The organism is Lachnospiraceae bacterium (genome assembly GCA_022794035.1).
In the GTDB taxonomy this organism is placed as follows: Bacteria; Bacillota; Clostridia; order Lachnospirales; family Bianqueaceae; genus CALWPV01.
Window position 1 is genome coordinate 1 of the sequence record JAAWDX010000004.1, and the last position, 57,671, is coordinate 57,671.

The 57,671-nt window shown below is 46.7% G+C and carries 59 protein-coding genes, 1 other RNA gene and 1 pseudogene (1 of these 61 running past the window's edge); 54 read left to right on the forward strand and 7 right to left on the reverse strand.

The window, feature by feature from the left end:
• Positions 1-104 precede the first annotated feature (104 nt).
• The 10 genes and pseudogenes from HFE64_03895 (at position 105) to HFE64_03940 (ending at position 7,330) form a co-directional block, all read left to right on the forward strand.
• Positions 105-332, forward strand: coding sequence for a DUF1016 domain-containing protein (locus tag HFE64_03895; protein ID MCI8632611.1), 228 nt, complete (start codon positions 105-107; stop codon positions 330-332).
• Between the two features lie 172 nt (positions 333-504).
• Entirely contained in the window at positions 505-714 is a 210-nt protein-coding gene (locus HFE64_03900; protein ID MCI8632612.1) for a hypothetical protein, read from the forward strand.
• 15 nt (positions 715-729) lie between these two features.
• A complete protein-coding gene (locus HFE64_03905; protein ID MCI8632613.1) occupies positions 730-1,347 on the forward strand; it encodes an HD domain-containing protein in 618 nt (205 codons plus the stop codon).
• A 46-nt stretch (positions 1,348-1,393) separates the two neighbouring features.
• Positions 1,394-2,941, forward strand: coding sequence for a DUF1538 domain-containing protein (locus tag HFE64_03910; GenBank protein ID MCI8632614.1), 1,548 nt, complete (start codon positions 1,394-1,396; stop codon positions 2,939-2,941).
• Positions 2,925-3,632 carry a transposase gene (locus tag HFE64_03915; protein MCI8632615.1) on the forward strand — a complete coding sequence of 236 codons (708 nt, stop codon included), beginning with the start codon at positions 2,925-2,927 and terminating at the stop codon, positions 3,630-3,632. Before HFE64_03910 ends, HFE64_03915 begins: the two co-directional genes overlap by 17 nt.
• A gap of 6 nt (positions 3,633-3,638) precedes the next feature.
• Entirely contained in the window at positions 3,639-4,319 is a 681-nt protein-coding gene (gene tsaA / locus HFE64_03920; protein MCI8632616.1) for a tRNA (N6-threonylcarbamoyladenosine(37)-N6)-methyltransferase TrmO, read from the forward strand.
• Positions 4,320-4,340: 21 nt separating this feature from the next.
• Positions 4,341-5,486, forward strand: a complete 1,146-nt coding sequence (gene rlmD, locus HFE64_03925) for a 23S rRNA (uracil(1939)-C(5))-methyltransferase RlmD (GenBank protein MCI8632617.1) — start codon at positions 4,341-4,343, stop codon at positions 5,484-5,486.
• Positions 5,487-5,527: 41 nt separating this feature from the next.
• Positions 5,528-6,091, forward strand: a complete 564-nt coding sequence (locus tag HFE64_03930) for a hypothetical protein (GenBank protein MCI8632618.1) — start codon at positions 5,528-5,530, stop codon at positions 6,089-6,091.
• A gap of 2 nt (positions 6,092-6,093) precedes the next feature.
• Positions 6,094-6,249 (forward strand): annotated as a pseudogene (locus HFE64_03935) (cell filamentation protein Fic).
• Between the two features lie 175 nt (positions 6,250-6,424).
• Positions 6,425-7,330 (forward strand): helix-turn-helix domain-containing protein, encoded by a 906-nt coding sequence (locus HFE64_03940; protein ID MCI8632619.1) that lies wholly within the window; start codon positions 6,425-6,427, stop codon positions 7,328-7,330.
• Positions 7,331-7,417: 87 nt separating this feature from the next.
• On the opposite strand, the gene HFE64_03945 is transcribed toward HFE64_03940, so the two are convergent.
• Together HFE64_03945 and HFE64_03950 are read right to left on the reverse strand one after the other, a co-directional pair.
• A complete protein-coding gene (locus tag HFE64_03945; protein ID MCI8632620.1) occupies positions 7,418-8,038 on the reverse strand; it encodes a flavodoxin in 621 nt (206 codons plus the stop codon).
• Between the two features lie 25 nt (positions 8,039-8,063).
• On the reverse strand, positions 8,064-8,540 hold the full coding sequence (locus HFE64_03950; GenBank protein MCI8632621.1) for a flavodoxin: 477 nt from the start codon (positions 8,538-8,540) through the stop codon (positions 8,064-8,066).
• A 143-nt stretch (positions 8,541-8,683) separates the two neighbouring features.
• On the opposite strand from HFE64_03950, the gene HFE64_03955 reads away from it, so the two are divergent.
• From HFE64_03955 to cobA, 15 genes are all read left to right on the forward strand, one after another.
• The gene (locus HFE64_03955; GenBank protein MCI8632622.1) at positions 8,684-9,313 is read left to right on the forward strand and encodes an alpha/beta hydrolase; all 630 of its coding nucleotides are present in this window, start codon (positions 8,684-8,686) and stop codon (positions 9,311-9,313) included.
• A 79-nt stretch (positions 9,314-9,392) separates the two neighbouring features.
• Positions 9,393-10,334 carry a YafY family transcriptional regulator gene (locus tag HFE64_03960; GenBank protein ID MCI8632623.1) on the forward strand — a complete coding sequence of 314 codons (942 nt, stop codon included), beginning with the start codon at positions 9,393-9,395 and terminating at the stop codon, positions 10,332-10,334.
• Positions 10,315-10,959: a hypothetical protein gene (locus tag HFE64_03965; protein ID MCI8632624.1), complete on the forward strand. Its 645-nt coding sequence runs from the start codon at positions 10,315-10,317 to the stop codon at positions 10,957-10,959. The genes HFE64_03960 and HFE64_03965 overlap by 20 nt, the downstream gene beginning before the upstream one ends.
• Entirely contained in the window at positions 10,949-11,581 is a 633-nt protein-coding gene (locus HFE64_03970; protein ID MCI8632625.1) for a transcriptional regulator, read from the forward strand. The genes HFE64_03965 and HFE64_03970 overlap by 11 nt, the downstream gene beginning before the upstream one ends.
• Before the next feature lie 69 nt (positions 11,582-11,650).
• Positions 11,651-12,640 (forward strand): choloylglycine hydrolase family protein, encoded by a 990-nt coding sequence (locus tag HFE64_03975; GenBank protein ID MCI8632626.1) that lies wholly within the window; start codon positions 11,651-11,653, stop codon positions 12,638-12,640.
• A 67-nt stretch (positions 12,641-12,707) separates the two neighbouring features.
• Complete coding sequence (locus tag HFE64_03980; protein MCI8632627.1) at positions 12,708-13,820, forward strand: glycosyl transferase; 1,113 nt, start codon at positions 12,708-12,710, stop codon at positions 13,818-13,820.
• Positions 13,821-13,835: 15 nt separating this feature from the next.
• Positions 13,836-14,441 carry a glycerol-3-phosphate acyltransferase gene (locus HFE64_03985; protein ID MCI8632628.1) on the forward strand — a complete coding sequence of 202 codons (606 nt, stop codon included), beginning with the start codon at positions 13,836-13,838 and terminating at the stop codon, positions 14,439-14,441.
• Between the two features lie 170 nt (positions 14,442-14,611).
• Complete coding sequence (pflB, locus tag HFE64_03990; GenBank protein MCI8632629.1) at positions 14,612-16,876, forward strand: formate C-acetyltransferase; 2,265 nt, start codon at positions 14,612-14,614, stop codon at positions 16,874-16,876.
• Complete coding sequence (pflA, locus tag HFE64_03995) at positions 16,863-17,579, forward strand: pyruvate formate lyase-activating protein (protein MCI8632630.1); 717 nt, start codon at positions 16,863-16,865, stop codon at positions 17,577-17,579. Before pflB ends, pflA begins: the two co-directional genes overlap by 14 nt.
• A 19-nt stretch (positions 17,580-17,598) precedes the next feature.
• A complete protein-coding gene (locus HFE64_04000) occupies positions 17,599-18,372 on the forward strand; it encodes a threonine/serine exporter family protein (GenBank protein ID MCI8632631.1) in 774 nt (257 codons plus the stop codon).
• 12 nt (positions 18,373-18,384) lie between these two features.
• A complete protein-coding gene (locus tag HFE64_04005; protein ID MCI8632632.1) occupies positions 18,385-18,837 on the forward strand; it encodes a threonine/serine exporter in 453 nt (150 codons plus the stop codon).
• Complete coding sequence (locus HFE64_04010) at positions 18,834-20,528, forward strand: hypothetical protein (GenBank protein MCI8632633.1); 1,695 nt, start codon at positions 18,834-18,836, stop codon at positions 20,526-20,528. The genes HFE64_04005 and HFE64_04010 overlap by 4 nt, the downstream gene beginning before the upstream one ends.
• Positions 20,529-20,539: 11 nt before the next feature.
• Complete coding sequence (locus HFE64_04015; GenBank protein MCI8632634.1) at positions 20,540-21,013, forward strand: bifunctional precorrin-2 dehydrogenase/sirohydrochlorin ferrochelatase; 474 nt, start codon at positions 20,540-20,542, stop codon at positions 21,011-21,013.
• Complete coding sequence (gene hemC / locus HFE64_04020) at positions 21,003-21,887, forward strand: hydroxymethylbilane synthase (GenBank protein ID MCI8632635.1); 885 nt, start codon at positions 21,003-21,005, stop codon at positions 21,885-21,887. The genes HFE64_04015 and hemC overlap by 11 nt, the downstream gene beginning before the upstream one ends.
• Positions 21,888-21,889: 2 nt before the next feature.
• A complete protein-coding gene (gene cobA / locus HFE64_04025) occupies positions 21,890-23,413 on the forward strand; it encodes a uroporphyrinogen-III C-methyltransferase (protein ID MCI8632636.1) in 1,524 nt (507 codons plus the stop codon).
• A 1-nt stretch (position 23,414) separates the two neighbouring features.
• Here the strand turns inward: cobA and HFE64_04030 are convergent, their stop codons facing one another.
• Positions 23,415-24,311 (reverse strand): LysR family transcriptional regulator, encoded by an 897-nt coding sequence (locus HFE64_04030; protein ID MCI8632637.1) that lies wholly within the window; start codon positions 24,309-24,311, stop codon positions 23,415-23,417.
• Positions 24,312-24,455: 144 nt separating this feature from the next.
• Here HFE64_04030 and HFE64_04035 point away from each other — a divergent pair, with 144 nt between their 5' ends.
• The 3 genes from HFE64_04035 to HFE64_04045 all read left to right on the forward strand — a co-directional run bounded on the left by HFE64_04035 (position 24,456) and on the right by HFE64_04045 (position 27,715).
• A complete protein-coding gene (locus tag HFE64_04035; GenBank protein MCI8632638.1) occupies positions 24,456-25,709 on the forward strand; it encodes a cation:proton antiporter in 1,254 nt (417 codons plus the stop codon).
• A 64-nt stretch (positions 25,710-25,773) separates the two neighbouring features.
• Complete coding sequence (locus HFE64_04040; protein ID MCI8632639.1) at positions 25,774-27,066, forward strand: serine dehydratase subunit alpha family protein; 1,293 nt, start codon at positions 25,774-25,776, stop codon at positions 27,064-27,066.
• Positions 27,059-27,715 (forward strand): HAD family phosphatase, encoded by a 657-nt coding sequence (locus tag HFE64_04045; protein ID MCI8632640.1) that lies wholly within the window; start codon positions 27,059-27,061, stop codon positions 27,713-27,715. Before HFE64_04040 ends, HFE64_04045 begins: the two co-directional genes overlap by 8 nt.
• A 50-nt stretch (positions 27,716-27,765) precedes the next feature.
• On the opposite strand, the gene trpS is transcribed toward HFE64_04045, so the two are convergent.
• Both trpS and HFE64_04055 read right to left on the reverse strand, forming a co-directional pair.
• Entirely contained in the window at positions 27,766-28,758 is a 993-nt protein-coding gene (gene trpS / locus HFE64_04050) for a tryptophan--tRNA ligase (protein ID MCI8632641.1), read from the reverse strand.
• Positions 28,759-28,833: 75 nt separating this feature from the next.
• Positions 28,834-30,726, reverse strand: a complete 1,893-nt coding sequence (locus HFE64_04055) for an ABC-F family ATP-binding cassette domain-containing protein (protein MCI8632642.1) — start codon at positions 30,724-30,726, stop codon at positions 28,834-28,836.
• Positions 30,727-30,917: 191 nt separating this feature from the next.
• Here HFE64_04055 and HFE64_04060 point away from each other — a divergent pair, with 191 nt between their 5' ends.
• The 11 genes from HFE64_04060 to HFE64_04110 all read left to right on the forward strand — a co-directional run bounded on the left by HFE64_04060 (position 30,918) and on the right by HFE64_04110 (position 41,101).
• A complete protein-coding gene (locus HFE64_04060; protein ID MCI8632643.1) occupies positions 30,918-31,118 on the forward strand; it encodes a cold-shock protein in 201 nt (66 codons plus the stop codon).
• Positions 31,119-31,211: 93 nt separating this feature from the next.
• A complete protein-coding gene (locus HFE64_04065) occupies positions 31,212-32,738 on the forward strand; it encodes a M6 family metalloprotease domain-containing protein (protein MCI8632644.1) in 1,527 nt (508 codons plus the stop codon).
• 146 nt (positions 32,739-32,884) lie between these two features.
• On the forward strand, positions 32,885-33,220 hold the full coding sequence (locus tag HFE64_04070) for a hypothetical protein (GenBank protein ID MCI8632645.1): 336 nt from the start codon (positions 32,885-32,887) through the stop codon (positions 33,218-33,220).
• 92 nt (positions 33,221-33,312) lie between these two features.
• A complete protein-coding gene (gene secD, locus HFE64_04075; protein MCI8632646.1) occupies positions 33,313-34,794 on the forward strand; it encodes a protein translocase subunit SecD in 1,482 nt (493 codons plus the stop codon).
• Complete coding sequence (secF, locus tag HFE64_04080) at positions 34,791-35,675, forward strand: protein translocase subunit SecF (protein ID MCI8632647.1); 885 nt, start codon at positions 34,791-34,793, stop codon at positions 35,673-35,675. The genes secD and secF overlap by 4 nt, the downstream gene beginning before the upstream one ends.
• Positions 35,676-35,728: 53 nt before the next feature.
• A complete protein-coding gene (gene recJ / locus HFE64_04085) occupies positions 35,729-37,477 on the forward strand; it encodes a single-stranded-DNA-specific exonuclease RecJ (protein MCI8632648.1) in 1,749 nt (582 codons plus the stop codon).
• A 79-nt stretch (positions 37,478-37,556) separates the two neighbouring features.
• On the forward strand, positions 37,557-38,072 hold the full coding sequence (locus HFE64_04090; GenBank protein ID MCI8632649.1) for an adenine phosphoribosyltransferase: 516 nt from the start codon (positions 37,557-37,559) through the stop codon (positions 38,070-38,072).
• 57 nt (positions 38,073-38,129) lie between these two features.
• Positions 38,130-39,044, forward strand: a complete 915-nt coding sequence (locus HFE64_04095) for a class I mannose-6-phosphate isomerase (protein MCI8632650.1) — start codon at positions 38,130-38,132, stop codon at positions 39,042-39,044.
• Between the two features lie 22 nt (positions 39,045-39,066).
• Positions 39,067-39,993, forward strand: a complete 927-nt coding sequence (locus HFE64_04100) for an ROK family protein (GenBank protein ID MCI8632651.1) — start codon at positions 39,067-39,069, stop codon at positions 39,991-39,993.
• 32 nt (positions 39,994-40,025) lie between these two features.
• Positions 40,026-40,378, forward strand: an RNA gene (rnpB, locus tag HFE64_04105) — RNase P RNA component class A.
• Positions 40,376-41,101, forward strand: coding sequence for a noncanonical pyrimidine nucleotidase, YjjG family (locus HFE64_04110; protein MCI8632652.1), 726 nt, complete (start codon positions 40,376-40,378; stop codon positions 41,099-41,101). The genes rnpB and HFE64_04110 overlap by 3 nt, the downstream gene beginning before the upstream one ends.
• Before the next feature lie 46 nt (positions 41,102-41,147).
• Here the strand turns inward: HFE64_04110 and HFE64_04115 are convergent, their stop codons facing one another.
• A complete protein-coding gene (locus HFE64_04115) occupies positions 41,148-42,305 on the reverse strand; it encodes a Gfo/Idh/MocA family oxidoreductase (protein ID MCI8632653.1) in 1,158 nt (385 codons plus the stop codon).
• 12 nt (positions 42,306-42,317) lie between these two features.
• Positions 42,318-43,091 carry a TIM barrel protein gene (locus HFE64_04120; protein ID MCI8632654.1) on the reverse strand — a complete coding sequence of 258 codons (774 nt, stop codon included), beginning with the start codon at positions 43,089-43,091 and terminating at the stop codon, positions 42,318-42,320.
• A 128-nt stretch (positions 43,092-43,219) separates the two neighbouring features.
• On the opposite strand from HFE64_04120, the gene HFE64_04125 reads away from it, so the two are divergent.
• The 15 genes from HFE64_04125 to nagA (HFE64_04195) all read left to right on the forward strand — a co-directional run.
• The gene (locus HFE64_04125; protein MCI8632655.1) at positions 43,220-43,657 is read left to right on the forward strand and encodes an ACT domain-containing protein; all 438 of its coding nucleotides are present in this window, start codon (positions 43,220-43,222) and stop codon (positions 43,655-43,657) included.
• Positions 43,654-44,445: a thymidylate synthase gene (locus HFE64_04130; GenBank protein ID MCI8632656.1), complete on the forward strand. Its 792-nt coding sequence runs from the start codon at positions 43,654-43,656 to the stop codon at positions 44,443-44,445. Before HFE64_04125 ends, HFE64_04130 begins: the two co-directional genes overlap by 4 nt.
• The gene (locus HFE64_04135) at positions 44,445-44,954 is read left to right on the forward strand and encodes a dihydrofolate reductase (GenBank protein ID MCI8632657.1); all 510 of its coding nucleotides are present in this window, start codon (positions 44,445-44,447) and stop codon (positions 44,952-44,954) included. The genes HFE64_04130 and HFE64_04135 overlap by 1 nt, the downstream gene beginning before the upstream one ends.
• Entirely contained in the window at positions 44,951-46,108 is a 1,158-nt protein-coding gene (locus HFE64_04140) for a class I SAM-dependent RNA methyltransferase (protein MCI8632658.1), read from the forward strand. The genes HFE64_04135 and HFE64_04140 overlap by 4 nt, the downstream gene beginning before the upstream one ends.
• Positions 46,109-46,197: 89 nt before the next feature.
• Positions 46,198-47,277: a 6-phosphofructokinase gene (locus HFE64_04145; protein ID MCI8632659.1), complete on the forward strand. Its 1,080-nt coding sequence runs from the start codon at positions 46,198-46,200 to the stop codon at positions 47,275-47,277.
• Between the two features lie 107 nt (positions 47,278-47,384).
• Positions 47,385-48,407 carry a hypothetical protein gene (locus tag HFE64_04150; protein ID MCI8632660.1) on the forward strand — a complete coding sequence of 341 codons (1,023 nt, stop codon included), beginning with the start codon at positions 47,385-47,387 and terminating at the stop codon, positions 48,405-48,407.
• Positions 48,408-48,419: 12 nt separating this feature from the next.
• Positions 48,420-49,097 (forward strand): PspA/IM30 family protein, encoded by a 678-nt coding sequence (locus HFE64_04155; protein ID MCI8632661.1) that lies wholly within the window; start codon positions 48,420-48,422, stop codon positions 49,095-49,097.
• A 12-nt stretch (positions 49,098-49,109) separates the two neighbouring features.
• Positions 49,110-50,057, forward strand: coding sequence for a hypothetical protein (locus tag HFE64_04160; GenBank protein MCI8632662.1), 948 nt, complete (start codon positions 49,110-49,112; stop codon positions 50,055-50,057).
• Positions 50,058-50,075: 18 nt separating this feature from the next.
• Positions 50,076-51,110 (forward strand): D-alanyl-D-alanine carboxypeptidase, encoded by a 1,035-nt coding sequence (locus tag HFE64_04165; GenBank protein ID MCI8632663.1) that lies wholly within the window; start codon positions 50,076-50,078, stop codon positions 51,108-51,110.
• Between the two features lie 74 nt (positions 51,111-51,184).
• Positions 51,185-52,756 (forward strand): 2,3-bisphosphoglycerate-independent phosphoglycerate mutase, encoded by a 1,572-nt coding sequence (locus HFE64_04170; GenBank protein ID MCI8632664.1) that lies wholly within the window; start codon positions 51,185-51,187, stop codon positions 52,754-52,756.
• A 13-nt stretch (positions 52,757-52,769) separates the two neighbouring features.
• Positions 52,770-53,903, forward strand: coding sequence for an N-acetylglucosamine-6-phosphate deacetylase (gene nagA / locus HFE64_04175; GenBank protein MCI8632665.1), 1,134 nt, complete (start codon positions 52,770-52,772; stop codon positions 53,901-53,903).
• On the forward strand, positions 53,900-54,532 hold the full coding sequence (locus tag HFE64_04180; protein ID MCI8632666.1) for a hypothetical protein: 633 nt from the start codon (positions 53,900-53,902) through the stop codon (positions 54,530-54,532). Before nagA (HFE64_04175) ends, HFE64_04180 begins: the two co-directional genes overlap by 4 nt.
• A gap of 77 nt (positions 54,533-54,609) precedes the next feature.
• Positions 54,610-55,686: a Gfo/Idh/MocA family oxidoreductase gene (locus HFE64_04185; protein ID MCI8632667.1), complete on the forward strand. Its 1,077-nt coding sequence runs from the start codon at positions 54,610-54,612 to the stop codon at positions 55,684-55,686.
• Between the two features lie 10 nt (positions 55,687-55,696).
• Complete coding sequence (locus HFE64_04190) at positions 55,697-56,554, forward strand: sugar phosphate isomerase/epimerase (GenBank protein MCI8632668.1); 858 nt, start codon at positions 55,697-55,699, stop codon at positions 56,552-56,554.
• Positions 56,555-56,567: 13 nt separating this feature from the next.
• On the forward strand, positions 56,568-57,671 hold the 5' portion of the coding sequence (nagA, locus tag HFE64_04195) for an N-acetylglucosamine-6-phosphate deacetylase (protein ID MCI8632669.1). The gene runs 84 nt beyond the window's last position; 1,104 of the gene's 1,188 nt are visible here — the first part of the coding sequence; its start codon is at positions 56,568-56,570; the stop codon falls past the right edge of the window.

A 57,671-nucleotide genomic window follows, 5' to 3' on the forward strand; every position in this document is an offset into this window, starting at 1 on the left:
ATTTTTATTTGGATCTTTTGTTCTATCACTTGAAATTGCGTTGTTATGTTGTGGTAGAATTGAAAGCCTGTGATTTTGAACCAGGATTTATCAGCCAATAAAATATGTATCAGAATATAGTAAATGATATTTTGCGCCATCCTGATGTTAAACCAACAATTGGACTTTTATTGGTTAAGGGTAAGAATAAAACTGTAGTAGAATACTCTTTGTCTGGTTATCAGAACCCGATTGGCGTAGCAGAGTGGCAAAATCAGCTTACGCAATCTTTGCCAAAGGAGCTGCAGAGTAGTTTGCCTTCTATTGAGGAAATAGAAAGAGAATTGGAATAACGGCAAAATTGATAGAAAAAGTGCAACGGCCGTTGCACAAATGGGATAATAGCTGTGATTAATGGCCAGTGGATTAAATCAATTCGGTTTAAGCTACCGATTATTGAAAATGATTTAAGTATAGGTTTGGACAACGGTGAACATGTTGAGACGGCTGCCTTAATCGTAAAAAATGAGTAAATACGAGCCTTTGTGGAAGTGGATAAAAGAAAACGGCACAGCCAGTCTGCAGCTGACTTATGCCGAAATCGAAAACATTGCAGGGATACCGATAGATCATTCCTTTCTTTCCTATAAAAAGGAACTGGCTGCATATGGGTATCAGGTCGGGAAGATTTCTATGAAGAAGCAGACGGTGACTTTTAAGAAAATAGTAGAATAGAAGCGGGAGGAGAGAATGAATCAGGAGCTTATTCAGTATATAGAAAGCGAGATTTTTCCATTATATCAGCGCAATGAAGAGGGACATGGCATTTCGCATATTAAAACGGTTATCAAGCGGAGTCTGGAGCTGGCGCAGGAGTATGAGGTAGATCTCAATATGGTCTACACGGTTGCTGCCTATCATGACCTAGGGCATTATATTGATAGAAGTACGCATGAGCTGATTTCAGCGGATATGATGATTAAGGATGAAAACCTGACGCGTTGGTTTACGCAGGAGCAAAGAAAGCGGATGAAGGAGGCCATAGAGGATCATCGGGCTTCCAGCAAGCATGAGCCCAGATCGATTTATGGAAGAATTGTCAGCACAGCTGACCGTACCATTATCAATATAGACCATACGATTAAAAGGACCTACTCGTATGGAAAGAGCCATTATCCGGATTTGCCGCAGGAAGAGCAGCTGGAACGGATTTATCAGCACCTGAGCCAGAAATATGGGGAAGGCGGATATGCCAAGGTATACCTCAAGGATCAGGAATATGAAGACGCGCTGCAGGAGCTGAGAAAAGCGTTAGCAAATCATGAGGAGTTTATAGAAAGAGTCAAAAAAGTTATTCAAGAGGACTGATACACCGCCTCTGAGGGGCGAAAGGAAAAGGAGGCGATGTAATCCTATGAATCCAAAGCTGAAAGAAAAGATATTGGAATCGCTTTCGGCTGTGCTGCCGATTACGGGCATTGTGTTGCTGCTGAGCATTTTGTTGGTGCCCATAGAGCTGGGCGAGATGGTCATGTTTCTTACCGGCGCCGTGATGCTGGTGGTAGGCATGGGCTTTTTTCAGCTCGGAGCGGAAATGTCTATGACGCCGCTTGGCGAGGGAATTGGCGTTCAGATATCCAAAACAAGGCGTATTGTACTGATTTTACTGATTGGGTTTTCTATGGGCGTGATTATCACGATCTCGGAGCCTGATTTGCAGGTGCTTGCAGAGCAGGTGCCTTCTATTCCTAATCAGGTTCTCATCTGGACGGTGGCAGTGGGAGTTGGATTCTTTCTGGCGCTTGCTATCTTTAGAATTCTGTTTCAGATCCGCCTATCAACGATCTTGATTATTCTGTACGCTGTTTTAATCGTTATTTCCTATTTTATTCCGGCTGATTTTCTGGCCGTTGCCTTTGATTCCGGCGGCGTGACCACGGGCCCGATGACGGTACCGTTTATCATGGCGATGGGCGTGGGTCTGGCGTCCGTGCGCGGTGATAAAAATGCGTCCAGCGATAGCTTTGGCTTAGTTGCGCTCTCCAGTATTGGTCCCATTTTAGCCGTGCTGATTTTAGGCTGCTTTTATCATCCGCAGGAGACGGCATACAGTGCTTCAGCTGTAGCGGCTGTGCATACAACGCGGGATGTGGTAAAAGAGTTTTTGTTCAGCATGCCCGCTTATATCAAAGAGGTTTTGATATCGGTGCTGCCGATTGTAGCGGTTTTTCTGGTCTTTCAGCTGCTTACGCACAGGTATCAGCGGCGTCAGGCCAAACGAGTGGTGATTGGATTTATCTATACCTATATCGGACTAGTGCTTTTTCTGTGCGGCGTGAATGTGGGCTTTGCCTCTGTAGGGTCATTTCTTGGGTATGCGATTGCTTCAGCAAGCTGGAAATGGCTGCTGATTCCGATCGGTATGCTGATCGGATATTATATTGTCAAGGCAGAGCCGGCCATACAGGTGCTGAACCATCAGGTAGAGGATGTAACCAACAGCGCCGTATCGGCTAAAGCGATGAACCGCTGTCTGTCCATCGGTGTGGCTGTGAGCGTAGGGCTTGCGATGCTGCGGGTGCTGGCCGGAATTCCGATTGAGTGGATCATTATACCGGGATATGGTATCGCGTTGGTGCTTTCCAAGATCGTACAGCCCATGTTTGTCGGTATTGCCTTTGACTCCGGCGGAGTGGCCAGCGGACCGATGACAACGACTTTCTTGCTGCCTCTTAGTTTGGGAGCCTGTGAGGCAGTGGGAGGCAATGTGATGACAGATGCTTTTGGCGTAGTAGCGCTGGTAGCGCTTACGCCTCTGATCGCAGTTCAGATTATGGGACTGTGGTATCAGTATAAGCTAAGTAAACTAGACCAGGCTGCGCTGCAGAAGGCGATCTCTTTGAATGCGCAGGATGAAATATATGATTTTGAGGAGGATAATGAAGATGGCGGAGCCATGTAAAAGAGCGGCGTATCGCATTTTATTTTTAGTTGCGACTCCTAAGCTGATCCATAAAGCAACAGAGCTATGGAAGGAGGAGAAGGTGCCGGTACAGTATCTTTTTCATGCACAGGGCACGGCTTCCAGCGAAATCATGGATTTGCTGGGGCTGGGCGGGATTGAAAAGAATATTCTGCAGGCTGTTATGCCGAAATCCTTCGCAGATAGAATGCTGAAAAAGCTGAAAAATCAGCTATATTTGGGAATGCCTAATACAGGGATTGCCTTTACTATGCGCATATCCGGCTGCAGCGGCCGCCTGATTCAGCTCATGGAGGAGACAATGCCGGTGGAGGCGGAGAATGGACAGTCAGAACTTAGAAGGGATGAAGAGGAAATGATGGACAATGCATATAATATGGTGGTGACAATTGTAGATCAGGGCTACAGCGAGCAGGTGATGGATGCGGCGAGAGCAGCCGGAGCAGCCGGCGGCACAGTGTTTCACAGCCGGCGGATCGGTAGCGGAGAGGCTATGAAGTTTTGGGGCATCCATGTGCAGCAGGAGCGCGAGACGGTGCTCATTTTGGTGCGCAAGGAGGATAAGAGAACCATCATGAAGGCAATCGGCGAGAAATGCGGTATGAATAGTGAAGCGCATGGGATCGTGCTTTCCATGCCGGTGGATGAAATTGTGGGACTCGGTGAATAAAAACGGATGTCCATGAAAATCATTGCACGGGTAAAAAGCGAATTTCCGGCTAAATTTGGAATCCCCAGGCAAAGCGGTCTGGTAAACGGACTGGAGTCTCAGATTATATTTGAACCGGCATACCGCAATCCGGATGCGCTCCGAGGCCTAGAGGCCTATTCCCATATCTGGCTTTTGTGGGAGTTTTCGGAGGCAATCCGAGAGGAATGGTCACCAACGGTGAGACCGCCCAGATTGGGAGGCAATCAAAGGGTAGGCGTATTTGCCACAAGGTCACCGTTTCGGCCGAATCCGATCGGCCTTTCCTGCGTGCAGCTGCAGAAAATTGAATGGCAGACGCCAAAGGGGCCGGTTCTATGGATTGCAGGGGGCGATTTGATGGACGGGACGCCGATTTATGACATCAAGCCCTATTTACCCTTCACCGATAGTAGGCCGCAAGCTTCTTCCGGCTTTGCCGGTACGGTTTTGGATCGGCAGCTGCGAGTGGAATGTCCGCAGGAGGTGTATCAGAAGATACCGGCGGCTAAGCGAGAGGCTGTTTTTGAGATTTTGGCGCAGGATCCGAGGCCTTCTTATCAAAAGGATCCGCAGCGGGTATATGGCTTTATTTATGCGAATATGGAGATTCGGTTTCAGGTGGATCATGAGGTGCTGACGATTCAGTCGGTTGAGCCTATGTCTTAAAGGAGGAAGCAGGGAGCGGATATGGGAGAGAAAGCATGTGCGCTGGCTTCGCGCTGCGGCGGCTGTCAGTATATGGGGATGCCGTATGAGAGGCAGCTGGTGCTGAAGGAGGAGAAGGTACGCGGCCTGTTTCCGAAATACAAAGAGCGGATTGAGCCGATTATCGGGATGGAGGATCCGTATCATTATCGCTGTAAGGTGCAGGCGACATTTGGGCTTCAAAAGGGGCGGGTTGTATCCGGCACCTATGAGCCGGCTTCGCACCGGCTGGTGGCGGTGGAGGACTGCCTGATTGAGGATGAGCAGGCTGACCGGATTTTGGCGACGATTCGCGCGCTCATGATCTCGTTTAAGCTAATGCCCTATGATGAAGATCATAGAAGGGGCGTGCTGCGCCATGTCCTCATTCGTAAGGGCTACGTGAGCGGAGAGATTCTGGTGGTGCTTGTAACGGGGTCCTATGAATTTCCCGGCAAAAATCATTTCGTGAAGGCGCTGTGCCATGCGCATCCTGAGATCCGTACGGTGATTCATAATGTGAATGGCAGGAAAACGAGCATGATTTTAGGGCCGCAGCAAAAGACAATCATGGGTCCCGGTTATATCACGGATCGATTGATGGGGCACACGTTTCGCATTTCGGCAGCGTCGTTTTACCAGGTGAATCCGCCGCAGACGGAGCGGCTTTATGCAGCGGCGCTGCAGATGCTGCAGCTGAGCGGCCGGGAGAGCGTGCTGGATGCTTATTGCGGCACGGGCACCATCGGCATTTTGGCTGCGCAAAAAGCGGGGTCCGTGATCGGAGTGGAGCTCAATCGGCAGGCTGTGCAGGATGCGATAGTCAATGCTAAGCTCAACCAGGTGCGCAATATTCGCTTTGTTTGCGAGGATGCCGGCCGTTTCCTGCAGAGAGCGGCGGCGCAGCAGGCGGTGCCGCAGGTTGTGATCATGGATCCGCCACGGGGCGGAAGTGATGAAGCCTTTCTCTCGGCGCTGGCGGCCGCAAGCTCGGAGAAGATCGTCTATATTTCGTGCAATCCGGAGACGCAGACGCGGGATACGGCATATTTGGTAAAGCGTGGGTATGAGATTAAACGCATTCAGCCGGTGGATTTGTTTCCGATGACGGAGCATGTGGAGACTATTGTGTTGCTTTCCCATAACTAATATAGTCACTATGATATAAACAGATAAGGAGGTATGCTGTCTTGCATTTTTATCATGGAAGTCCCATTGGTGGACTTAATGAACTAAAACCGTTTTTATCTGAGCACGGTAAACAATATATTTACTTCTCGACAAACCCTGTAGTTGCGCTTTTATATGCAGTGAAGCCTGTGCCAAAGCCGTTTAGCTTTTACCCCTATGGTTTTGAAAAAGACGGTACTGTGGTTTATTCGGAATATTTTGAAAATGCTTTTTATCATTTATATAATGGAAAAGTCGGTTATTTATATGAATGTATGAATTTGAAGAATATGGACAATCCCACTAATATTAATTGTGCTTATACTTGCAGTGAACCAATAAAAGTCAATACGGTAACAGAGATTTCTAATCTGTATACTTACTTTAAAGAGCAGGAATCAAAAGGATTGTTTTGGATAAAACAGCGAGAGAAAATTTCTGAACAAGAAATGCAATTTGTCTTTGATGAATTGCAAAAGGATATGAAGCGACATAATTTGCATAAATTTCCGCAACACCCAATGAGTGTTTTTATACAAGAGCATTTCCCAAATGTTTGGGACACAAGATGGATTACCGAGTGATTGAGGATGAGAATATATGGCTGACACAGAAGATGATGACTACATTGTATGATGTGGATGTTCGTACAATCAATGAGCATATTAAAAAGATATATTCGGATTCTGAACTTGAGGAAGATGCAACTATCCGGAAATTCCGGATAGTTCAAACCAAAGGCTACCATATATGCTGGAATTAGAGGAAAACGCTAAAAAATAGTGCTCTCACTCAAGATTAAGATAATAACGTCAAAGCGGAAACAATTCCATGATGAGAACCTTTACTTTTCCGCAAAGAAACCTTTACTTTTTGGGTTTCTAGGGTATAATAAGTAAAGAAAGAAGGTGAACCTCATGATTTCCTATTCCAATCTGCTGCAAAAACTGGATGAAAAAGGTCTGACGAAAACGGCATTGGCTAAGGAGCTTGGCATTTCTTCGCGCACAATGGCCAAAATCGGACGGAGAGAAAAAATCGCGGATCATGTTCTTAAGAAAATGGCTGTTTTTTTCGATTGTTCTGCAGATGAACTATATCAAATTATTTCAGATAACCGTTTGCTTCAAACACTTAGAGATGAAAAAAGCATCCGCATGCCAGGAGGCCTGTATCATGAACTTCAAGTACGGATGACCTATAATTCCAATCACATAGAAGGCAGTAAGATCAGTGAAGACCAAACTAGACTGATTTTTGAAACCAATACAATCGCTATCAAAGAAGGTATCCCTGTTGATGACATTATCGAAACCGTCAATCATTTCCGGGCTATTGACTTTTGTATTGATATGGCGGAGGAGCCGCTTACCGAGGATATCATCAAAGAACTTCACCGCATCTTAAAGCAAAGCACAAAGGATTCCTCGCTTGCATGGTTTGCCGTTGGAGATTACAAGAAAAGAGCTAATGTAGTCGGCGGCCATGAAACTGCAAGGCCAGAAGAGGTTGCTCCGCGCATGAAAGCTCTGCTTTCTGCATATGAAGCCAAAACGGATGTCACGATTCATGATATCATTCATTTCCATTATGCATTTGAACGCATTCATCCTTTTCAGGATGGTAATGGCAGAGTTGGCAGGTTGATTGCATTCAAAGAGTGCTTGCGTTTCGGGCTTATTCCGTTTATCATTGAAGATAATAAAAAAATGTATTATTACCGGGGGCTCTCCGAATGGGAACGGGAGAAGGGCTACCTGATAGATACTTGTCTGGATGGACAAGATACCTTCAGAAAACTAATGTCCCTGTTTGATAATTAAAATATAAAGAAAAGAACAAGATACTAATTTCCAAAAATATCCCCTCTTGATTTGAACGATAATCAAGAGGGAATATTTTAATGTTTTCTACTTTAATTCTTCGATCCATTCCAAAAGCTCTTCTTCAGAAACACTGCTGCTAAAACGCTTGCCGGCCAGCCAGTTACCGCTTCCAGCCTGCTCAGCCAGATGGCGGCTGCTTTCGCCAATATCACTTCCGCCGGAAGTGCAGAAGGGAATCACCGTAATACCTTCAAAATTATGGCTCTCAACAAACGTACTCATGATGCGGGGCGCATCGCCCCACCAGATCGGATAGCCAAGATATATCGTAGTATATCCGTCAAAGGAGATTGGCTCGCCGCTTATTTCAGGCCGGGCAGATGCATCGTTCATCTCAATGGAAGTACGGCACTGATCATCATGATAGTTAAGATCCGCATCAGAATAGGGGTCTGCCGGGATGATTTCCTGCAGCTCTGCATGAGTGAGAGCCGCTATTTTTTCCGCCACCTCTTTGGTTGTTCCCGTCGCGGAAAAGTATATAACGAGCGCATCATGATCAGCAGAACTTTCTTCCTTTGCCGTAGCAGACAGCGGCTCAGAGGAAGCGCTGCTTTCTTTAGCTGCATTTGGCGTACAGGCCATCAGGCACATAGCCATGCATAGCAGCATCAGTGCTGCAAGCATATGCCGGCTCTTTTTCATTAGCATTTTCATAAGAGGCGGCACCCTATAGCCATTTGGCGGCCCAGGCAGAAAGCTCCTCTTCCGATGCAGACGAAGAGAAGAGCTGCCCATCCTTAATATGAGCATGTGGTGCAAGGGCAGCAAGATTCTGCGCAGAGTCGCCAAGGCCGCTCCCGCCGGATGTAGCGAAAGGAATCACCGTTTTACCGCTAAAATCATAGGCCTCCATAAACGTATCGATGATGGAAGGCTCACGATACCACCAAATCGGAAAGCCAACAAATACCACCTCATACTGTCCCATATGGTCGGCTCTGGTATGAATCTCAGGACGGGAGCTCCGATCCCTCATTTCAACAGAGCTTCTGCTATCCTTGTCCCGCCAGTTTAGATCCGCATTGGTGTAGGGAACCACTGGTTCAATGGCAAACAGGTCTGCATGGATGGCCCTAGCCAGCCGGTCTGCCAGCCCTTTTGTCACGCCGCTTGCGCTAAAATAGGTCACTAATGTCTTTTTCATATGATCCTCCGTTTCTCTGAGCCAAATTGACTTTCATAGCTCAGGTGATTTATAATTATGATAGCTTTACTTTACACCTTGAAGTTAACTCCAAGTCAAGAGGAATTATAAATAAATTGAAGATTTATTCGGAAAGGGAATCAATGAAAAACATTCTTATACATGGCTTAGGGCAGAACCATCACAGCTGGGACAGTATCAATCAATGTCTAAAGGCTAATCAGATGGATACCGTATGCCCTGACTTATTTGATATTACAAAAAATGCCGCCAAAGCATACCCCGTGATGTATGCCGCTTTCTCAGCGTTTTGCCAGCAGCAAAAAGATAAGCTCAATCTATGCGGACTCTCGCTGGGCGGCATATTGGCGCTGGACTATATAAAGGAGCATCCGGAAAAGGTAAATTCGCTCATTCTCATCGGCACGCCCTATACCATCCCTAAAGTCGCTTTCAAGCTGCAGAATTTAGTGTTTCACATGATGCCCTCGTCAGTATTTGAAAAAATGGGCTGCCCGAAAAAAGACTTGATGGCATTAGTGAACTCGATGGCAAAGCTGGATATTGCCAAGGGGCTAGAGGCGCTGCGCTGTAAAAGCCTGATCATATGCGGCGAAAAAGACAAGGCAAATAGAAAGAGCGCTCAATTGCTGCAGCAGCATATTCAACAAAGCGAACTGAAGATCATCCGAAGCTGTTCTCATGAGGTGAATAGAGAGCAGCCGAAAGAACTGGCCCATGTCATCTATACGTTTTGGCAGGATAAACAGTAAAACTTTTTTACGCACGATTTGCAACAGGACAGACAGATGGCATGTTTAATTTGCTATCCTGTATAAGAAAGGAGGTCCTATGAAACTAGAACGGTTAATTGGCATTCTATCAGTGCTTATGCAGAAAAAGACAGTAACGGCTCCCTATCTGGCACAGAAGTTTGAGGTTTCGCGCAGAACCATCAGCCGTGATATCGAGGCGCTTTGTGCAGCAGGGATCCCGATCCTGACCAGGCAGGGGACAAACGGCGGCATTTCGATCATGGAAGATTATACAATAGACCGGACACTTCTGACCAGCAAAGAGCTGCAGGACATTCTGGCAGGGCTTCGCAGCCTTGACAGCGTAAACGGAACCAATCGTTACGGGCAGCTGATGGAAAAGCTTTCGCAGGGCTCATCTGATTTCATGACAGGCGATCAATTCGTCTTGATTGATTTATCCTCATGGTACAAAGAATCACTGGCACCCAAAATTGAATTGCTGCGCAGAGCGATCGAAGAGAGGCGCGAGGTTACGTTTCTTTATTTTTCGCCCAAAGGCGAAAGCCAGAGAAGGATAGAGCCTTACTATCTAATCTTTCGTTGGTCCAGCTGGTACGTGTGGGGCTGGTGCAGCCAGAGGCAGGATTTTCGCCTGTTTAAGTTAAACCGCATAGAAGAGCTGGCGCTCTCTGAGAGTCATTTTATCAAACGTCCAGCTTCATTGCCCGATTTGAGGGATGAACGTATCTTTCCGGGAGGCATCCAGGTAAAAGCACTCTTTGATGAAAGCTGTAAGTGGCGTCTGGTAGAGGAGTTTGGCAGGGGCTGCTTTACGTATCAGGAGGACGGACGGCTTTTATTTGAAACGGATTATACGGATAAAGAAAATTTGCTGACATGGCTGCTCAGCTTTAGAGACAAGGCAGAGCTGCTCGAGCCGCAGGAGCTAAGAGACGAGATGCAGCAGATGAGTCAAAGGCTGCAGGCGCTATATGAAAAGAAGGAGGAAAAAACAAATGAAATATCCATGGATTGACGAGTATTTATTGAATAAGCGAGGGGTAACAAAGGATTTGCAGGCAGACTGGAACTGGGTGAGATACAAGATCGGTGATAAAATGTTTGCCGCAATCTGTCTGGATGCAGAAAACAGGCCTTATTACATAACCATAAAACTAAAGCCGGAGACGGGAGATTTTCTCCGGCAGCAATATGAAGACATCATTCCCGGATTTTATATGAATAAGCAGCACTGGAACTCCGTTAAGCCTGACGGTGCGGTGCCTGAGGATTTGATGAAGGAAATGCTGGATCAGGCGTATCATGTGGTGTTAGGATCATTTAGCGGCAAGAAGCAGCGGGAGCTGACGGGGCTGACCGTTTGCGGGACGGAGTGCCGGATCTGTGCTGCTTATGGGAATCTGTGTCAGGGCTGCAATGAAACGCGCGGCAAGGTTTTCCATGCACAGGGAGGAAAGGCCTGCGGCATTTACCATTGCAGCGTGAATCAAAAGAGGCTTCCTAGCTGCGCCGCTTGTGATCAGCTGCCCTGTGAAATCTGGAAGCTGACGAGGGATCCGTCTATGACGGAAGAAGAATTTGAAAGCAGCATAGCAGAGCGGGTAAAAAATTTGACAGAGGTGAAAGAAAGTGGCATTTGATTATAAGAAAGAGTATAAAGAATTTTATCTGCCGCCTAAAAAGCCGATGATCCTTACAGTGCCAAGGATCCAGTATATTGCTGTAGATGGCAAGGGAGACCCGAATGATCCGGAAGGAGCATACAAAAAAGCAATCAGTCAGCTGTATGTCATTGCTTTCACGATCAAAATGAGCTATAGGGGGCAGCATCAGATAGAAGGCTACTTTCCTTATGTTGTCCCCCCGCTGGAGGGGCTATGGCGGCAAAATGGAAATGACCGCATCGATTATACGAAAAAGGAAGCATTTGAGTGGACCTCTATGATCCGGCTGCCGGAATTTGTCACCAAAGCCGAATTGGAGTGGGCGATTCAGGAGGCAACAGAGAAAAAGCAGCAGGATTTTTCAGGTGTACGCTATTTTGCTTATGAAGAAGGCGTATGCGTGCAGTGTATGCATATCGGAAGCTATGACAGCGAGATGGGAACGCTTCAAAGAATGCATGATTTTATAGAGGAGCAGGGATATATCGAGGATTTTTCACAGGGGCGCCGGCATCATGAGATTTACCTGAGCGATCCTAGGCGGACCGCAGCAGACAGACTGCGCACGGTGATTCGCCAGCCGATTATAGCTAAATGAGATGAGTATGATGGCGGCCGATGAGGCATACTAATTGGATAAAGCACTAATGATTAAGGAGGAAAAAATATGTGCACAGCCATTACCTATCGGACGCAGGATTTTTATTTCGGACGGACGCTTGACTATGAGGTTTCCTATGGAGAGCAGATATGTATTACGCCTCGTCATTTTGTGTTTCCTTTTCGGAATGGAACCATTGTGAACGAGCCGTATGCAATGATTGGCATGGCTCATATCGAGGACGGATGTCCGCTGTATTATGATGCAGTTAATGAGAAGGGACTCGCCATGGCAGGGCTTAATTTTGTGGGCAATGCCGTTTATCAGGAAAAGCAGGCAGAAAAAAAGAACGTGGCAACCTTTGAGCTGATCCCATGGATTCTCATGCACTGTGCTTCTGTAAAAGAGGCGCGTAAAAGGCTGAATGAATTAAACCTGACAGGCCAGCCATTTAATGATAGACTTCCAGCAGCGCAGCTGCACTGGATTCTTGCTGATCAGGAGGAATGCATTACGCTGGAATCAGTTAAGGAGGGGCTGAAGATTTATGATAACCCGGCAGGTGTGCTGACCAATAATCCGCCCTTTAAGGAGCAGCTGTTTCAGCTAAACCAGTATATGGCCCTTTCTTCTAAGGAGCCGGAAAATCAGTTTTCCAAGCAGCTGCCGCTGCAGACCTACAGCCGGGGGATGGGCGCTCTGGGGCTTCCGGGTGACTTATCCTCAATGTCTCGCTTTGCCCGGGCTGCTTTTACCAAGCTCAACGCTGTCTCCGGTGAATCCGAGCTGGAAAGCGTAAATCAGTTCTTTCATATTTTAGGCAGTGTGGAGCAGCCAAGAGGATGCTGTGAGGTAAGAGACGGCGAGTATGAGATTACCCTTTATACCTCCTGCTGCAATGCACAGCAGGGGCGGTACTATTATACAACGTATGATAATCATCAGATCACAGCAGTGGACATGCACCAGGAGGATTTGGAGGGCAAACAGCTTATCACCTATCCGCTGGTGCAGGGCGAGCAGATTCGGTGGCAAAACAAAGCAGCAAATCATTGATTTTATTGGCTAAGTGATGTATGATATAGGAATTCAGTTCAGAAAAGAACCAAAGGAGAAGAAAACCGTGAAAATTCTGATTTTATCCTGCAATACGGGGGAAGGGCATAATTCTGCGGCCAAAGCAATTGCAGAGCATGCAGCGCTTGCAGGGCATGAGGTGCAGCTGCAGGACATGATGGCGCTGGCCAGCGATAAAGTGTCTAAGCGTGTCGGTGGCACCTATGTCGGGATTGTCAAATATTGTCCGCGTCTGTTTCAGGCTCTGTACCAGCTTGCCAGTAAAATCAGCTCTCATCGCCATAAATCACCGGTTTATTATGCTAATACTCTTATGGCTAAAAAGCTGCAGGCCTATCTGGAGGAGCATTCCTATGATGTGATCATCACGACGCATCTCTTTCCGGCAGAAACGTTGACGTATCTAAAAAGAAAAGGAAGGCTCCGTCAGCGCGTGATAGCCGTATCTACAGACTATACCTGCATCCCTTTTTGGGAAGAGACCGAATGCGATCTTTACACGGTAGCACATGAGCAGCAGCTAGGCGAATATATGATGCGCGGGATTCCGGCTGAACGATTGAAGCCGCTGGGGATCCCGGTCGGCTGCTGCTTTGAACGACAAGGAGAGAGGGAGGCAGCGCGTCTTCTTCTCGGCCTGCCGAGAAAAGTTCCTGTATATCTGGTTATGGGCGGCAGCATGGGATTTGGAAAAATGCACATCTTTGCGCAAAAGCTTGCAAGAGGATGCGTGAATGGGGAACAGATTGTAATCATCTGCGGCAATAATAAGGGTCTCTATAGGAGATTGCAGTATCAGTTTAAGACGAACCATGCTGTGCATGTGATTGGCTATACGAGCCAGATTGCAGAGTATATGGATGCCTGTGATGTGGTGTTTACCAAGCCGGGCGGACTGAGCAGTACGGAAGCGGCGGTAAAAGGGATTCCGATTGTGCATACCGCGCCGATCCCGGGCTGTGAGACGAAGAATGTGGCGTTTTTTACGAAAAATGGAATGTCGGTCGGCACGAAACGGGTGAGCGAGCAGCTATATTATGGGCATAGGCTAATCTATGATGGGCAGTACCGGCAATTTATGCAGGAGGCGCAGCAAAGAGGGCTGCATCATGATGCGGCCGTGCGGATTTTGGAGATGGCACAGGAGATTGCGCATTAGAAGAGGGAGAGTTAAGTGAAAACGGCGATATGTATTTTGATCGGATATTTGTCCGGCAGCGTTTTGAATGCCTATATTTTGCCGAAATGTCTTTGTAGAATTGATGTGACGGAAAAGAGCGAGGATGGGAATCCGGGAGCAGCCAATGCTTTTTTGCAGGCGGGAATTCCGGTAGGCATCTTGGTGATTATTTTGGAGATTATGAAGGGCTATTGGCCGCTGAGGCTGGGAGTGCGCTGGATTGGGTTTGAAAATATGTGGTTTGTTTTACTGATGGCGGCACCGGTGCTGGGGCATGCCTATCCGTTTTGGAGAAGATGGAAGGGCGGCAAGGCGATTGCTGTCTCTTTTGGGGTGCTGCTGGGGATCTGGCCGCATTATCAGCCGTTACTGCTTTTAGCAAGCTTTTATCTGATTTTTTCTCTGATTCTGCGCATTCCATCGCATGCCTATCGCTCGATTGCTACATACGCCTGTTTTTTACTGAGCTGTCTGGGAATGGTCAAGGAGCCTGTTATCTGCGGCGGTTGTATTTTGATTGCGGCCATCGTCATGGAGCGTCATATTAAGAGTCTGCAGGCGCTTAAATATGTCGAAAAAGAAGAGCAGCGGAATTTATAAGGTTTTGATTGACAGATGGAAGATCCAATGGTATCATAGGAGCATAGCAGCTGTTACTGACGGATTCAGGTGGAACAACCACCGGGGAGCAGCTTGCGTAGGATTTTTGCCGACCGTCTGGGCAGCACCGAAAAACGATGCTGCCCTATTTTTATGTCGGAATCAAGGGCATGCAAAAGAACATGGAGGATAAAATGGAGCAGTTTAATGGATGGAAGGGCTTCCAAAGCGGAGCATGGCAGGAAAACATTGATGTGCGTGATTTTATTCAGAAGAATTATACGCCTTATGAGGGAGACGAGGCTTTCTTACAGGGGCCGACGGAGCGGACAACCAAGCTGAGAGAAAAGTTTGATGCGCTTTTAATGGAAGAACATAAAAATAATGGCGTCTTGAAAATTGACACGGAAACCGTCATTACTTCAACGGCATTTGGGCCGGGATACTTAGATCAGGAAAATGAAATTATCGTTGGCCTGCAGACGGACGAGCCGCTTAAACGGGCCTGCAATCCCTTTGGCGGAATGCGCATGGTCAGAGAAGCCTGCAAGGCATACGGCTATGAGGTGTCCCCGAAGATCGAAGAGGCGTTTCATTATCATAAAACACATAACGACGGCGTTTTCAGCGCCTATACCAAAGAGATCCGCGAGGCGCGCCACTGCGGCCTGATTACCGGCCTGCCGGATGCTTACGGACGTGGACGGATCATTGGCGATTACCGGAGAGTAGCCCTTTACGGTGTAGATCGGCTGATTGAGGAGAAGCAAAAGGATCAGGCTCAGATCGGAGAGGATCGGGCGATGATCATGGATACGATTCGCCTTCTTGAGGAGATTTCTGAGCAGATCTCAGCGCTGAAGGATCTGAAAAAAATGGCAGCTTCTTATGGCTTTGATATCGCAAAGCCGGCAACGAATGCAAGAGAAGCGGTTCAGTGGCTGTATTTTGGCTATTTAGCAGCGATTAAGGAACAAAACGGAGCGGCGATGAGCCTTGGCAGGACCTCTACGTTTTTGGATATCTATTTTGAAAGAGACCTGCAGGCAGGTGTTTTGACGGAAACACAGGCGCAGGAAATCATGGATGATTTTGTGCTGAAGCTGCGGATGGCACGGCATTTAAGAACACCTGACTATAACGAGCTGTTCGGCGGCGATCCAATGTGGATCACGGAATCGATCGGCGGTATTGGCGAAGACGGGCGCTCTATGGTGACTAAAAACAGCTATCGCGTGCTGCAGACATTATATAATTTGAATCCATCAGCGGAGCCTAATCTGACAGTATTATGGTCCAATCAGCTGCCGGCTGCCTGGAAACGGTTTGTGGCTAAAGTGTCCTGTGATACAGATGCCGTGCAATATGAAAATGATGATGTGATGCGGCCAGTTTATGGGGATGATTATGCAATCGCCTGCTGCGTATCCGCTATGAAGGTTGGCAAGCAGATGCAGTTTTTTGGTGCGCGCACCAATATGGCTAAATTTTTGCTTCTGAGCTTAAACGGCGGCAAGGACGAGCTGAAAAATGAGCAGGTAGGACCGGTGCATGAGCCCTATCAAGGGGAATATCTGGAATATCATAAGGTACTGGAGCTGCTGGACTTTTACCGCCCATGGCTGGCCAGAACCTATGTCAGTGCGATGAATATTATTCATTATATGCATGATAAATATGCTTATGAGAAAACGCAGATGGCGCTGCATGATACGGATGTTCACCGGTTTATGGCCTTTGGTATTGCCGGGATGAGCTGTATGGCTGATTCTCTGTCTGCGATCAAGCATGCGAAGGTTAGATGTATTCGTGATGAGCAGACAGGCCTGATTGTAGATTATGAAATAGAAGGGCAGTATCCGGCCTTTGGCAATGATGATGACCGCGTAGACAAGATTGCCTGCGAGCAGGTGAAGAAATTCAGTGATGAGCTAAAGCATATTCCGCTCTATCGCTATGCAGAGCATACGCTTTCGATTTTGACGATTACCTCTAATGTGATGTACGGGAAGAAAACAGGCAATACGCCCGATGGCAGAAAGACGGGTGTACCGCTCGCGCCGGGAGCCAATCCCATGGCCGGCCGAGATCAGTCTGGTGCGCTGGCTTCTTTAAACTCAGTGGCTAAGCTTCAGTATGAGTGGTGCCGCGATGGCATTTCCAATACATTTTCAATTATTCCGGAGGCACTGGGAAAGACAGAGGAGGAGCGGTATCAGAATCTGGTCAATATCATGACAGGGTATTTCGGTCAGATGGCGCATCATCTAAATGTCAATGTGCTGAACAGGGAAACACTGATGGCGGCCTATGAGCATCCGGAGCGCTATCCTAATCTAACCATCCGGGTATCAGGCTATGCTGTAAACTTCTATAAGCTGAGCCGTGAACAGCAGCGCGAGGTGATTGCGCGTACCTTCCATGAAAGCATCTGAATACGGCAGGATTCATTCGGTTCAGTCGCTGGGGGCCGTAGACGGGCCAGGACTTCGGTATGTGACATTTATGCAGGGCTGCCCGCTGCGGTGTATGTACTGTCATAATCCGGATACCTGGGAGGCAGAGAGCCCATCCTGCATCCGGCTTACGCCGGAAGAGCTGGCGGAGAAAGCGCTGCGCTGCAAGCCTTATTATGAAAATGGCGGCGGCATTACGGTATCGGGCGGGGAACCGCTGATGCAGGCGGATTTTGTCGCACAGTATTTTAAAAAGATGCAGGAAGCCGGCGTGCATACGGCGCTGGACACTTCCGGAAGTGCTAGTCTGGAGGCTGCGGAAAAGGTACTGCGCCATACGGATCTGGTGCTGGCTGACCTTAAGTTTCTTTCTCAGGAAGAGTATGAGCAGTACTGCGGCGGCGATTATCAGACGGTCAGGCAGTTTTTGCAGTTAACGCAGCAGATGAAGGTGCCGCTTTGGATTCGGCATGTGGTTGTACCGGGATATACGGATACGAAGGAATATATACGAAGGCTGGGTCAGGAAGCCCATCAATATGCTAATCTGCAGAAAATTGAGCTGCTTCCGTTTCGAAATCTCTGTCTTGAAAAGTATGAAGCACTGGGGATTCCATTTCGGTTAAAGGGAGTACCGCAGATGGATAAAAGCCGCTGTGAAGCATTGAGGAAGGAACTCTGAAAACAGAGCGTAGAGGAATATGGAGAAAAGTCAGAAGATCTTGCATTTATCTGTGCTGGCAGGGGTAACCTTATTAAAAAGCGGCGCCGAAATCTTCCGCGTGCAGGAGACAATGGAGCGGATTTTGGAGGCGTATGAGATCCATGACTATAATGTATATGTGATCTCAAACGGGATCTTTGCGACGATCAACGAGAAACAGCCGGATCATTACAGCGTGGTCCGGCATGTGCCGCTTGGCAGTGTCAATCTGCAGAAAATTGATGAAATCAATCAGCTGTCCAGAGAAATCTGTGAACAAGGATATCCGCTGGAGGAGGCCTATTCCAAACTGGAGGCTGCTGGTACTATGCAGGAGCCAAAGGCGGCGGCAATGGTACTGGCTTCAGGCCTGGGCGCTGCGGGGTTTTGCTATTTGTTTGGCGGAAGCCTTTATGACAGTCTGATTGCGCTGGTGATGGGGCTGGTACTGCAGATCTTTTTAGATCAGGCGGGACGCAGAAGGCTATCCAAATTTTTATCATATATTATCGGCAGCATGATTGTTACGCTGGGAGCAGGACTGGTTGTGTCGAGCGGAGCTTCGGTTGTATTTAACCATATTGTGATCGGGTCGATTATTCCGCTGGTTCCCGGTGTATCACTGACTACTTCGATTCGTGAATTTTTTAATGGGGATTATATTTCAGGCAGCATTCATTTGATTGATGCATTACTGACCGCTATTTGTATTGCGCTGGGAGTAGGGGCCGCGATCTTTATTTTCACTTCACTGGGAGGGAGCCTGCTATAAATGGAAACGATAATGGATATGCTGTTTCAGGTACTGGCGGCTGCTATTGGGGTGATGGCTTTTGCCGTATTATTTCGCGCTCCGCGCAAATATTATATAGATTGCGGTGTTACTGGCGGTATTGGCTGGTTGATTTATCTGCTGGTCATGCAGCAGGGATTTTCCAATGTGATCGCATCACTCATTGCGACGCTGGCGCTTACAATCATCTCAAGGGCGCTGTCTGTGATCAGGCAGGCGCCGGTGACTATTTTTTTAGTCACCAGTATTTTTACCTTAGTTCCAGGTGCGGGGATCTATTATACAGCCTATTATATGATCATGAACGATGCGGCAGCCGTGGCGAAAGGGCTGGAAACCTTTAAAATTGCCGGTGCCATTGTATTAGGGATTTTGTTTGGAATGGGTCTTCCGCAAAGTCTGTTTCAAAAATTAAAAAGGATAAGAAGGAGATCGGTTTCATGAAAAAAATTCTTCCTGATTTTAAAGGCAAGCAGCATATCAAAGCATTTTTGCTGACACTTATCATTTTTGCAGTGGCAGATTATTTTCTGCTGCTGCCTTATCATATTATGGCGCCGGAGACCTGGATGATGACGGCGGCGTTTTTGGCGGTTTTTGCTTTTTGGGATTTAGTATTTGGCGCTCGATTAAAGGATATTTCTCTGGCAGAAGGCAACATCCTCGGCAATATCCGGCATTTTGCGAAGAAAAGGCTAAGCATACCGGGAGTATGCCTGCTTATGGCGGCCGCTTTGATGGTTATTATGGTGCTGCTGCAGTTTTTTTCATCTCCCATTTTTAACGCAAAGCGCTATGCCAATATTGCAGGACAAAAAATTGAAGAACGTGATTTCATAGAGGATACGCCGGTCAGTGAGTCCATTGATAATATTGCACTGATGGACACGAATACGGCTAAGATTATTGGGTCCAGAGCGCTTGGATCTTTGAGCAGTCTGGTGAGTCAGTTTGAAATTAATCCGATGTATACGCAGATCAATCTGCAGGGCAGCCCTATGAAGGTAACGCCTTTGGAATATGCAGATTTCTTTAAGTATATGGCCAATCACAAGGAGGGCATTCCGGGATATATCAAGGTGGATCCTGTTAAAAACACCAGTGAATATGTGGCGCTGGAGCAGCCCATGGTCTATGCGGAATCGGCCTATTTTGGGAAATATCTGAAAAGACATCTGCGGTTTCAGTACAGGACGGCTATTTTTGGCGATATCTATTTTGAAATCGGAGAGGATGGACAGCCCTATTATGTTGCACCGGTGCTGACCAATCGGATTCTGCTCTTTGGCGGGCGTGACGTAAAGGGTGTAGTTACCTGCAATGCCAGTACGGGTGAAACGCAGTATTATGACATCTCCGAGGTGCCAAGCTGGGTAGACATTGTTTATAGCGGAGCCATGCTGACAGAGCGGTATGACTGGTATGGCTTATATAATGGCGGGTATTTTAACAGTTTGTTTGCGAATAAGGACTGTAAACAGGTTACCAATGACTTCGGGTATAAAATGTTTGACGATGACGTATGGGTGTTTACCGGTGTAACATCGGTTGTCAGTGATGAGTCTAACATTGGTTTTGTTTTGATGAATTCCCGCACGGCAGAGATTCGCTATTATCCGATTCCGGGAGCAGAGGAGTATTCCGTTATGCGTTCAGCAGAGGGCGAGGTGCAGAATTTGGGATATTCCGCATCATTTCCGTCCGTGATTAATATTGACGGGGAGCCCACCTATATCATGGTGCTTAAAGATAAGGGAAGCTTGGTAAAGCAGTATGCGCTGATTCATGTAGAACGGTACAATATTGTGGCGACGGGTACAACGCAGGAGGAGACGATTGCCAAGTATAGAGCTAAGCTTGCGGAGAATGGCGTACAGAATGAGAGCCAGAAGCCGGAGAATGAACCGGAAATCGTGAAAAAAACAATTGAGGTTGAACAGATTCAGTATGTAGTGCAAAATGGAAATTCGTATGCCTATATCGTCAGTGGTGAGGTCATTTACCGCATGCCAGTCAGTCAGGATGAAACGATTATTTTAGTATCCGCCGGCGACCGGATGCAGATAGAGGCATATCAGGAGGAAAGCGGTGTGTATGCGCTGCTTTCTGCCAAACGACTCTCGGCAGCCAGATAGGAGAAAAACGCATGCAGGCATTTTTCCCGCTTTTTATGGATTTGAGCCAGATAAAAGTTGTGGTGATTGGCGGAGGTAAAATCGCGCAGCGGCGGATCGAAGCTTTGCAGCAGTTTGAGGCGCAGGTACGGGTGATTGCGCCTCAAATTACGGATTCGCTGCAGAAGCTTATTGAAGCAGGGCGCATGGAATGGCTTGCCCGCAGTTATCAGCCAGGAGATTTGGCAGATCCACAGATTGGGATCGCCATTGTAGCGACCGATCAACGCTCTGTGAATCAAAGAGCTGGGGAAGAAGCGAAAAGTAGGGGAATACCGGTATCCGTTGCCGATTGTAAAGAAGAATCCACCTTTTATTTTCCTGGCATTGCCAAAAAGGGCGGGTTGGTGATCGGTGTGACAGCCAGTGGACAGGATCATAAAAGAGCGGCTGTGGTGACGAGAAAGCTGCGAAGCTTTTTGGAGGAGCTAAAGGATGAAGAATAGAAGGCTGCGCATTGGCAGCAGGGATAGCCAGCTAGCCATTCAGCAGGCTGAAATTATCATGGGCCAGTTAAGACAGATGGATCCATCGCTTACCATAGAACTTGTGACGATGAAAACCACCGGGGACCGAATGCTAACGCAGAGGCTTGACCGGATTGGCGGTAAAGGGTTATTTGTAAAAGAGCTGGATGAAGCGCTGCGGCAGGGGCAGATAGATCTGGCTGTACATAGCCTTAAGGATATGCCGATGGAGATCCCTGAGGATCTGCCGCTTGCTGCCTTCTCTAAACGGGAAGATCCAAGGGATGTTATGATCTACCGGTCCGGCATCACAGAGCAGATGCTGAGGCAGGGCGGCGTGATTGGGTCTGCAAGTCCGCGGCGGATCATACAGCTGCGGCAGCTATATCCCCATTGTGAGTTTCGTACCATTCGCGGAAATGTACAGACGCGCTTAAACAAGCTGCAACAAGAGGACTATCAGGCAACGGTGCTGGCAGCGGCCGGCGTGCACAGGCTGCGGCTGCATGCTGTCATCGGCCGTTATTTGGAGGTGCATCAAATGATTCCGGCTGCCGGCCAGGGAATTCTGGCAGTACAATGCAGAAAAGGGAACGATGAAGCACTTTTAAGCAGGCTGAGCGACAGTGCGTCGCAGGCAGCGGCCATCGCAGAGCGAAGCTTTGTCAGGGAGCTTGGCGGCAGCTGCGCCTCTCCCATTGCGGCTTACGCCGAAAAAAGAGGGGAAAAGCTCATCCTGACAGGATTATACGCAGAGTCACAGGAAGAGAGCTTTATCACGGGAGCGTTAGAAGGAAGGACGACAGAAGCCGAACAAATCGGAATCCGCTTGGCAAGGCTTCTAAAGGGATGAAAATGAATAAACAGCAGGGAAAGGTTTGGCTAGTCGGTGCAGGCCCCGGAGATGCAGGACTTTTAACAAGAAAAGGATATGAGATCCTGCAGCAGGCTGAGGTAGTTGTATATGACGCACTGGTTAGCCTAGAAATCCTATCGGAAATACCGCGTACTGCCCGAAAAATTTATGTTGGAAAACGAGCGGGGCGCCATGCACTGGCACAGGAAGAAATCAGCCGCTTATTAGTAGAGCTGGCAAAGGAAGGCAATCTTGTTGTACGGCTAAAGGGAGGCGATCCCTTTGTATTTGGAAGAGGCGGCGAGGAAGCCGCAGTGCTGGCAGCAGAAGGCGTTCCCTATGAAGTGGTGCCGGGGATTAGCTCTGCGATTGCAGCTCCTGCATATGCAGGCATTCCCATTACACATCGGGATGTTGCTTCTTCGTTTCATGTGATTACGGGGCAGACGCGTAAAGGAGGAGAGGAACGAATCGATTATAAAATATTGGCGCATTTAGAGGGAACGCTGGTATTTTTAATGGGAGTTCAGCAGCTTTCTTATATTTGTCAGCGCTTACAGGAGGAAGGGATGGATCCGGATACACCGGCGGCTATCATTGAAAATGGCACGATCTATCAGCAGCGGCAGCTCTTAGCTACGCTGGCATCTCTGCCTGAAAAGGCGCAGGAAGAGCATTTTAAAGCCCCTTCTGTTATTTTAATCGGAAAAACGGCTGCCTTTATGGAGCAGTTAGCATGGCAGGGTGCGCTGGCCCTGCGCGGTAAGCAGTGCATCGTGACGCGGCCTAAGGGGCAGGCGGAAAGATTAAGCAAAAGACTGCGGGCAGAAGGGGCTCATGTGATCTCTTTACCTTCCATTGATCTTCATCCTATAGAAAAAAAGCAGGAGGAATTTAACCTGCTTTTAGAAGAGATGGGGCATAATTTTTTTGCAGAAAATTGGATTGTTTTGTCAAGTCCCAGCGATGTCGAGATTTTTTTTCAAATGCTAGCTAAAAGTGAACAAGACGTTCGATCAATCGGAAGCCGTGTGCGCTGGGCTGTCATTGGCAGCCGCACGGAGGAGACGCTGAGACTGCGAGGAATTCGGGCCGATTTGGTGCCGGAGCAGTATGAGGCAGAAGCGCTGGCGAGTGAGTTAAGAAAAAAAATGAATGCTTCCAGCAAGGTATATGTATTCAAAAGTGAACGGGGATCCTGTGCCGTATATGAGGAGATGACTGCCTGCGGGATTCCTTGCGAGCAGCTTGCGATCTATCAAACGATTTTCGAAGAGGGAGCAGGATTTGCGGATGAGCTGTGGGAGGCGGCCTGCGCCCCGGAGAGCTATGTGATGTTTACGAGTGCTTCCTGCGTAGACGGATTCTGTCAGACCTTGGGAGAGACAAGAGATTTTTCTGCCGTGCAGGCGGTTTGCATTGGCGAAAAGACTGCGGCAAGCGCGAAAAAAAGGAATATGCAGGTACATGTAGCAGAAAGGGCTACGCTGGAGGCGATGATAGAGCTGCTGAAAACGCTTTGATTTATTCCATGTTGGCGGTTTGATGGTATAATTTGGTTAGATCATCTAAGAGGTCAAGATGGGCAAAATCCTTATGATAAATAATGTTAACCTCGCGCGTCATGCTGAGATTTTCAATGGGTAAGACTTGGAGCTTACCCTTTTTTAATTCATCCAGGCAGGCGCTGCGTGCGAGAATGGATACACCGAAGTTGTGGCGTATAAGGTCTTTGATGATTTCGATATTATCCACTTCCATGATGACGTTAAAATCTTCAATAGAGTAATTGTTGCTTTCCAGATGCGAGATAAAAAGGCCTCGCGTAGCTGAATTGGGGAGGCGCAGGATCATCTTTTCCTTTTGCAATTCGCGCAGCGTGACCATGCTTTTGCGCGAAAGAGGATTATCATTGGAGACGGCTAAAACGAGATAGTCGGTATCGAGTAGCAGCGAATTGAAATTGGGATCAGAGAATTTTCCCTCAATGATAGCAATATCAATTTCATAGGTTTTTAACTTGTTATAAAGATTTGTTATGGTATCAGAAACAATCGTTAATAAAATACCGCCGTGCTGATTGCCGTATTGGGCAAGGGCCTCTAAGACTAGATTGCTTTCGGCAGTGTGCGTAACGCCGACGGCCAGACGGGTAAAATGACGCTTAGAGTCTATGAGGCTTTGACGCATATTCTGATACAGAACCTGGATTCGCTTCGCGTATTTATGGACAATTTCTCCTTCTTCTGTCAGACGGAGCTCACCGCTGCCTCTGACAAAAATTTTGACGCCGAGCTCGCGTTCAAGCTGGCGGATATGCTGGCTGACGGCTGGCTGCGTCAGGGAAAGCTGAGCGGCGGCCTTAGTGAAACTCTTGGTTTCGGTAACGACGAGCAGTGTTTCTAATTTTGAATCAATCATGATATCCTCGCTATAATGATTATTTATGTTATTAAAATAGATTATAATTTGACTTTATTTTGTGAATGCATACAATATATCATAAATTGTCTGAGGGAGCAATCCCTATTTAGAAGTTTCAGGACGGAAGCGAGGATGTATGCTATGTATCAATTTTATGCCCATTGCAATGAGGCGACAATTGTGCTGATTGCATTAGCAATTATTTTATTTTCTGGTTTTTTGGTTACTCGTTTGACAAAGCTTTTGCATCTGCCCAATGTGACAGGATATATTATTGCCGGTATTTTGATTGGGCCAAGCGTAGGCAATTTGGTTCCGCAGGATATGATTCAAAATATGGGGTTTGTGAGTGACATCGCGTTAGCCTTTATTGCTTTTGGTGTAGGAAAGTTTTTCAAAAAAGAGATCCTTGTTAAAACGGGAGGCTCCATATTTGTGATTACCATATTGGAATCGCTGCTTGCCGGTATTTTAGTTGCCGTGGGAATGAAATTTATTTTTAAGCTGGACTGGAATTTTGCGCTGGCGCTGGGGGCGATTGCCACCGCAACGGCGCCGGCCAGTACGATGATGACGATCCATCAATATAAGGCTAAGGGAGATTTTGTGAATACACTTTTACAGGTAGTGGCCTATGATGATGTTGTCTGTCTTCTTTGCTTTAGCGTTGTGGCTGCGATCATCAACGTAAGCGCGGGAGGAGAAGACGGCTTTCAGATGATGGAAATTATTAAGCCGATTGGTTTTACACTAATGACCATTGTTCTTGGATTTATCTGCGGTCTTTTACTGGGGAAGCTGCTGTCAAGACCGGGGCGCAGTAAGGATAACCGGCTTATTTTATGCGTTGCCATGCTCCTTGGCCTTTCCGGACTTTGTGCCGCCATTGATATTTCTCCTCTTTTAGCCTGCATGGTATTTGGCACTACGTATATCAATTTTACGCGGGATAAAAAATTGTATCGGCAGATGAATAATTTTACGCCGCCGATTATGTCTATTTTCTTCATCATATCGGGAATGAATTTGGATCTTTCGGCCTTAAAAACGGTGGGCGTAATTGGCATCAGCTATTTTTTGATTCGAATTATTGGAAAATATGCGGGAGCCTTTTTGGGATGTCAGATTTGTAAAACGGAGAAAAATATTCGTAATTATCTGGGGCTGGCTTTGATTCCTCAGGCCGGCGTCGCCATCGGGCTGGCATTTAATGCACAGCGTATCTTGCCGGCGCAGATCGGCAATATGATTCTGACGATCATTTTGTTTTCCTCTGTGTGCTATGAACTCATTGGGCCAGCAAGTGCCAAGGCAGCTTTGTTTCTTTCCGGCGCCATTAAAACAGAGAAAAAGGAAAAAAAGCATGAGGAGAGCGCATCAAAGGAAGAATCCTAGATTGCAATTTAATGCTGAAAAGAGTATAATGACGAAAAATATACTTATATGAAAGGATTTCACGATGCAAAGAGGATCCGAGGTTTATCAAAAATACATAGATATTTTAAAAGAAGAGCTGCTGCCGGCTATGGGATGTACCGAACCGATTGCCCTTGCCTATGCGGCGGCAAAGGCACGCGAGATTCTGGGGGGGCAGCCGGAGCTTGTTAAGGTAGAGGCCAGCGGCAATATTATTAAAAATGTAAAGAGTGTAATTGTTCCGCATACAGGACATCTGCGGGGGATTGAGGCGGCTGCGGCTGCCGGAATCGTAGCAGGAGACGCCGCTAAAGAGCTGGAAGTTATTTCAGATGTGTCGCCTGATCAGCAAAAAGCAATCCGTGAATTTTTGGAGCAGGCTACGATACAGGTGCTGCCGGCAGATACGGATAAGATTTTTGATATCATTGTGAGCGTGGCCAAAGGAGAAGAAACAGCCAAGGTACGGATTTCTGATTTTCATACCAACATTACGCTGCTGGAAAAAAATGGAGAGATTTTGTATAGCCCTACGGCGCATAAGGGCGAGGAAAAGGCAGTTACCGAGAGGGATTGTCTAAATGTGAAGGACATTGTTGAATTTGCGCAGATCTGTGAAATAGAAGATATTGCTCCCATGATTGAACGGCAGATTGCTTATAATGCTGCCATTTCAGATGAGGGACTGAGGGGCGATTACGGAGCCAATATCGGTCAGACCATTTTGAAGATGTATGGGAAAGAGGATGTTAAGATTCTGGCCAAGGCTAGAGCCGCCGCCGGATCGGATGCTCGGATGAATGGCTGTGAGCTGCCGGTGGTTATCGTGTCGGGCAGTGGAAATCAAGGGATCACAGCGGTAATGCCAGTCGTTACCTATGCAGAGTCTATGGGAGTATCCAAGGAAGAAATGCTGCGGGCTGTTGTGGTATCAGATTTATTGGCCGTACATTTAAAAACAGGGATTGGCCGTCTTTCTGCTTACTGCGGTGCCGTCAGTGCCGGATGCGCCAGCGGGGCCGGCATCTGCTTTTTGCAGGGAGGGCGCTATGAAGAGATTGCGCATACCTTGGTCAATGCAATGGCGATTGCTTCTGGTATGATTTGTGATGGTGCCAAAGCTTCCTGCGCCGCCAAAATTGCGCTGGCTGTGGAAGCAGGCATATTGGGATATTCCATGTATCAGAATGGACAGGAATTTAAAGGCGGCGATGGTATTGTCACAAAAGGGGTAGAAGCGACCATTGCGAATGTAGGCAAGCTGGCTCATGACGGAATGCGGGAGACCGATAAAGAAATTATTCAGATCATGGTCGGGAGACATGCCTGTGATTAAAGCAGTTGTATTTGATATGGACGGTGTTCTGTTTGATACCGAACGGATGGGCAGCAGAGCTTGGCAGGCCGTTGCAGACAGAATGGGACTGCCGGAGATCGAAGCAGCGCGTCTTGGCTGTGTGGGACTCAACCGGAATGATGAAATTGTATTTTTGAAAAATTGGTATGGACAGGATTTTCCGATGGAGCGTTTTCTAGAAGAGAGTACTCAGGAAATGGAACGCTTGACAGAGGAGGAAGGGGTTCCGCTCAAACAAGGAGTTCGCGAGATCTTAGCCTATTTGATGCATCAGGATATACCAGTAGCCATTTGCAGCTCCAGCAGAGTGGATAAGATCTGCAGCAATTTAAAGCATGTACAGATTCCGGAGCATTACTTTCAGGCAATTATTGGCGGCGATTTGGTGCAGCACAGTAAGCCTAAGCCGGATATCTATCTAAAAGCCTGCGAGGCGCTCGGCTTAGCGCCGGAAAGCTGTATTGCAGTAGAAGATTCGCCGAATGGGATTCGGGCAGCGTATGAGGCAGGCATGCAGGTAATTATGATCCCGGATATGATTATGCCTACACCAGAGCTTCTGACCATGTGTATTCGTAAGGAAGAGAGCTTAGGAGGTCTTCAGCGCTTTTTGGAGCAGAGAAAATGATAAAGAAAAAATAAATCCTTCATTCTTTTTTCGGAATGAAGGATTTATTATTATATCTGGATATTCATTTTTTCTTTGATCTGGGCCACATTTTCATTGCCGATCTGATTTGCCTTATCGGAACCGGCTTGGATAATCTCCCGCACCTGTTCACGATGGGCTTCATAATAAGCGCGCTTTTCACGGAAGGGGTCCATAAGACCGTTTAATTTATCGGCCAGAAGCTTCTTACAGGCAACGCAGCCAATACTGGCATTTTGGCACATAGAACAAATATTTTCATGCTCCTCAGGATTAAAGATTTTGTGATAATGATTGACCACACACACTTTAGGATTGCCCGGGATTTTAACAGAGGTGCGATTGGTATCGGTAACGGCTGAACGTACTTTTTTAGTAACCGTTTCGGCATCATCCGATAAATAAATCGCATTTCCGAGACTTTTTCCCATTTTAGCATTGCCGTCGAGGCCCGGAAGACGAGGACAGGTACTTAGCTTAGCCTGCGGCTCTGTGATTTGGGTATGATATAATTCATTAAAGCGACGAACTAGCTTGCGACAGAATTCAATATGGGGCAGCTGATCATCGCCTACGGGGATCAGATCAGCATTACAGAAAGTAATATCGGCAGCCTGACTCACAGGATATCCTAAAAAGCCGTAGGTCATATCATTATAGCCATAATTTTTGGCTTCTGTTTTGATGGTCGGGTTATGGCGCAGTGTATTTACAGAGGTCAGCATCGAATAGAAGACAGTTAATTCAGCAATAGCTTTAATCTGAGACTGCTGTACGATGGTTACGACCTGAGGATCCAGTCCAACAGAAAGATAATCAAGAGCAACCTGATAAATACTGTCTTGAATTAAAGCAGGATTTTCAAAGTGAGTGGTAAGGGCCTGCACATCGGCAAGCAGTAGAAAGGTATCATATTCGTGCTGCAGCTCAACACGTGTTTTCAGACTGCCGATATAATGGCCAAGATGTAATTTTCCGGTAGTGCGGTCACCGGTCAGAATGCGTTTGCGTTGTTCGTTCATGATTTCCTCCATTTTTGTTTGGTTTTTATTATACACGGGTTTTCAAGGTTTAGCAACTCATAGAAAAAGAATGTTTTATTCGCCCAGCTCTTCTGAGAGAAGATCCCATTCTTCCATCATGTTCATGATGCTTTCTTCTTGAGTTTTTACTTGCTCTTCCAGCTCCTGATAGGCTTTGGCAGAGGAGTAGTATTTAGGAAGCAGCATCTTTTCTTTAAGCATTTCAATATCCTGCTCAGCAGCTTCAATCATGGATTCCAGCTTAGCCTTTCGGTTTCTTTTTTTGCGCAGCTCGCTGGAGGCTAGCTTCTGTTTAGAATAGGCCTCCTTATTTTCAGAGGCAGGGATTTGCGTCAAACGCTGCTGTTCCTGTATACGCCGGTGTTCAAGATAAAAATCATAGTTTCCAAGATAGGGAATGACAGCAGTAGGGGTAAGCTCCAGAATACGGGTTGCGACTTGATTGATAAAATAACGGTCGTGAGAGATAAAGAATAGAGTTCCCTGGTAAGCAATCAAATTATTTTCCAATATTTCCCTGGAAATAATATCCAAATGGTTGGTCGGTTCATCTAACAGCAAAAAGTTTGCATTGCTGAGCATGATCTTACAGAGGGAAACACGGGCTTTTTCGCCGCCGCTTAGCTGCCAGATTGGCTTAAAAACATCATCGCCGCGAAAAAGGAAGGAGCCTAAGATATTTCGAATCTGAGGGATGGTCAATTGCGGATACGTATCATAAATCTCATCTAAGATGGATTTTTCAGGTGAAAGGTTTTCTTGCGTTTGGTCATAATAGCCAGGAAATACCTTAACGCCAAGATGAAGGTCTCCATAAGTAGGAGAGAGCTGCCCCATAATCATTTTAAACAAGGTTGTTTTGCCAATCCCGTTAGCACCAATCAGTGCGATCCGTTCTCCTCGCCGCACTTCAAAATTGGCTTTTGAAAATAGTGTACGGTCCTCAAAGCGTTTGCAGACCTCCTGAGCGGTCAGTACAACCTCGCCGCTTTGAATATGAGGCGTAAAATGCAGATTCATAGATGCGTTAAGCTCAGTTGGGCGCTGCAAAAGCTCCATTTTTTCCAGTATCTTTTCACGGCTTTGTGCCCGTTTGATAAATTTTTCCTGTCCAAAGCCGCGCAGCTGCTGAATAATTTGTTCTTGCCGCTTGATTTCTGATTGCTGTGCCGCGTATTCTTTTAAAGCGATTTTTTGCCGAGTTTCTTTTTCCTGAATATAATAACTATAGTTGCCGGAATAGACAGTCGAGATACCGCGTTCAATTTCTAGTGTTTTGGTGCATAAACGATCTAAAAAATAACGGTCGTGAGAAATGATGATAGCAGCACCGGGAAAGCCTGCTAGATAAGACTCAAGCCAGCTGATGGACTCGATATCTAAATGGTTGGTCGGTTCGTCAAGCAACAATAGATCCGGAGATTGCAGCAAGAGCTTACCAAGCATGATCCGTGTCTTTTGGCCGCCGGATAAATAATTGACAGGCAGCTGATATTCTTCTTCTGCAAACCCAAGACCTGTCAATACGCCGCGCACCAGACTGCGGTAAGCATATCCGTTTTGTTCTTCAAAAGCATGAAGCAGTGCGGAATAACGATCTAGTTGTTCTTTTGAAGAAGATAGATGCATGTTTTGTTCTAACATATGAATTTCCGCTTCCATATCCTGAAGCGGTTTAAAAACGGTAAGCAGTTCATCTTCGATTCGATTATCGGTCTCATAATCAGCAGTTTGAGGCAGATACCCTATTTTTAAGTTTTTTTGGATAAAAATTTGTCCCTCATCTGGCTCCATATCACCTAACAGAATGTGAAACAGCGTTGATTTGCCTGCGCCATTGACACCAATTAAGGCCATTTTCTCTTTGGCCTCCAGATGGAAAGTAATATTTTTAAGCACCTCATGTGTGATAAAGCTTTTTTGAATTCCTGTTGTAGAAAGGATCATGTGAATTCCTCCTTTGTCATGTACATTTTTAATGATATCAAAAATAAAAGGAAAAAGAAAGGGAAAGATATTATGCAAAACTCCTATAAAAAAGAAGAGCTTGTTGACATAATTAGACAAAACTGCTATAATATGATCATATATAGCAGCACATAGAGGCTGTAAGTACATGGATTTAGGAGGAGTTTCAGATGGAAAAGGGCACGGTGAAATGGTTTGACGCCAAAAAAGGATATGGATTTATCGAAGCCGAGGGCCAAAAGGATATTTTCGTGCATTTCAGTGCAATTGAAGGCGAAGGGTATCGCAGCTTAAATGAAGGACAGGCTGTGGAGTTTGAGGTTGAAGAGGGCGCAAAAGGACCTCAGGCCAGCCGAGTTATTGCACTGTAAGAAAACAACAGATATAATAAAAAGGCATTGTTTTCTGCATGACTGGAAAACGATGCCTTTTTATATGGTAGGAGTTAGCTAGAGCATATGTGGATGAGCAAATTAACAAAAGTGATCAGCATACTTTTCTTAAGTATTAGCTTTCTGATAGGATATATTGAACCCGTGCAGGCTCAGGTTGTGATTGAAGAAACAGGGGATTCTATTTTTCCTTCCTGGTTTATGCCTGCGGAAGGAGAGGTCTGTGCACTGGTAGTGCCGGTAGAGTTTAGCGACTATCGTTTTGCAGAGAATCCTGAGGATGTGTTAGAAAAAATTCTTTGGCAAGAAGGTTCCGAGTATGCTCCTTCTTTGTCTGATTATTTTGATAAGGCTTCTTACGGAAAGCTTTCTTTAAAAGGAGAAGTGCAGCCGGTTGTCACACTTCCGGAAGCACGCAGCACCTATGGGAAAAATCATGTAGAATGGATTGAGGCGGTTTTTGAAATTTTAGCGCAGCGCGGCATCGATTTTTCCCGTTTTGATCAGAATCAGGATGGGATTTTAGACGGACTGTATCTGGTTTGGGCCGGCCCTGCGCAGAACGCGCAGTCCTCCTGGTGGCCCTATTCCGATACATTTTACTGGGATTTTTCAGCATCCGGCATTCGATTAGGCAGCTACAGCAGCCTTTCCTATGAGCTTCTTACCGCGCCGGCGGCGTTTCGTCAGTTTACTGCTATTCATGAAACGGGACATCAGCTGGGGCTTACGGATTATTATGCTTCGGCTACACAGTCCGGTACGGGAGCCAGTGTAATGATGGACCGAAACGAAGGAGATGAGGATTGTTTTTCCAAAATGCTTTTAGGCTGGATCCATCCTCAGGTAGTGAGGGAAAGCACATGGATTACGCTTTCCTCTGCCGCTTCAACGCCAAGTGCCGCCGTAATTGTGCCGGAAAACTGGAACGGAAATTATCTGTCTGAATATTTTATGGCAGAATATATTACGCCAGAGGCCAATCAAAGGACACAGGCCATAAGTGATACGGGCGCTGTGCGTATTTGGCATGTCAATGCCGCCACCTCGACATGGACCGACGAAATTACTTCCTCCATGTATCGGTATCAGAATGGGGGCAGCGGGGCAAAACTATTAACAGTAATAGATATGGATCAGCAATGGTATATAAGCGGAGAGAAAATCTCTGAACAGCAAACAGAGCTATACACTGGTGAAGCAAGCGGAATTGCCATCAAAATCGAAACGATTCAAAATGGTCAGGCGCAGCTTTGCATTACTTATCATGGAAAGGCACCGGCAGAGCCGGCAAACAGCATGAATTCATCGCAGACAGAGGACAGTCCTTCAGAGTCAGAGGCAGCAGGTGCAGAGGAAAGCAGCACTTCGGAGGGCGAATCAGCAGCCGGACAGCCGGAAACATCTGAGGAAACGCAGATATCGCAGGGGGAAGAAAAGCCGATTGAAGACACAGAGAGCATACCGCCGAAAAGTGAAAAAAAGATGATTTCTGCCGTAGTCCCCGTCTTTTTTATCATTGCAGTTGCTGCATTTTTGTGTTATTTGATGCTGAGCGATAAGAAAAAGAATAAAAAGAAGAAAAAACGGAAAAAATAAAAGTGTCTTCCCGGAGAAGTTTAGATATGAAAGCGAAGAAGAGTTTTTACTTTTCTTCGCTTTCTTGCTGTTCATAATTGATTCCCAATGCTCATATCATGATAGTACCGATTCGTAAAATCTAAAAAGAGAAAGAGGAATGAATTATGCAGCGTGTACGAAAAAGAAGAGTTCATAACCAATCCAAACAGGAAATCACACAATTCCCATGGAAAACTGCTTTGTGGGGCCTTGTTATCTCTTGGGGGACAACGATCATTGCGATTATCCTCATGACAGCTGTTTTTTACGCAGGATGGCTGTCTGGCAGTGGGATGCAGTATCAGTGGGCGGCTTACGCAATCATAGCGGTCTCTTTGATCATAGGAATGGGCTATAGCCTGCGCAAACTCAATGGCACCCAAAGGCTTTGGGCTTTGGCAGTGCCTGCCGGATACTTTGTGATTCGGTTTCTCATATCAGCGATTTTGACATTTCTGTAGATCTTGATACAGCGGTTGACAAAAGACGTCAATTGAGTCTATAATACGATAGTTATTGATCCGTAAAACGGACTGGAGGAGGAAGAGAAAGGATGAAAAAACTAAAGAGTGTTTTTATCCTGCTCCTAGTGTTATTGATAATCGCATTTTCAGCAGTTCTATGCTATGTAGGGCTGGGAGAGAACAAGCATTTTGGCGTAGCGAATATCAATCTGGGACTGGATTTGGCCGGAGGCGTCAGCATTACATATCAGGCGGTAGAGGGAAGTTCCCCTTCGTCAGCTGAGATGGAAGGCGCATTGGCCGTGATTCAAAAACGCTTAGATGCAAAAGGATATACAGAAGCAACGGCCTATTTAGATGGAAGCGACCGGATTCGGGTAGAGATTCCGGGTGTAGAGGATGCTAATGAAGCGGTAACTGAAATCGGAAAAACAGCCATGTTAACTTTTGTTGGTATTGATTGGAATCAGATTACAGCAAGCAGTATTTTAGAAGAGTTCTATCCGCAGTATGTAGAAGATGCCAAGGTCAAGCTGGAAGAGCAGGGGCAGGCAGATGCATACACGGATGAGCAGCTTTTGGCAGACGCCAAAACCTTCTTTAGCCAGTATCCAATTGATGCCATCTCAATGTATCCGAGCTTACTGGATAAAGCCAAGGAAGCAGGATATGCAGAAGAAATTTTAACGGGCACCAATGTAGCCAATGCAACCTATCAAAAGGGACAGACCTCTCAGAATGGATCGGTAGAGCCCTACGTGCGACTGGATTTCGATGAGACAGGAAAAGCACTTTTCGCAGCAGGCTCAGAGAAATATCTGAACAAGTATATTGCGATCATGCTTGATACGACAGTCTGCAGTATGCCCAGTGTTAATTCTGTAATCAATGACGGGCAGGCTCTGATCACAGGCATGGCTACCGATGAGGCAGCTAAAAATCTAGCAGCTGATATCGTGGGCGGTGCGCTTCCTGTACAGCTGGAGGACATTGAACATAACAGTGTCGGTGCTTCTCTGGGGCAGGATGCGCTTAATACCAGTCTGCTGGCTGCTATAATCGGCTTTGCCATCATTATTGTATTTATGATCGTGTTTTACCGGGTGCCGGGTCTGGCTTCCGCATTTGCCCTTGTATTTTACATTACAATGGAGCTGCTCCTGATCAATGTATTAGATATGACGCTTACGCTTCCGGGTGTAGCCGGCATTATTCTTTCCATTGGTATGGCAGTGGATGCGAATATTATCATCTTTTCTCGTATCCGAGAGGAAATTACGATGGGCAGAACGCTTCGGGTCTCTGTTCGGGATGGCTTTAAGAAGGCGCTGTCTGCCATTTTAGACGGCAATATTACAACTTTGATTGCTTCGCTGGTGCTGTATTTCTTTGGCAGCGGAACCATTCGCGGTTTTGCCCAGACGTTGGCGCTTGGTATTATCATTTCTATGGTTACCTCCTTAGTTGTAACGCGGCTTATTTTAAGTCAGTTTATGGTGCTGCTTCCGCAGAAAAATCAGCTGTATTGTATCGCTAAAAAGAAAAAAGCAGTGCAGGAGGTGGCAAAATGAAAGTCATTGAACGGACCAAATTATGGTTTTCGATTTCTCTTGTGATTATTTTGCTGGGTATCATCTCATTTATTTTCAGAGGATTGAATTATGATATTGAATTTGCAGGCGGTACCATGCTGCAGATTGATATGCATCAGTCTCTGGAAGAGAATGCACGGCTGGAGGAGATTGTAAAAGAAATTTCCGGCGACAGTAACCCGCAGGTTCAGGCGGTTTCTGGCAGCGGCAGCGATACGCAGATCACAATTAAAGTAAAGGAAATAAAGCCGGAGCAGATCGATGAGCTGTACATGGCAATTGCGAATGAATATGGGCTGGACACCGAAACCAAGGCGGATCTGATTGAGCATTCCAGCATCAGCCCTACCATCAGCTCCGAGATGAAAAAAGCTGCGATTGTTTCGACGATTATTGCAGGTGTTTTGATGCTGCTCTATATCAGTCTGCGGTTTAGAGATATCTGTTTTGGCCTGGGATCATTGATTCCGCTGTTGCATGATGTGCTGATTGTGGTAGCCGTGTATACGCTTTTTCAGATTCCGGTCAATAATACCTTTATTGTAGCGCTTTTAACAATCGTTGGTTATTCTATCAACAATACGATCGTTGTGTTTGACCGTATTCGTGAAAACCGCAGATTTTATCGTAAAAATGAGATGGCCAAGCTGTGCGATGTGAGCATTCAGCAGACATTGGGGCGTTCCTTGGGAACCTCCTTTACAACCATCATTACTGTTTTTCTGCTATTTCTGCTGGGAGTACAGTCGTTGCGCTGGTTTGCACTGCCTCTCCTGGTCGGCATTTTGGCAGGTACCTATTCCTCACTCTTCATTGCAAGCCCGGTTTGGTACTTGTTAGAAACAAAGTTTCATAAATAAAAGCAAGCCTCCATATCTGATTATGGAGGCTTTTTTCATCATAGGAGAAATGAATGGAAAAGTGGATTGTGCGTGGAGGAAGGTCACTGCCGTATATAGAAAAATATCAGTTATCTCCGCTGCTGGCGCGTATCCTTGCTGCCAGAGTAACACTGGAGGAAGTTCCTGCCTATTTGGATCGCAGTGCGCCGCTTGCAAGTCCATGGCTGCTTTTAGATATGGAAAAGGCAGTGGGGATGATACAAAAGCATTTAGTGGCAGGCTCACGAATTCGAATTGTAGGCGATTATGATGTGGATGGACTCACCAGTACAGCCATTTTATATCTAGGGCTTACAGCTCTCGGACGAAAAGCGGAGATATCCTGCCGGATTCCCGAGCGAATCGGAGAGGGGTACGGATTTAGTCGTTCCATTGCGGAAGAGGCAATCAGAGACGGGGTAGAGTTAGTCATTACCTGCGATAATGGCATCCGGGAGAAGGAGAGCGCCTCCTATTTAGCAGAGCAGGGAGCAGAGCTTATTATCACAGATCATCATGAGATCGAGCGGATCGATGAAAAGGATGTGCTTCCTATAGCAGGAGCTGTCATCAACCCGCACCGTCAGGGGGACGGCAGCCCCCAGACTCTGATCTGCGGAGCATTTGTGGCATATCAGTTAATGCGGGCTCTGTATGAGAAAGAAAATAAGCAGCTGCCAGAGGTTTTGAAGGGATATGCGGCACTGGGTACCGTGTGCGATGTGATGCCCCTTGTAGAAGAAAACAGAAAATTGGTCTACCAGGGCTTTGAAATTCTAAATCAGCAGCCTTCAACAGGAATTGAAGCCCTGATGCAGGCAGGCAGTGTCAAGGAAATAACTCCGTATACGGCAGGATACGTCATTGGACCGATGCTCAATGCCGGTGGACGCTTAGGATCACAGAACCGTTTTTTAGAGATTTTGGTGTCGCAGGATGAAAAACGCTGTCGTTTGCTGGCAAAGGAGCTTTTCGACTTAAATCGGGAACGACAGCATTTGACAGAAGAAGGAATTCAGCAGGGAATTTGTCAGGTAGAGGGTACTTTGGATATGGTGAAGGTGGTCTATCTGCCACAGCTGCATGAAAGTATTGCCGGATTGGTTGCCGGAAAGCTGAAGGAACGGTATCAGCGTCCAGTTTTTGTACTAACTAAGGCAGAAAGAGGATTAAAAGGATCAGGAAGATCGATTCCGGCCTATTCTATGTTTCAGGCGATGAATCAGATTGCGGAGTCATTCAGCAAATTTGGCGGGCATGCCATGGCTGCCGGACTGTCGCTGGACGCTGAGGAAGGGAAAGAGGAGGAGGTCGTTCAAGCTTTGCGCTTTGCGCTGAATCAAAGAGCGGAATTGACGGAGGAGGACTGTCAGCCTACGGTGTATATCGATGCGGTAATGCCGATGCAGCAGCTTTCGGTGAGACTAGTACAGGAGCTGGAGCTGCTGGCGCCTTATGGAACGGGCAATGCAAGGCCTATGCTGGCGCAGAAGCAGCTGCTGTTGAAACGATGCCAGATTTTTGGAAAAAAAAGAAATGTAGTTCGTTTGACATTGAGTGCAGAAGGACAAGCTGTGGAGGCGGTTTGCTTTGATGTGCCGGCGGTAATGGAGCTGATTCGTCAGCATTCGGGAGAAAAAGTGGTGTTAGAAGCAAATGATGGGAAATATCTAAGCACCCCGTTTGCCGTCGATTTGGTGTATCAGGCAGAAATCGACATGTATACGGGGATGCCTCGTGTCAAAATTTGTATTCAGCATCTTAGGGCGGCGAATTTGTAATCATGACTTGAAAAGGGAAGGACATTACGGTATCATATAATACGTAAAAATCTAGCCATTGAGTTGAGGAAGAGGTGTTATTATGGAACTTGCTAAAGTGATTCGTGATATTCCGGATTTTCCACAAAAAGGAATTCTGTTTCGCGATATTACGCCTGTGCTGCAAAATGCAGAGGCGCTTGCTGAGTCGGTGAATCAGTTTTGTGACAAGTTAAAAGGAGAGAGGTTTGATTATGTGGTGGGGCCGGAGTCCCGCGGTTTTATTTTCGGCGTTCCAGTGGCCTATGCCATGAAAAAAGGATTTATTCCCGTGAGGAAGCCAGGGAAACTGCCTTGTGAGGTGATTTCTAAAAATTATGATTTGGAATATGGCTCGAACCAGCTGGAGATGCACAGAGACGCTCTTAAGCCGGGCGATAAGGTGGTGGTGGTAGATGATTTAATTGCTACCGGAGGAACGACCAAAGCCATCTGCGAGCTGGTGGAGGAGCTGGGCGCGGAAATTGTCAGCCTGAACTTTTTTATTGAATTAACTGGACTTAAGGGACGGGAGCTTTTAGCAAAATATCCTGTACATTCTTTAATTCAGTATTAAACGTCATAGCAAAGGCAATGGAAAGAAGGAATGCAGATGATGAATCAATGGGAACCGATGTGGATGCAGCCGGTTTTTAAAGAAACGGTATGGGGCGGTCGCCAGATCGCTGCTGTTTTTGGAAAGGAGATTCCCTCTGAGCATACAGGAGAAGCCTGGGAGGTAGCGGCGCATGATAACGGCAAAAGCGTTATTTTGACAGGAAAGATGGCAGGGAAAGATCTGCAGCAGGCCATTGAGGAAGAACCGGAAGCTATTTTAGGATCGGCCGTATTTAAAAAATGCGGAAAGCATTTTCCGCTGCTGATTAAACTGATTGATGCGGCGGACCGCCTGTCAGTTCAGGTGCACCCAAACGATGAGGAAGCGAAGCGCTTGGAAGGGCCTGGGGAAAACGGCAAGACAGAAATGTGGTATGTCATCGACGCTAAACCAGGGGCACAGCTGATTTATGGAGTCAACCGGCCGGTAACGCCGCAGGAATTGGCAGATGCAGTCAAGAGCCAGACGCTGGATCAGATCGTCAATTGGATGCCAGTGCATAAGGGAGATACCTTTTTTATTCCTGCCGGCACGCTGCATGCGATTGGAGCAGGCATTTTAATTGCGGAAATTCAGCAAAACAGCGATACAACCTATCGAGTATACGATTATGGACGAATTGGGCTGGATGGTAAGCCGCGCGCGCTGCATACGGAAAAAGCGAAGCAGGTCACCTGTCTAACGCCGCGATATGAGGCGGTCAATATTGATGACGGAGTTTGCTGTCCTTATTTTCAGACGTACCGGCGCAAACTGCAGGGACAGCAGGAAATTTCTGTGAGCAAGGAGCATTTTCAGATTTTAATGATGCTGGAAGGCAGTGCTGTGTTAGCAGGGCGTCCATTTAAAAAGGGAGATACGGTTCTTTTGCCGGCAGCAGCAGGCACGGTGCAGCTGGAAGGCAGCGCGGTGTATCTGCAGATTTTATAAAATGGGATAGAAATGAGGAAATATCATGCGAATTGGAATTGATCTCGGGGGAACGAATATTGCCGGTGCTTTGCTGGATGAGCATATGAAAATCCTCTGCCGGATGAACATGCCGACGAGAAGTGAGCGCCCCTATCAAGAGGTGATTCAGGATATGGGAACTCTTGTGCAGGGATTGATGCGGATGGGGAATGTGACGCCCGATAAAATCCGTTCTGTGGGCATTGGCAGTCCCGGCACGCCGGAAAAGGATAGTGGTAACATTCTTTTTTCAAACAATCTGAATTGGCATAATGTTCCGCTTTTGAAAGAGCTCGCTCAATATGTTCCGATCCCGATGAAGGTGGATAATGACGCCAACTGCGCGGCGCTGGGAGAATATCTGGCGGGAGCGGCAAAGGGCTATGCTTCTGCCGTTATGATCACATTAGGGACGGGAGTTGGCGGCGGAATTATCTTGAACGGCGCTATCTATGACGGTGTGAATCATGCAGGAGCTGAAATCGGACATACGGTTCTTTGCAGCGGCGGAGAGCTCTGTACCTGCGGACGCAGAGGGTGCTATGAAGCCTATGCATCTGCCACAGCGCTGATTCGGATGGGCAATCAGGCTGCGCAGCAGCATCCGGAGAGTCTTTTGGCCGCGGAAAAAGAAGGATTGAATGGCCTCAAGATATTTCAGGCAGCTGAACAAGGAGACCGGACAGCTCAGCAGGTGGTGGATCAGTATTTGTTCTATGTTGCAGAAGGCATCACCAATGTGGTCAATGTATTTCAGCCAGAGGTCGTTGTGATTGGCGGCGGCATCTGCGGGCAGGGAGAGAAGATTCTTACGCCCATTCGCCGGCAGGTAGAGGCTTCTGTTTTTTGTAAACAGGTCTCAGTGCCTAAGATTGTGACGGCAACGCTGGGAAATGATGCGGGGATCATTGGCGCTGCATTCTTGTAATCTTAAATCAAATATGATATACTAAATTGGTATGAGTTCTCCGGGCGATCGCACAGACAAGAGCCGAAAGGCTGTTTGTGAGGAAAGTCCGAGCTCCTTAGGGCAGGATGCTGGATAACGTCCAGTGGAGGTGACTCCCAGGAAAGTGCAACAGAAATATACCGCCGCAGCATGACTGCGGTAAGGGTGCAATGGCGAGGTAAGAGCTCACCGCCTCTTTGGTGACAGAGAGGGCACATGTAAACCCCATCCGGAGCAAGACCGAATAGAAGGCGATACGGCGGCCCGTCGTGTCTTCGGGTAGGTCGCGTGAGGCGTTTGGTAACAAACGTCCAAGAAAGATGATCGTCCACGACAGAACTCGGCTTACAGGAGGACTCATATGAAACAATCAGAATATCAGGTTATATTGTTGGATCTAGATGGTACCCTATATGATTTTCAAAGGGCTGAACAAAAGGCCATCGTAGATTTGGTATCAGAATGGGGGCTGCCCTGCTCAGAGGAGGCAGTAAAAGCATATCATGATTTCAATGATGCATGCTGGAAGGCCTTGGAAAGAGGAGAAATTACGAAATCTCAGCTGCAGAGCAAGCGATTTGAAGGCTTTTTATCTTATCTGCAGTTTGAATATGATCCGGTCTTAGCGGGGCAGGAGTATGCAGAAAAGCTCTCGCATAACGGTTTTTTATTACCCGGAGCCAAAGAGCTGATGCAGGCACTGGCGCAGCGCTATACTTTATATGCGGTGACAAACGGAATTCAGAAAGTGCAGCTGGGACGCATGGCGGCGTCTGGCATAGGCAAATACTTTGAGAAAATGTTTGTATCCGAAGAGGTAGGAGCCGCTAAGCCGCATACTGCCTATTTTGAGTATGTGTTTGCACATATCCGGAAGGTAAGAAAAGAAGAAATCCTTTTAATCGGCGATTCCATTAGCAGCGATATGCAGGGAGGCATGAATGCAGGGATCGATACGCTGTGGTATAATCCGCTTCATGAGCCGCTTCCAAGTTCGATTCAGGTAACCTATGAGATGGATAGTCTGCAAAAAATTCAAAAATTTTTAACGCAGGAATCAATCTTATCAGCCGGTTTGCCGCTTTAGGTAAACAAAAATGACGGAAAAGATTCCGTCATTTTTAGTATTGCTTTTAATATGTGTTTTCTGTATTTAGCGTCTGTACCTGCGTCTGCTTGTGAAAAGTGGACGCATTTATTTTTTCCTGCAGCAATTGATAAAACAGGTCCTCATCCATCTGCATGGGATTTACTTTTTGTCCTGTCCAATCAGAGAGATGCATGGCATTGGAAATGGAAAGGCCGAGAATTCCTTCCTCACCGGGAGCCAGGAGAGGAGAGCCAGTTAAAATGGCGTCGGTATAATTTTGTAAAATACCATTATGCCCCGTTTCCTGCTCTGTAATGGCAATGGGAATGGTTTCATATCCGGGTTCGCCAAATCCGCCGGTGTAAGAAGCATTGAATGCAGTCTCGCCCTGCTTGTTGCGGTAAAAGGTAAGCTGAGAACGTTCGACAATCAATTTACCCATATCTCCGATAATTTCTAAACGATTGGTTCCCGGCGTATCATGAGTAGAGGCGATAAAAACACCAGTCGCTCCGTTAGGATAACGGGCATAAGTGGTTACATCATTTTCAACTTCAATATCACGGCCCTTTCCGTACTGCATAAAAGAACGGATTTCACAAGGCATACCGCACATCCATTGCCAGAGATCGAGCTGATGAGGACATTGATTGAGTAAAACGCCGCCGCCCTCACCCGACCAGGTAGCGCGCCAGGAGCTGCTGTTATAGTAGCTTTGTGAACGATACCAATCGGTAATGATCCAGATCACGCGCTTTAGCTCCCCGAGCTCGCCGCCCTGAATCATAGAACGCACTTTGGCATACACAGGATTGGTTCGCTGATTATACATGATACCAAATACACGGCCGCTTTTTTTAGCTGCATCGTTCATGGAGCGGACCGCCTTGGTATAAACGCCAGCAGGCTTTTCGGTCAGCACATGAAGGCCAAGAGAAAAAGCTTTTTCTGCATAGAGGGGATGCAGATAGTGGGGGACGGCGATCAGAACAGCATCCACAGCTGCTTCTTTAAAAAAATCATCGGCAGAGTGAAAAACCGAGATCCCTTTTAGATGCTCCTGAGCCCAAGCGCAGCGGGCTGGTGCAATATCGCATACAGCAGTCAATACAGCATTTTGTATCTTGCCGTCATACAGATTTTGAGCATGGGTAGTTCCCATGTTGCCAATGCCAATAATACCAAACCGAACTGTATTCATACGCCCTCCTATTTAACGGTCTCCGGCAGCAGATGCCAAAGAAAGAAGATTTTGATAACTCATCTGCAGAGAATCAAAGGGGTTTCCCGGACATACATCCTGTTCAATCACCACAGCGGATACGCCCGCTTCCATACAGGCCTTAAAGCAATCTAAAAGATCCAGATTGCCATAGCCAACCTCTGCAAAAACAGGTGTCATAAAATTAACGGCAAAGTCTTTAAAGTGGCATACCTCAATACGCCCCTTTAGCTTGCGGATATGGGAAGCTGGGTTTACACCGCCCATTTGCAGCCAATAGGTATCCGGAATAAAATGAAAAAGCTCGGGATCTGTATCTTCAAGCAGCATGTCCATGATACGCCGACCTTCTAATCTCTGAAACTCAAAGTTGTGGTGATGATAGGCAAATTGAAGACCCGCTTCACGGATGCGGGCGGCTATTTCATGGGTAACGCGAATGAATTCCCGTACACCTTCTGCAGAATCGCGATAGGGAGCTGGCATACTGCCAAGACCAATGACAGGACAGTGCATCTGTTTGTGCTCATCAATAAGCGCATTCAAATCCTCTTGCATTCGATCGAAAGAGGAATGGGTGCAGCACACAGAAATTTCATATTTTTCGAGCAGGGATGTCATGACCTCAACAGGAAGGGGGGCAAAACCGGAGATCTGTACAGTCTCGTAGTGGTTTTCATGACAGATCTGAAAGGTATTTTCGATCCCTTCTGCGGTCTGAGTAAACTCTCGGACCGTATAAAGCTGGGGGCCTAATTGAATCATAAAAAATCCTCCTTTATTTAATCATTCGGTATTTGTATTATACGGCGGGTACATTGATTTTTCAATGAAATTATAGTATACTAAGCAGTAATTTAATAGGATCCTACTATGAGGGGAAGGAAACAAGAATGATACAGCAAATTACTGCTTTTATTGAAAACCGGCCCGGACGCCTAACGGATATTCTAAAGGTGCTGGCAGAGCATGGAATTGACTTGAATGGAATTTCCATTGCTGATAGTTCGGACTTTGGCCTGTTTCGTATGATTTTATCGGACCCGGAGCGAGGGCAGGAGATCTTAAAGCAAAATGGGTATATTGTACAGAGTACAGAGGTCTTGGCGATTGACGTACATGATGCGCCCGGAGGGCTTTTATATGCGCTTACATCGCTGAGCCAGCTAGAGATCAATGTCCAGTATATGTATGCATTTGGAACAAAGCTTTCTTCTCATGCGATGGTGATTTTAAAAACAGATGAAAATCAGCGTGCCGCAGCGGCTCTGGAAAAAGCAGGAGTGGATGTGTTATCGCTCCCAGAAGTAGAAAAGAGGTTGCATATATGAGTCATTATGATACTGCTTATCTGGATATCGTTCAGAATATTCTGGAACATGGCTATTACGATCAAAATAGAACTGGCATTGCGACTTACAAATTGCCCCATCAGACGATGCAGTTTGATTTGGAGAAGGAACTTCCCATTTTGACTACCAAAAAGGTAGCATTTCGTACAGCTGTCCGAGAGATTTTATGGATCTATCAGCAGCAGTCCAACGATGTCAGGGAGCTGCAGAAGCAGAAAGTTCATATTTGGGATGAATGGATGCAGGAGGATGGAACCATCGGGACAGCTTATGGCTGGGTGATCAAAGAGTATCATCAGGTGGATAAGCTGCTTGAGCAGCTGAAAAACAATCCGCAGGATCGCCGGATGATGGTCAATCTGTGGCAGATTCCCTATTTAGAGACCGGCGCGCTTGCACCATGCTGCTTTTTGTCTATGTGGGACGTAACAGACGGCAGATTAAACTGTATGCTTGTGCAGCGAAGCGGAGACATGGGGCTTGGCGTTCCGTTTAATACAACGCAGTATGCCGTACTCACACATTTATTGGCACAGGCAACTGGATTTCGTCCTGGTCTTTTAACGCATGTGATTAACAATGCACATATCTATGAAAATCAGGTCGAAGGGCTGCGCCTGCAGCTTACCCGGAGAGAACAGGCATATCCGGCGCCGAGGCTCTGGATCAACCCAGAAATCAAAGACTTCTATCAGTTTACAATGAAGGATATTAAATTGATGGATTATCAATATCATGATAAAATTTCAATGGAGGTTGCGGTATAATGCTTTCTATCATCGTCGCCATCGGGGCGCAAAATGAAATTGGGCAAAGCGGCGCAATGCCCTGGCATCTGCCGGAGGATTTAAAGCATTTTAAGCAGCTTACGTTAAATCACACCATTTTGATGGGCCGGCGCACCTTTGAATCCTTGCCCGGTGTTTTGCCAAAGCGAGAGCATATCATCATAACCAATGATTCCGCGTTTCAAAACGATCACCCGAGAGTCAGGATCAGTCACAATCTGGAAGAGGAGCTGCGCAAAGCGCAAAACACGGAAGAGGAAGTCTTTGTCATTGGAGGCGGTCAAATTTATCAGCAGGCACTGCCGATGGCGCAGCGATTGTATCTGACGCTGGTTCATCAAACATTTCTGCAGGCCGACACCTTTTTTCCAACCATTGATTTTACTCTGTGGCAGGAAATAGAGCGCAGCCCGGAGATGGAGGAAAATCATATACCCTATGAATTTGTTACGTATCAGCGGCTTGACTGCCTGAAGGAGAACGTATGAAAAAGCAGCAGATGAAAATGATGATTCCAACCCTGTTTGGGCTGGAGGGGCTGGTGGCAGATGAGCTGAGATATGCCGGATTTCAGAATGTACAGGCGGAAAACGGCCGCGTTTTCTTTGAAGGCGACTGGAAAGACGCTGCGCGCGCCAATGTCAATGTACGCTGCGGCGAGCGGGTGCTGATTGTGCTGGCTCGTTTTCAGGCTGTCAGCTTCGAGGAGCTGTTTGAGGGAACCAAAGAAACCCCTTGGGAAAATTTTATTGGATCGATGGATGCCTTTCCGGTAAAGGGATGGAGCCTAAATTCACAGCTTCACAGCGTGCCCGATTGCCAGAGAATTATAAAAAAAGCAGTGGTAGAGCGGCTTAAGGAGTGTTATGGCAATCCATGGTTTGAGGAAACAGGCCCTGTCATGCAGATTCAATTCTCGATTATGAAGGACGAGGTAACGCTGCTGCTGGATACCAGCGGAGCAGGTCTTCATAAAAGAGGCTACCGAAAAAATGCAAATGAAGCGCCGATCAGAGAAACACTGGCTGCCGGCATTGTAAATTTGGCCAGAGTACATAGCGATAGCTTAGTTTGTGATCCTATGTGCGGATCTGGTACACTGATCATAGAGGCGGCTTTAAAGGCGCTCAACATTGCGCCAGGGATTATGCGTCATTTTGCAATGGAAAAATGGGGATGCTTTCCCAAAGGAATTATGGAAGAAGTACGGGAAGAAGCTAAAAGCGCAATAAAAAAAGAGGCTCCCTTTGAAGGGGTGGCTTATGATCTGGATCCTCAAGCGGTGGCACTGACGAAGGAAAATGCAGCAAAAGCAAGGGTGTCCTCCCGCATCCGCGTGGAACAAAGAGATATTATCCGATATCAGTCCAAGCAGCTTCAGGAGCTCATGGAAAAAAATCCGCAGCACAAAAAGGCAATTACACTTTGCAATCCGCCGTATGGCGAACGGCTTTTAGATATTCAGGAGGCAGAAAAGCTATATCAGAAAATGGGGGTTGTTTTTAAACCGGAAAGCAATCAGGGCTATTATATTATTACACCCCATGAGGAATTTGAAAAAATTTTTGATAGAAAGGCAGACAAGAAACGCAAGCTATATAACGGTATGCTAAAATGTCAGCTATATATGTATTTCCGCTGATTGCATAGAAAAGACTGGTCAAAAAATCAAAAAGAGGCTATAATATCAAATAGTAAAATACAAATGAAAACAGAAGGGAGCGTGTAGATTTGAAACGGAGAATCGGAATTTTAACAAGCGGAGGCGACTGCCCGGGACTTAATGCGGCCATCCGTGGAGTAGCAAGGGCTTCTTATGATCTGTTTGATGCAGAAATTATTGGAATCGCCGATGGCTATAAAGGGTTGATTGAGGGAGATTACCAAGAAATGAAGCCGGGAGATTTTAAAGGGATCCTTACGCTTGGCGGGACGATTTTAGGGACCTCACGCCGCCCTTATCGCAACATGCGTGTTATCGAAGAGGATAACATCGACAAAGTTGAAAATATGAAAAAGAATTATAAAAAGATGGGGCTTGACTGTTTGGTAACACTTGGGGGAAATGGCACACATAAAACGGCGAATCTTCTTTCGGAAGAGGGGCTGAATGTAATCGGCCTTCCCAAAACGATTGATAACGATATCTGGGCGACGGATGTGACCTTTGGTTTCCATACGGCAGCCGACATTGGTACAGATGTGATTGATCGAATTCACACAACAGCCAACAGCCATGGCCGCGTTATGGTCATTGAAATCATGGGAAATAAAGCAGGGTGGCTGACGCTATATGCCGGCGTAGCCGGAGGCGCTGATGTAATTTTGCTGCCGGAGCTTCCTTATGAACCGGAAAAAGTGATTGCCTCCGTAGAGGCACGCACTAAATCGCAGAAGCGTAATTTTACGATCATTGCTGTGGCAGAAGGAGCTTTTAGCAAAGAAGAAGGCGGATTAAAGCGGAAAGAGCGATTAAAAAAGAGACAGGAAAATAATTATCCATCCGTTTCCTATCAGCTGGCCGATATGATTCAGAAGGAAACCGGATTAGAGTCAAGAGTTGTGAATCCGGGACATTATCTGCGCGGAGGCAGTCCCTCTCCTTATGACAGGATTTTGGCTACACAGTTTGGTGCCTATGCTGCGCATTTAATTGCTGATCAAAATTATGGGCAGACGGTAGCCATGATTCAGGGGCAAATCGGACACAATGCTCTTAAAGAGGTAGCTGGAAAAACTAAATTTGTCTCTCCCGACTTACCTCTCATTCAAACAGCTAAAGATATTGGAATTTCTTTTGGAGTCAAATAGTTTATATGAATAGAAAAAAAACAGGCCGCTCATGCCTTCAGATTATAGTATATATACTATATTTTTCTGCAGGGGCAAAACTGGGATACGAGGTGGCGGCCGCTTTGATGCAAAATCGGCAGGAGGCGATTCCCACATTGCTATTTGTCCTCTGTATATTGGCGGCAATGATTCTGCAAAAGCTGCTTCATGTAGCAGGGCATTACTGTTTGGGAAGGATCAGCGGTCTGCGTGTGATTGCGTTTACCTTTTTTCACCGCACCTATGTGAAAGAAGGAGAAAAATTCAGGAGCTGCGCTCCATTTCCGGAAAGTGCCTTAACAAGCTGTCTAATGGCCCCAAGATCCAGGCAAGCAGTTTCTTATACGGCATATCTGCTGGGAGGGGCTCTATTTAACCTTTTGTCTGCTCTTGCTGCGCTTGTTCTTTTGCTGGCAGTATCCTGGTCATTAGGGCAGTGGCAGGGGTGTCTTTGCTTTTCTGTTTTTCTAACAGGCATATGGGCGTTTATGTTCACTGCTTTACCTGCATATCATGCTGGTATACCAAGCGATGGACTGCAGGTGTTTCAAATAAAGAAAAATACGGCAGAAAAAGAAGCACTTCAAAAAAATCTTTGGATTCTGGCTCAGTTTTCAAAAGCCAAACCGATTCTTGAAGAAGGTTTAGACTTAGATCTCAAAAAACAGCGTAAGGGAAAGATTTTCAGTGCCCTGCTGCTTTTGCGCTGCTATGAGCTTGCCCTTTGGCAGGGACAGATCGAGAGAGCAGGTCAGAATTTGTTTAGCCTATATCAAAGACTAGCCGATCTTCCGGATCTCTTACAGCAAAGAGTATGGATGGAATGCATTTTTTACTTATCCTTGCCCGGTAGTCTGGATCAGGACTTAGAATTAACGCAGAGGCTTATGAACAGGGACCGAATCAAGCGCTATGAGGAACTGGCTTCGCCGGAAAGTCTGCGCTGTCTTTGGGTCTGGGCCCTATACGCAAAGCGCAGCTTAGAGCTTGCCGGCGTATACAGGGAGGCAGCTCTCTCAGCTGTCAATCAAATTGCTTTTCATCCTGCAGTGCAGGGTTGGAAAAAGGTGCTGGCAGATGTCAGCCAATACAATGATCAAACACAATAAGGAGGGTTTACAATGGGAATTTTAGCACGGTTTAAAAACATCATGGCTTCTAATATCAATGCTCTTTTAGATAAGGCGGAGGACCCGGAAAAGATGGTCGATCAGATTTTAAGGGATCTGCAGGACAATCTAGGAGAGGTCAAAGCAGAAACAGCCGGCATTATGGCAGAAGAGGCACGCGCAAAGCGCGAATATGACGAGGCGAGCGCAGAGGTCTCTACATTGCAGTCTTATGCAGAAAAGGCTCTTGTAGCAGGAAATGAAGACGATGCCCGTACTTTTTTGCAGAAAAAGCAGGCAAAGGCAGAAGAAGTAACGGCATTAAAGCAGGCCTATGATTTGGCAGCAGCAAACGCTGTCAAAATGAAGCAAATGCATCAGCATTTAACACAGCAGATTCAGGAAATGCAGGGAAGGCGAGATGCCATCAAAGCCAAAATGGCGGTAGCCAAGACGCAGCAAAAGATCAATGAAATTGGCAGCAGTATTAAAAATGCCAGCGGCAGTATTTCTGAATTTGATCGTATGGAGGCGAAAGCTGAACGGATGCTGGATCAGGCGAATGCGATGGCTGAACTAAATGCAGCAGAAAAGGAAGAATCTGTTGAGGATCTGATGGCTAAGTATGATACCCCTTCCCAGAGTGTGGAAGATGAATTAGCAGCGCTTAAAGCAAAGCTAGGCAAATAAGAGGCAAAGAGAATGGGGTTATTCAGCAATCAATTAGCCAATGTGGTAGAGTGGAATGAGAACTGGCAAGAGGCTATTTTCTGGAAATGGCATAACAGCGAGATCAAGAAGGACAGCCGTTTGATTATTCGGCCGGGACAGGATGCTGTTTTTCTGTACAATGGCCGGATAGAAGGGATCTTTAAAGAAGAAGGCAACTATGAGATATCAAGTCAGATTATTCCGTTTCTGAGTTCCTTAAAGGGCTTTAAATTTGGTTTTAACAGTGGACTGAGAGCAGAAGTCTTATTTGTCAATACAAAGGAATTTTTAATCAAATGGGGCACCAGAAATGCGATCTTACTTCCTGCCCAGGGGCTGCCGGGTGGCTTGCCGATACGGTGCTATGGTACCTTGAATATGAAGGTTTCTGATTATATTGCGCTGATCGATCAAATTGCCGGAGTGCGTGACCGTTTTACGGTAGATGATGTGCAGGATAGAATTCTTAATGTGCTGGATTCTTATTTAATGAAATGGATTTCGGCTGAAGGTAAGGATATGTTTAATTTGCAGGCCAATGCAAGTGAAATTTCAGCAGGGATCCAATCAGAGCTGGACATGGATATGCGGAAAATTGGCCTGACGATCTCTTCTTTTTATATTTCCAGCTTTTCGTATCCGCCTGAAATTCAGGAGAAAATCAATCAAGCGGCTTCTGTTAGTATGATTGGAGATATCAATCAATATCAGAAGGTAAAAATGACAGATGCCATGATGAATTCTTCTGGCGGCGGAGCTATGAGCGATATGGCTGGCTCAATGATGGGAATGGCCATGGGGATGAATATGGCCAAACAGCTGAATGAACAGATGAGTGCAGAGGCAGGAACGGCTCAGAAAAAGTTTTGCGGAAACTGCGGCGCTAAGCTGCCAGAGGAGGGCCTTAAATTCTGCACCAATTGCGGCGCTAAATTATAATAAAAGGAGAAAAGCCTGATGAAAAAACGTAGATTCGGCATTGTGCTGCTCGTGCTGTTATTCATAACAGGAATAGGTGTGACGCTGTATTTTACGTGGTTTCAAAGGGCTTTTCCTGCTTGTCAGCCGGTATGCGCACAAGGAGCCTCTCTCTTTTTACAGGAGGAGATCCTAGAAGTAAAACTAAGCCAAGAGGTATCCGCCAAAATGATTGAGGCGGCGCAGCAGAGCAGCTATCAGGATAACTTTCAAAAAAGCTTTCAGGCAGAGGCTGCCTATGTGGTGGATGCAGCAGGCAAAGTGTTATATGCAAAAAATGAGCACACAAGGCTGTATCCAGCATCTACGACTAAGCTGATGACAGCTTATCTGGCGATTCAGCATACAGAGGATTTGGATGCTTTGATTACGGTGGCGCCTCTGGAGGGCTGCTATGAAGAGGGAAGCCTTTTATTATATTTAAAAGAAGGCGATCAGATTTCCATGAGGGATTTGCTGTATGCTTTGCTGCTTTGTTCCTATAATGATGCGGCTACGGCAATTGCGATGGAGGTAGGAGGAAGCCTAGAGGGCTTTTCCGAGCTGATGAATGCTAAGCTGCAGGAGATCGAAGCCAATGAGACTCATTTTGTTACACCGCATGGCCTGCACCATGAGGAGCATTATACAACGGCATATGATTTGAATTTAATTCTGCAGATGGCCTACAGCCTTCCGGAAATTCAGAAAATCATGTTGGAAAAAGAAGCCCCGATCTTGATCTTAAGAGAAGGGGAAAGTCTGACGTATACGTTAAAAAACAGCAGTTTTTTTGTGCGGGATCTATATAAAATTCCCGATATGATGTATATAGGAGGAAAAACAGGCTATACATCTAAGGCAGAGAGCTGTTTGGCCTCAGTTTTTCAGTATGAGGAAGCGCAGTATTACAGCACGATTATGAAATCAGAGGATGCTTCTTATATGACGACCGTTTTGTTTGATTATTATTTTTCGCCGGAGGCGCTGGCAGCTTTTTCCAAAACTGTGCCTCTGATGCGGGATAGAGCATGATACACTGCTTAGAAGAGAGCTTCGAGCAGTTTTATCATAGATTATTCATTTTACTTCATTTTGGAGGATTTTCAATGAACAAAAAAGTTTTATTAGTTGTAATGGATGGCGTAGGATACAGTAAGACGGGCCTTGGAGATGCTGTTACGGCGGCTAATACGCCTACTTTAGACAAGCTGCTGGCTACCTGTCCGCATACGCGTCTTAAAGCACATGGAAGCGCTGTAGGATTACCAAGCGATGAAGATATGGGAAACAGCGAGGTAGGTCATAATGCGCTCGGGTGTGGACAGATTTATTCCCAGGGAGCGAAGCTGGTCAATGAATCGATTGAAAGCGGCAAAATATATGAGTCGCAGGCATGGAAGGAGCTGACTGCAAACTGCACGGCGCATCATTCTGCACTGCATTTTATCGGCCTTTTATCAGATGGAAATGTGCATTCTAATATTGCACACTTGCTTACTATGCTGGAGGAGGCTAAAAGAACGGGAATTCATAAAGCTTTCGTGCATATCCTGTTAGACGGGCGCGATGTACCGGCTACTTCTGCCCTGACATATGTGGAGCAGCTGGAAGAAAAGCTGGCGGAGCTAAATGATGAGCAGTTTCATGCACAGATTGCCAGCGGCGGCGGACGTATGAAGGTGACAATGGATCGTTATCAGGCTGATTGGCCGATGGTAGAGCTTGGCTGGAACACACATGTGCATGGTATGGGACGGCAGTTTGCCAGCGCTAAAGAGGCGATTGAAACCTACCGGAATGAAAATGAAGGCATTATCGATCAGGATCTTCCGCCCTTTGTGATTGGGAGTGATGGTCAGCCTGTTGGAAAGATGACAGATGGAGACAGCGTCATTTTATTTAATTTCCGTGGGGATCGTGCGATTGAGCTGAGCATGGCCTTTGACGATGAGGAATTTCCCTATTTTGACCGCGGCGAGGTTCCGCAGGTGCTTTATGCCGGCATGCTGCAGTATGACGGCGATTTAAATCTGCCTAAGCGGTATCTGGTTAACCCTCCTGAGATTAAAAACACGCTTTCTGAGCTGCTTGTGAAGCATCAGATTCGTCAATATGCTGTGTCGGAGACACAGAAATATGGACATGTTACGTATTTCTGGAATGGAAATAAGAGTGAAAAATTCAGTGAAGAGCTGGAGACCTTCTGTGAAATTCCTTCTGATAATGTATCCTTTGACCAGCGTCCGTGGATGAAGAGCGCAGAAATTACAGATAATCTGATTGAAGCACTTCGTAGCGGCCAATATGATTTTATTCGCTGTAATTTCCCTAATGGTGATATGGTTGGCCATACCGGCAATATGGACGCTGTTATCTGCGGTATGGAGGCTGTAGATTTAGCCCTGCACCGTCTTTTGAAGGTGGTGGATGAATGCGGCTATACTCTTTTGGTAACAGCAGACCATGGCAATGCAGATGAGATGCTGGAGAAAAATAAAAAGGGAGAGGTGCAGGTAAGAACGGCACATTCTTTAAATCCGGTTCCTTTCATCATTTATGATTCCAATGCACAGTATGTCATTCAGGACGGAGAATATGGACTTGCTAATGTGGCACCTACTGTGGCGAAAATATTTGGTCTGGAAATTCCCGAATGCTGGGAAGCCAGTATGATCTGAGTGGTTAAATGAAATGATAAAACGAATGAGCGCACAGGTTTTAGGACCTGATTTTCAGTTTCATCTTTGCACATTAGAGATTGAAAACGGGATCATCAAGGCGCTGTCACTGTCTACGTCACAGGAAAATTCCTGTGACGTAGTGTCTTATGATGGCCTAAAGATGATTCCTGGATTGATTGATGTACATATGCATGGCTATCATGGATATTCCTGTCAGACAAGCCAGGCAGAAAAGTTGACGGCTATGGGAAAATGGCTTGCCAAAGAGGGCGTCACAGGGTACGCTGCCGGCATTGCTACGACGTCTCAGGAAAAGGCGTTTTCTGCCGTCCGTGCTTGCCGCCTGGCGGCTCAAAAAAGGAACGGGGCTGAGCTGCTGGGGATTCATATGGAGGGACCGTTTTTAAATCCTCTTAAAAAGGGAGCTATGGATGAACGCTATATGCAGCTGCCTTCTGTTGATATCTTAAAAAGGTGCTTAGAAGAAGCGGGAGGGCTGCCGCTTCTGATGACGCTGGCACCGGAAATGGAGGGGGCAGAATCTTTCACGAAATATGCCCTTGCAAGAGGCGTCCATTTATCGATGGGACATACCGCCGCAAGCTATGAGGAGGCGATGGAGGCGATTGGATGGGGGATTCGCAGGGCGACGCATACCTTTAATGCAATGGCACCGCTGGGTCATAGGGCGAGCGGCGTTTTGGGCGCTGTGTTGCTGGAGGATAGCGTGCAGTGTGAAATGATTGCCGATTTTGTTCATCTGAAACCAGAGATCTGTAAGCTGATTTACCGGTTGAAGGGAGCTGACCGTGTGACATTGATTAGTGATTCCTGTCAGCTGGCAGGCCTGCGGCAGGATGAGCTTCCGCCGGATACTTCGATTATATTAAAGGAGGCAGCTTACCTACCAGATGGAACGCTTTGCGGCAGTATCAGTACTGTTATGACAGGTGTGCGCAATATGGTGACCCTGGGAATTCCAATGGAAGAGGCAATCCGAATGGCGTCTTATAACCCAGCACGCGATTTAGGCGTAGAAAAGTCGGTTGGCAGTATCGATATCGGGAAGAAAGCTAATTTGGTTGTGGTGGATGATGCATTAAGGGTACAGGCAGTTTATATAGAAGGAGAACAAATTAGATGAAGCAGCTGACAATGAAAGAAAAGTATGGGGAGGAAAAGGTATTGTGTATTCCCACTCAGGTCTTAGCATCCTTAGCCAGAGGAACGGATCCCATTTTATACAGGACTCAGGAGGTGCTGGGCTGTATGGAGCAGTATGGGGAGTTCAGACTGCGCTGGGAAGTGGAGCTGGATGATTCATGGAAACAAGTGATTCCCTATGTGCTGCTTCATACAGATACGGCAGTTTTGACGGCTAAGCGGCTCAAAGGAGATCCGAGGCTTACGGGAGGATATACCGTGGGTATGGGCGGCCACATCAATCCGGAGGATCGGCAGGGAGATCAAATTGTATCTTCAATTGAATGCTGCGTGAGAAGGGAACTGAGTGAAGAAACCAGCTTTGAATGGCAGAGAGATCTTGCGAGCTACCAGATGCATGAATATAGCTTCGTTAGTGTGGGGAATGAGGTCTCGCGGATGCATTTATGCATTCCGATTTGGATTCGGGTACATGATAGCAGCGATATTAGCATCCGAGAGGTAGATAAGCTGCTGGGCGTATGGACAGCGCAAAGTGAGATTAAGAGTTTGAACGGAAAGCTGGAGGGCTGGTCTGAAATTGCACTAAGGCTGTGGCAGGAAAGATAATACGGGATTTGAATTGACTTTCTTAAACGGCTGATTTAAAATAATGAATCATATAGTTTCTAATGGAGGGATGACTCATGGAAAAGCTGCGCATTGCAATTATTGGACAGGGAAGAAGCGGAAGAGATATTCATGGCGCTTATCTGCAGACGCCAAAGGCGAAAGAAAGGTTTGAGGTTGTGGCCATTGTGGAGCAGCAGGAGGACCGAAGGAAGCGGGCGGCAGAGGAGTTTGGCTGTCCGGTGCTGGAAAGATATGAAGATTTATATTATCAGTCGGAAAATATCGATTTGGTCATTAATTCTTCTTATAGTTTTCAGCATCATGATATTACGGTTGATTTGCTTAATCATGGGTTTAACGTGGTGTGCGAAAAGCCTGCGGCACGAAATGTAAAAGAGTTTGACGATATGGTCGCTACTGCAGACAGAATGGGAAAGTTTTTGGGGATTTTTCAGCAGTCCCGGTTTGCGCCATACTTTGTTAAAGTAAAAGAGGTCATTGACAGCGGCGTACTGGGTGAGCTGATTGATGTCGATATTCAATTCAATGGCTTTGCACGGCGCTGGGACTGGCAGACGCTGCAAAGCTATAATGGAGGAAGCCTGCGTAATACGGGGCCGCATCCGCTGGATCAGGCACTGGCTATTTTAAACGCCTATGATCGTATGCCTCATGTATTTTGTAAGATGAATCGTGTCAATACGTTTGGCGATGCAGAGGATTATGTTAAACTGATTCTGACGATGCCGGACAAGCCTTTAATTGATTTGACGATTTCCTCCTGTGATGCATATCCGTCGTTTACCTATAAAATTCATGGTAAAAACGGCGGTTTAAAGGGCAGCATGCAGCATATTGAGTGGAAATATTTTAATCCGGATTCTGCCCCTAAGCAGGAGCTGATCCGGCACTCTCTTTCTAAAGCAGACGGGACGCCTGCCTATTGTACAGAGACCCTTTCTTGGCATGAGGATTCATGGGATGGAGATCCGAACGGCGCCTTTGATGCTGCTGTAGAAGCGTATTATCAGATGGTATATGAGCATTTGCTGCAGGGAGCGCCCCTTATGATTACCTTGGATCAGGTTCGTCAGCAGGTTGCGGTGTATGAAGAGGCGCATCGTCAAAATCCGATGACCGCCATCGAATAGGGAAAAAGCAATGAAATTATCTATTATTACAGATGAGATTACGCAGGATCTCAGCGCTGCCATTCGGTTTGCAAAGGCATATCATTTGCAAGGGGTGGAGCTAAGAACGGTGGATAATCAGCCGCTGGAGGCTTTCAGCGAGCAGCGGCTGAAACAGATGCATGCGAAGCTTAGGCAAGCAGATTTAGAGGTTTCTAATATTGCCGGTTCTTTTTATAAATGCACTTATGAGCAGAGGGAAGCGGAGCTGGATAAGCTGAAACGGCTGATGGAAGCTGCGCATATCTTAGGATGCTCGACGATTCGTGGTTTTGCGTTTTTTCAGGAAGCTCATCTATGCGCAGAGCAAATTAAAGAGGCCTTTGAAGTGCCGGTGAAGCTGCTGGAAAAAGAAGGCATGAGGCTACTTTTAGAGGCAGACCCCAGCGTATTTACGACGAATCATAGGCAGCTGAGAGAGCTGCTTGACTTCCTTCATTCTCCGCAGCTGGGGGCAATCTATGATCCCGGAAATGATATCTATGACCCGCAGGGAGAATGTCCGTATCCACAGGGGTGGGAAGCGGTAGCGCCTTATGTAGCGCATATTCATATCAAGGACGCTGTGATGGGTCCAGAGGGGCCGCAGTGCGTGCGAATTGGCAGCGGACTTGTGGATTATGCAGGCATTTGTCAGGCGTTAACTCGTTGCGGCTATGCCGGGTATCTTTCTTTGGAAACGCACTATCGAAAGGGGCAGGCAATTTCGGAGGAGCTGATGCGCCTTCCGGGAGGAAATGAGTTTTCTGAAGGCGGTTTGGAAGCGGCAGCGGAGAGTATGGAAGCGCTGCAGCATCTGCTGGCGGTTCATAAAATAGAAGTTAAATAAATGGGTGATTCATATGCGGTATCATATTTTCAATGTAAAGCTGGTACAAAACAGACAGATCGTGCCGGCAGAAATACTGGTAGAGCAAGAACGGATCGCTGCGGTTGCAGCGCCGGGAAGTCTGGGAGTTATCGAAGGGGCAGAGCGTATTGACGGACAAGGACGCTATGTGTCGCATGGGTTTATTGATATTCATACGCATGGCGGCGGCGGACATGATTATATGGATGGCTCTCAGGAGGCCTATGAAGGGGCGGCCAAACTGCATGCACGCTATGGAACCACAGGACTGGTGCCGACTACGCTTGCCGCTTCTAATGAGGAACTGATGGAGACCTTTCGGGTATATGATACTGTGCGTGACCAGAAGAAGGGCGCTCGTTTTCTGGGACTTCATCTGGAAGGACCTTATTTAAGTCCTGCGCAAAGCGGTGCACAGGACCCTCGCTATATCCGTAGACCGAAACGGGAGGAATATGCCGCGCTGATTGAGGCCTGTCCTTATATTATCCGTTGGACGATTGCACCGGAGATTCCGGGGGCCATGGAGATGGCGGAATATTTAAGAGAGCGGGCGGTTATGCCTTCGATGGGACATACAGATGCAACCTATGATGAGGTGGTAGAGGCGGTTCAGCATGGATTTAATCATGTCACACATCTGTATTCGGCAACATCGACCATTGTCAGAAAGGCTGGCTATCGCTATCCGGGCGTACTGGAAAGTGCTTATTTGCTGGGAGATCTGACCGTGGAGGTCATTGCAGACGGTATGCATCTGCCGGCCCCGCTTTTACAAATGGTATACCGCTTTATCGGGCCGGATAGAACCACGATGGTCACAGATTCAATGCGGGGAGCCGGAATGCCGGAAGGGGATAGCATTTTGGGCAGTCTTAAGAAAGGCCAGCATGTAATCATTGAGGATGGTATAGCGAAGATGCCGGATCGGCAGGCTTTTGCCGGATCGGTGGCGACAACAGACCGGTTGGTTAGAAACATGATACGGCTTGCAGATGTTCCTCTGGCGGTTGCAGTGGACATGCAGACCAGAACGGCTGCTCGTATTATTGGACAATCTCAAACGACAGGTATACTGGAAAAAGGGCGCCTGGCG

What these genes read in the sequence shown, in the direction of transcription:
- HFE64_04065 (MCI8632644.1), top strand. Translation starts at nt 31,212, where the DNA reads ATGAGCAAATTAACAAAAGTGATCAGCATACTTTTCTTAAGTATTAGC.
- HFE64_04150 (MCI8632660.1), top strand. Translation starts at nt 47,385, where the DNA reads ATGCAAAATCGGCAGGAGGCGATTCCCACATTGCTATTTGTCCTCTGT.
- HFE64_04035 (MCI8632638.1), top strand. Translation starts at nt 24,456, where the DNA reads ATGTATCAATTTTATGCCCATTGCAATGAGGCGACAATTGTGCTGATT.
- nagA (MCI8632665.1), top strand. Translation starts at nt 52,770, where the DNA reads ATGATAAAACGAATGAGCGCACAGGTTTTAGGACCTGATTTTCAGTTT.
- HFE64_04010 (MCI8632633.1), top strand. Translation starts at nt 18,834, where the DNA reads ATGAAAAAAATTCTTCCTGATTTTAAAGGCAAGCAGCATATCAAAGCA.
- HFE64_04030 (MCI8632637.1), bottom strand. Translation starts at nt 24,311, where the DNA reads ATGATTGATTCAAAATTAGAAACACTGCTCGTCGTTACCGAAACCAAG.
- HFE64_04095 (MCI8632650.1), top strand. Translation starts at nt 38,130, where the DNA reads ATGTGGATGCAGCCGGTTTTTAAAGAAACGGTATGGGGCGGTCGCCAG.
- HFE64_03950 (MCI8632621.1), bottom strand. Translation starts at nt 8,540, where the DNA reads ATGAAAAAGACATTAGTGACCTATTTTAGCGCAAGCGGCGTGACAAAA.
- hemC (MCI8632635.1), top strand. Translation starts at nt 21,003, where the DNA reads ATGAAGAATAGAAGGCTGCGCATTGGCAGCAGGGATAGCCAGCTAGCC.
- HFE64_04040 (MCI8632639.1), top strand. Translation starts at nt 25,774, where the DNA reads ATGCAAAGAGGATCCGAGGTTTATCAAAAATACATAGATATTTTAAAA.
- HFE64_04140 (MCI8632658.1), top strand. Translation starts at nt 44,951, where the DNA reads ATGAAAAAGCAGCAGATGAAAATGATGATTCCAACCCTGTTTGGGCTG.
- rlmD (MCI8632617.1), top strand. Translation starts at nt 4,341, where the DNA reads ATGGGAGAGAAAGCATGTGCGCTGGCTTCGCGCTGCGGCGGCTGTCAG.
- HFE64_04060 (MCI8632643.1), top strand. Translation starts at nt 30,918, where the DNA reads ATGGAAAAGGGCACGGTGAAATGGTTTGACGCCAAAAAAGGATATGGA.
- HFE64_04110 (MCI8632652.1), top strand. Translation starts at nt 40,376, where the DNA reads ATGAAACAATCAGAATATCAGGTTATATTGTTGGATCTAGATGGTACC.
- HFE64_03960 (MCI8632623.1), top strand. Translation starts at nt 9,393, where the DNA reads ATGAAACTAGAACGGTTAATTGGCATTCTATCAGTGCTTATGCAGAAA.
- HFE64_03955 (MCI8632622.1), top strand. Translation starts at nt 8,684, where the DNA reads ATGAAAAACATTCTTATACATGGCTTAGGGCAGAACCATCACAGCTGG.
- pflB (MCI8632629.1), top strand. Translation starts at nt 14,612, where the DNA reads ATGCAAAAGAACATGGAGGATAAAATGGAGCAGTTTAATGGATGGAAG.
- tsaA (MCI8632616.1), top strand. Translation starts at nt 3,639, where the DNA reads ATGTCCATGAAAATCATTGCACGGGTAAAAAGCGAATTTCCGGCTAAA.
- HFE64_03915 (MCI8632615.1), top strand. Translation starts at nt 2,925, where the DNA reads ATGGCGGAGCCATGTAAAAGAGCGGCGTATCGCATTTTATTTTTAGTT.
- HFE64_04155 (MCI8632661.1), top strand. Translation starts at nt 48,420, where the DNA reads ATGGGAATTTTAGCACGGTTTAAAAACATCATGGCTTCTAATATCAAT.
- HFE64_04160 (MCI8632662.1), top strand. Translation starts at nt 49,110, where the DNA reads ATGGGGTTATTCAGCAATCAATTAGCCAATGTGGTAGAGTGGAATGAG.
- HFE64_04135 (MCI8632657.1), top strand. Translation starts at nt 44,445, where the DNA reads ATGCTTTCTATCATCGTCGCCATCGGGGCGCAAAATGAAATTGGGCAA.
- HFE64_04180 (MCI8632666.1), top strand. Translation starts at nt 53,900, where the DNA reads ATGAAGCAGCTGACAATGAAAGAAAAGTATGGGGAGGAAAAGGTATTG.
- HFE64_03975 (MCI8632626.1), top strand. Translation starts at nt 11,651, where the DNA reads ATGTGCACAGCCATTACCTATCGGACGCAGGATTTTTATTTCGGACGG.
- HFE64_03940 (MCI8632619.1), top strand. Translation starts at nt 6,425, where the DNA reads ATGATTTCCTATTCCAATCTGCTGCAAAAACTGGATGAAAAAGGTCTG.
- HFE64_04125 (MCI8632655.1), top strand. Translation starts at nt 43,220, where the DNA reads ATGATACAGCAAATTACTGCTTTTATTGAAAACCGGCCCGGACGCCTA.
- HFE64_03945 (MCI8632620.1), bottom strand. Translation starts at nt 8,038, where the DNA reads ATGAAAAAGAGCCGGCATATGCTTGCAGCACTGATGCTGCTATGCATG.
- cobA (MCI8632636.1), top strand. Translation starts at nt 21,890, where the DNA reads ATGAATAAACAGCAGGGAAAGGTTTGGCTAGTCGGTGCAGGCCCCGGA.
- HFE64_04070 (MCI8632645.1), top strand. Translation starts at nt 32,885, where the DNA reads ATGCAGCGTGTACGAAAAAGAAGAGTTCATAACCAATCCAAACAGGAA.
- HFE64_03965 (MCI8632624.1), top strand. Translation starts at nt 10,315, where the DNA reads ATGAAATATCCATGGATTGACGAGTATTTATTGAATAAGCGAGGGGTA.
- HFE64_04130 (MCI8632656.1), top strand. Translation starts at nt 43,654, where the DNA reads ATGAGTCATTATGATACTGCTTATCTGGATATCGTTCAGAATATTCTG.
- HFE64_03895 (MCI8632611.1), top strand. Translation starts at nt 105, where the DNA reads ATGTATCAGAATATAGTAAATGATATTTTGCGCCATCCTGATGTTAAA.
- HFE64_03900 (MCI8632612.1), top strand. Translation starts at nt 505, where the DNA reads ATGAGTAAATACGAGCCTTTGTGGAAGTGGATAAAAGAAAACGGCACA.
- HFE64_04185 (MCI8632667.1), top strand. Translation starts at nt 54,610, where the DNA reads ATGGAAAAGCTGCGCATTGCAATTATTGGACAGGGAAGAAGCGGAAGA.
- secD (MCI8632646.1), top strand. Translation starts at nt 33,313, where the DNA reads ATGAAAAAACTAAAGAGTGTTTTTATCCTGCTCCTAGTGTTATTGATA.
- recJ (MCI8632648.1), top strand. Translation starts at nt 35,729, where the DNA reads ATGGAAAAGTGGATTGTGCGTGGAGGAAGGTCACTGCCGTATATAGAA.
- secF (MCI8632647.1), top strand. Translation starts at nt 34,791, where the DNA reads ATGAAAGTCATTGAACGGACCAAATTATGGTTTTCGATTTCTCTTGTG.
- HFE64_04165 (MCI8632663.1), top strand. Translation starts at nt 50,076, where the DNA reads ATGAAAAAACGTAGATTCGGCATTGTGCTGCTCGTGCTGTTATTCATA.
- HFE64_04015 (MCI8632634.1), top strand. Translation starts at nt 20,540, where the DNA reads ATGCAGGCATTTTTCCCGCTTTTTATGGATTTGAGCCAGATAAAAGTT.
- HFE64_03905 (MCI8632613.1), top strand. Translation starts at nt 730, where the DNA reads ATGAATCAGGAGCTTATTCAGTATATAGAAAGCGAGATTTTTCCATTA.
- HFE64_03910 (MCI8632614.1), top strand. Translation starts at nt 1,394, where the DNA reads ATGAATCCAAAGCTGAAAGAAAAGATATTGGAATCGCTTTCGGCTGTG.
- HFE64_04000 (MCI8632631.1), top strand. Translation starts at nt 17,599, where the DNA reads ATGGAGAAAAGTCAGAAGATCTTGCATTTATCTGTGCTGGCAGGGGTA.
- HFE64_04170 (MCI8632664.1), top strand. Translation starts at nt 51,185, where the DNA reads ATGAACAAAAAAGTTTTATTAGTTGTAATGGATGGCGTAGGATACAGT.
- trpS (MCI8632641.1), bottom strand. Translation starts at nt 28,758, where the DNA reads ATGAACGAACAACGCAAACGCATTCTGACCGGTGACCGCACTACCGGA.
- HFE64_04190 (MCI8632668.1), top strand. Translation starts at nt 55,697, where the DNA reads ATGAAATTATCTATTATTACAGATGAGATTACGCAGGATCTCAGCGCT.
- pflA (MCI8632630.1), top strand. Translation starts at nt 16,863, where the DNA reads ATGAAAGCATCTGAATACGGCAGGATTCATTCGGTTCAGTCGCTGGGG.
- HFE64_04115 (MCI8632653.1), bottom strand. Translation starts at nt 42,305, where the DNA reads ATGAATACAGTTCGGTTTGGTATTATTGGCATTGGCAACATGGGAACT.
- HFE64_04120 (MCI8632654.1), bottom strand. Translation starts at nt 43,091, where the DNA reads ATGATTCAATTAGGCCCCCAGCTTTATACGGTCCGAGAGTTTACTCAG.
- HFE64_04005 (MCI8632632.1), top strand. Translation starts at nt 18,385, where the DNA reads ATGGATATGCTGTTTCAGGTACTGGCGGCTGCTATTGGGGTGATGGCT.
- HFE64_04055 (MCI8632642.1), bottom strand. Translation starts at nt 30,726, where the DNA reads ATGATCCTTTCTACAACAGGAATTCAAAAAAGCTTTATCACACATGAG.